The organism is Micromonospora sp. WMMD882, from assembly GCF_027497255.1.
Taxonomy (GTDB): Bacteria; Actinomycetota; Actinomycetes; order Mycobacteriales; family Micromonosporaceae; genus Micromonospora.
In genome coordinates, this window is the sequence record NZ_CP114903.1 from 1,152,844 (window position 1) to 1,210,514 (window position 57,671).

Annotated in this window: 31 protein-coding genes (2 of these 31 only partly in view); 23 read left to right on the plus strand and 8 right to left on the minus strand. The window is 72.9% G+C overall.

Going from position 1 to position 57,671, the window contains the following annotated elements; all coding sequences use genetic code 11:
- From O7606_RS04300 to O7606_RS04315, 4 genes are all read left to right on the plus strand, one after another.
- Window positions 1-1,988 carry the 3' portion of a carbohydrate-binding module family 20 domain-containing protein gene (locus O7606_RS04300; protein WP_281597708.1) on the plus strand. Its footprint begins 169 nt before the window's first position, so the window shows 1,988 of its 2,157 coding nt (coding positions 170-2,157); its start codon lies beyond the left edge, outside the window; the stop codon is at window positions 1,986-1,988.
- Between the two features lie 140 nt (window positions 1,989-2,128).
- Entirely contained in the window at window positions 2,129-3,733 is a 1,605-nt protein-coding gene (locus O7606_RS04305; protein WP_281597709.1) for a bifunctional 3-(3-hydroxy-phenyl)propionate/3-hydroxycinnamic acid hydroxylase, read from the plus strand.
- A 42-nt stretch (window positions 3,734-3,775) separates the two neighbouring features.
- Window positions 3,776-4,438 carry a ThuA domain-containing protein gene (locus O7606_RS04310; protein ID WP_281597710.1) on the plus strand — a complete coding sequence of 221 codons (663 nt, stop codon included), beginning with the start codon at window positions 3,776-3,778 and terminating at the stop codon, window positions 4,436-4,438.
- A 297-nt stretch (window positions 4,439-4,735) separates the two neighbouring features.
- The gene (locus tag O7606_RS04315; protein ID WP_281597711.1) at window positions 4,736-6,001 is read left to right on the plus strand and encodes a family 16 glycosylhydrolase; all 1,266 of its coding nucleotides are present in this window, start codon (window positions 4,736-4,738) and stop codon (window positions 5,999-6,001) included.
- A 120-nt stretch (window positions 6,002-6,121) separates the two neighbouring features.
- Here O7606_RS04315 and O7606_RS04320 read toward each other — a convergent pair whose 3' ends face one another.
- Together O7606_RS04320 and O7606_RS04325 are read right to left on the minus strand one after the other, a co-directional pair.
- Complete coding sequence (locus tag O7606_RS04320) at window positions 6,122-7,570, minus strand: cellulase family glycosylhydrolase (RefSeq protein ID WP_281597712.1); 1,449 nt, start codon at window positions 7,568-7,570, stop codon at window positions 6,122-6,124.
- 285 nt (window positions 7,571-7,855) lie between these two features.
- Entirely contained in the window at window positions 7,856-8,878 is a 1,023-nt protein-coding gene (locus tag O7606_RS04325; protein WP_281597713.1) for a LacI family DNA-binding transcriptional regulator, read from the minus strand.
- 316 nt (window positions 8,879-9,194) lie between these two features.
- Between O7606_RS04325 and araB the strand changes: the two genes are divergently transcribed.
- The 8 genes from araB to O7606_RS04365 all read left to right on the plus strand — a co-directional run bounded on the left by araB (window position 9,195) and on the right by O7606_RS04365 (window position 18,966).
- Window positions 9,195-10,892 carry a ribulokinase gene (gene araB, locus O7606_RS04330; protein ID WP_281597714.1) on the plus strand — a complete coding sequence of 566 codons (1,698 nt, stop codon included), beginning with the start codon at window positions 9,195-9,197 and terminating at the stop codon, window positions 10,890-10,892.
- Window positions 10,889-11,581 carry an L-ribulose-5-phosphate 4-epimerase gene (locus O7606_RS04335; protein ID WP_281597715.1) on the plus strand — a complete coding sequence of 231 codons (693 nt, stop codon included), beginning with the start codon at window positions 10,889-10,891 and terminating at the stop codon, window positions 11,579-11,581. The genes araB and O7606_RS04335 overlap by 4 nt, the downstream gene beginning before the upstream one ends.
- Before the next feature lie 45 nt (window positions 11,582-11,626).
- Window positions 11,627-12,631 (plus strand): ABC transporter substrate-binding protein, encoded by a 1,005-nt coding sequence (locus O7606_RS04340; RefSeq protein WP_281597716.1) that lies wholly within the window; start codon window positions 11,627-11,629, stop codon window positions 12,629-12,631.
- Window positions 12,632-12,780: 149 nt separating this feature from the next.
- Window positions 12,781-14,325: a sugar ABC transporter ATP-binding protein gene (locus tag O7606_RS04345; protein WP_281597717.1), complete on the plus strand. Its 1,545-nt coding sequence runs from the start codon at window positions 12,781-12,783 to the stop codon at window positions 14,323-14,325.
- Window positions 14,322-15,401 (plus strand): ABC transporter permease, encoded by a 1,080-nt coding sequence (locus O7606_RS04350; RefSeq protein ID WP_281597718.1) that lies wholly within the window; start codon window positions 14,322-14,324, stop codon window positions 15,399-15,401. The genes O7606_RS04345 and O7606_RS04350 overlap by 4 nt, the downstream gene beginning before the upstream one ends.
- Window positions 15,398-16,390 carry a galactofuranose ABC transporter, permease protein YjfF gene (yjfF, locus tag O7606_RS04355; protein WP_281597719.1) on the plus strand — a complete coding sequence of 331 codons (993 nt, stop codon included), beginning with the start codon at window positions 15,398-15,400 and terminating at the stop codon, window positions 16,388-16,390. The genes O7606_RS04350 and yjfF overlap by 4 nt, the downstream gene beginning before the upstream one ends.
- 28 nt (window positions 16,391-16,418) lie before the next feature.
- Entirely contained in the window at window positions 16,419-17,924 is a 1,506-nt protein-coding gene (araA, locus tag O7606_RS04360) for an L-arabinose isomerase (protein WP_281597720.1), read from the plus strand.
- 25 nt (window positions 17,925-17,949) lie between these two features.
- Window positions 17,950-18,966 (plus strand): LacI family DNA-binding transcriptional regulator, encoded by a 1,017-nt coding sequence (locus O7606_RS04365; protein WP_281597721.1) that lies wholly within the window; start codon window positions 17,950-17,952, stop codon window positions 18,964-18,966.
- Between the two features lie 202 nt (window positions 18,967-19,168).
- Here O7606_RS04365 and O7606_RS04370 read toward each other — a convergent pair whose 3' ends face one another.
- On the minus strand, window positions 19,169-19,417 hold the full coding sequence (locus O7606_RS04370; RefSeq protein ID WP_281597722.1) for a hypothetical protein: 249 nt from the start codon (window positions 19,415-19,417) through the stop codon (window positions 19,169-19,171).
- A 22-nt stretch (window positions 19,418-19,439) separates the two neighbouring features.
- Here O7606_RS04370 and O7606_RS04375 point away from each other — a divergent pair, with 22 nt between their 5' ends.
- Window positions 19,440-20,333: a S1 family peptidase gene (locus O7606_RS04375; RefSeq protein ID WP_281597723.1), complete on the plus strand. Its 894-nt coding sequence runs from the start codon at window positions 19,440-19,442 to the stop codon at window positions 20,331-20,333.
- Here O7606_RS04375 and O7606_RS04380 read toward each other — a convergent pair.
- The 5 genes from O7606_RS04380 to O7606_RS04400 all read right to left on the minus strand — a co-directional run bounded on the left by O7606_RS04380 (window position 20,320) and on the right by O7606_RS04400 (window position 25,102).
- The gene (locus O7606_RS04380) at window positions 20,320-21,549 is read right to left on the minus strand and encodes an MFS transporter (protein ID WP_281597724.1); all 1,230 of its coding nucleotides are present in this window, start codon (window positions 21,547-21,549) and stop codon (window positions 20,320-20,322) included. The two genes, O7606_RS04375 and O7606_RS04380, sit on opposite strands and share 14 nt — an antisense overlap.
- Window positions 21,550-21,626: 77 nt before the next feature.
- Complete coding sequence (locus O7606_RS04385; protein ID WP_281597725.1) at window positions 21,627-22,109, minus strand: hypothetical protein; 483 nt, start codon at window positions 22,107-22,109, stop codon at window positions 21,627-21,629.
- Window positions 22,110-22,198: 89 nt separating this feature from the next.
- Entirely contained in the window at window positions 22,199-23,230 is a 1,032-nt protein-coding gene (locus O7606_RS04390) for a methyltransferase (RefSeq protein ID WP_281597726.1), read from the minus strand.
- Complete coding sequence (locus tag O7606_RS04395) at window positions 23,227-24,378, minus strand: aminotransferase class V-fold PLP-dependent enzyme (RefSeq protein WP_281597727.1); 1,152 nt, start codon at window positions 24,376-24,378, stop codon at window positions 23,227-23,229. The genes O7606_RS04390 and O7606_RS04395 overlap by 4 nt, the downstream gene beginning before the upstream one ends.
- Complete coding sequence (locus O7606_RS04400) at window positions 24,371-25,102, minus strand: tryptophan 2,3-dioxygenase family protein (protein WP_281597728.1); 732 nt, start codon at window positions 25,100-25,102, stop codon at window positions 24,371-24,373. Before O7606_RS04400 ends, O7606_RS04395 begins: the two co-directional genes overlap by 8 nt.
- Window positions 25,103-26,394: 1,292 nt before the next feature.
- Here O7606_RS04400 and O7606_RS04405 point away from each other — a divergent pair.
- The 10 genes in view from O7606_RS04405 to O7606_RS04450 are tightly spaced (at most 32 nt apart) and all read left to right on the plus strand, a layout consistent with a single transcriptional unit that may run on beyond the window.
- On the plus strand, window positions 26,395-34,482 hold the full coding sequence (locus tag O7606_RS04405; RefSeq protein ID WP_281597729.1) for a type I polyketide synthase: 8,088 nt from the start codon (window positions 26,395-26,397) through the stop codon (window positions 34,480-34,482).
- A gap of 19 nt (window positions 34,483-34,501) precedes the next feature.
- Entirely contained in the window at window positions 34,502-41,266 is a 6,765-nt protein-coding gene (locus O7606_RS04410; RefSeq protein ID WP_281597730.1) for a type I polyketide synthase, read from the plus strand.
- Complete coding sequence (locus O7606_RS04415) at window positions 41,259-44,075, plus strand: type I polyketide synthase (RefSeq protein ID WP_281597732.1); 2,817 nt, start codon at window positions 41,259-41,261, stop codon at window positions 44,073-44,075. The genes O7606_RS04410 and O7606_RS04415 overlap by 8 nt, the downstream gene beginning before the upstream one ends.
- A gap of 14 nt (window positions 44,076-44,089) precedes the next feature.
- Complete coding sequence (locus O7606_RS04420; RefSeq protein WP_281599483.1) at window positions 44,090-44,830, plus strand: polyketide synthase; 741 nt, start codon at window positions 44,090-44,092, stop codon at window positions 44,828-44,830.
- Window positions 44,831-44,853: 23 nt separating this feature from the next.
- The gene (locus O7606_RS04425; protein ID WP_281597733.1) at window positions 44,854-46,101 is read left to right on the plus strand and encodes a hydroxymethylglutaryl-CoA synthase; all 1,248 of its coding nucleotides are present in this window, start codon (window positions 44,854-44,856) and stop codon (window positions 46,099-46,101) included.
- A complete protein-coding gene (locus tag O7606_RS04430) occupies window positions 46,092-46,916 on the plus strand; it encodes an enoyl-CoA hydratase/isomerase family protein (RefSeq protein ID WP_281597734.1) in 825 nt (274 codons plus the stop codon). Before O7606_RS04425 ends, O7606_RS04430 begins: the two co-directional genes overlap by 10 nt.
- Window positions 46,891-47,637: a polyketide synthase gene (locus O7606_RS04435; protein WP_281597735.1), complete on the plus strand. Its 747-nt coding sequence runs from the start codon at window positions 46,891-46,893 to the stop codon at window positions 47,635-47,637. The genes O7606_RS04430 and O7606_RS04435 overlap by 26 nt, the downstream gene beginning before the upstream one ends.
- 32 nt (window positions 47,638-47,669) lie before the next feature.
- Window positions 47,670-47,918 (plus strand): phosphopantetheine-binding protein, encoded by a 249-nt coding sequence (locus O7606_RS04440; RefSeq protein WP_281597736.1) that lies wholly within the window; start codon window positions 47,670-47,672, stop codon window positions 47,916-47,918.
- A gap of 29 nt (window positions 47,919-47,947) precedes the next feature.
- A complete protein-coding gene (locus O7606_RS04445; protein WP_281597737.1) occupies window positions 47,948-54,874 on the plus strand; it encodes a type I polyketide synthase in 6,927 nt (2,308 codons plus the stop codon).
- A protein-coding gene (locus tag O7606_RS04450) for a type I polyketide synthase (RefSeq protein WP_281597738.1) crosses the window boundary here: on the plus strand, window positions 54,875-57,671 show its start. 2,801 nt of this gene lie beyond the right edge of the window; 2,797 of the gene's 5,598 nt are visible here — the first part of the coding sequence; its start codon is at window positions 54,875-54,877; its stop codon lies beyond the right edge, outside the window. It begins immediately after the preceding gene.

Here is a 57,671-nt window from a genome sequence, read left to right on the forward strand (position 1 = left end):
GGAACTGGCCCTCCGTCGCCGCCGCCTGCACCGACCACCTCGGCCCGGCCGGGTACGGCGCGGTCCAGGTGGCCCCGCCCCAGGAGTCGGTCAGCCTGCCCGCCAGCCCTGACGGCGTCCATCCCTGGTACGAGGTGTACCAGCCGGTCTCCTACCAGCTGGAGAGCCGGTTCGGCACCCGGCAGCAGTTCGCCGCGATGGTCACCGCCTGCCACGCCGCCGGGGTGCGGGTCTACGTCGACGCGGTGGTCAACCACATGGCCGGCACCAACAACCCGGCCGGCACGGTCGGCTACGCCGGCACCCGGTTCACCGGTTACGGCTACCCGGCGGTGCCCTACGGCGACGGCGACTTCCACCGGCCGGGCGACAACTGCCCCACCAACGGCACGATCACCGACTGGAACAACGAGGCCCAGGTCACGAGCTGTGAGCTGCTCTCCCTCTCCGACCTGTACACCGAGAAGGACAGCGTCCGCACCAAGATCGCCGGCTACCTCGACGACCTGATCGGGCTGGGCGTCGACGGCTTCCGGGTGGACGCGGTCAAGCACGTCCGCAAGGACGACTTCGCGGCGATCCTCGGCAAGCTGGACGACACCGTCGCCGAGGGCCGGCGCCCGTACGTGGCCCAGGAGATCTTCGACGGGGCCAGCAACCCGGCGTTGCAGGCGCGGGCCTTCACCGGCAACGGCGACGTGCTCGACTTCGCGTACGCCAAGGGCATCCGCTCGGCGTTCCAGGGCTCGATCTCCGCGCTGGCGAACGTCGCGAACTGGAACCTCGACGCGCCCAGCGCCAACGTGTTCGCCATGGTGACCAACCACGACCTGGAACGCGACGGGGTGGTGCTGTCCTACAAGAACGGGACCGACTACGTCCTGGCGAACTACTTCGCGCTGGCCTACCCGCACGGCAGGCCGTCGGTCTACGACAGCTTCACCTGGACCGACCGCAACCAGTCGCCGCCGGCCACCGGCAGCGGACACGTCACCGACGCCGTGTGCGGCGCCGCCTGGACCTGCCTGAGCCAGAGCACCGGCATCAAGGGCATGGTCGGCTGGGCCAACGCCGCCCGCCCGGTCCGGACGGTCTCGGGATTCACCACGGTGAACAGCAACGTCATCGGCTTCCACCGGGGCGACCGGGCCTGGATCGGCATCAACGACTCCGGTGTCGCCGCCACCGCCACCTTCCCCACCGGCCTCGCCGACGGCGACTACTGCGACGTCATCTCCGGCGGGGTGACCGGCGCGGGCTGCGCCGGCGCCCGGATCACCGTCTCCGGCGGCCGGGCGACGGTGACCGTGCCGGCGAACGGCGCGGTCGCCATCCACGTCGGCGCCCGGACCACCCCGGGCGATCCGGGCGATCCGGGTGATCCGGACGACACGGTCGCCACCACCGTCACCGTCACCGCCAGCACGACCGGCGGGCAGGAGGTCCTGCTGGCCGGCAGCGTGCCCGCGCTCGGCGGCTGGGCCCCGGCCGGCGCGGTCCGGCTGACCGCCCAGGGCGGCAACGTCTTCCGGGGCGTGGCGCACCTGCCGCCGTCGACGACGGTGGAGTACAAGTTCGTCAAGCGGGCCGCCGACGGCACGGTCACCTGGGAGTCGGGAGGCAACCGCAGCCTCACCACTCCGGCCTCCGGCACGTACGCGGTCACCGAGACGTTCCGCGGTGACACCCCCACCGCGTCGGTGGCCGCCTCGTTCTCGGTCTCCGCGACGACGTACTACGGGCAGAACGTCTTCGTGGTGGGCAACATCGCGGCACTGGGCGGCTGGAACCCGGCCAACGCCGTGCCGCTGTCGTCGGCGGCCTACCCGGCCTGGCGGGCGACGCTGGACCTGCCGCCGCAGACCGCGGTGGAGTACAAGTATCTCAAGAAGAACCCGGACGGCACGGTCACCTGGGAGGGCGGCGGCAACCGCGGCTTCACCACCCCGGCCGGCGGCGCCGTGACCCGGAGCGACACCTGGCGGTGACCCTCGGGTGGGCCCCTGCCCACCGTGGCGTCGTCGTCACCCGGACGCCCCGGCCCGCCCGGCCGGGGTGTCCGGCTGCTCCACCCTGGCTGCCTCTACCGTGGTCTGACGGAGCCGAATCCTTCCGCCGAGGAGCGCCGATGGCCGATCCCCGCCCCACGTCGTCGCCCGCGCGCCCGCCCCACCCGTCGAGCCGACCCGGTCGACCGGGCGCCCCGGCGGACGCGCCGCTGCCCGTGGTCGTCGTCGGCGCCGGCCCGACCGGCGTGACCGCCGCCCTGCTGCTGGCCGGTCACGGGGTGCGCTCGGTGGTGCTGGACCGATTTCCCGGCATCTTCCCGCAGCCCCGGGCCGTGCACCTCGACGACGAGGTCTACCGCGTCCTGCAACGGGTGGGGGCGCACGAGGGGTTCGCCGCCGTGTCCCGGCCGGGGACGGGGCTGCGGCTGCTGGCGCCCGACCACCGGGTGCTGGCCGAGTTCGCCCGGGGCGTCGCGGCCGGCGTGCACGGTCACCCCGAGGCGAACATGTTCGACCAGCCCGACCTGGAGACGCTGCTGCGTCGCCGGGCGGCCGAGGAGCCGCTGGTCACCCTGCGCGGCGGGGTCGAGGTCACCGGGGTCGGGCAGAGCGCCGACGGTCCGGTCCGGATCACCCTGACCGACCGGGACACCGGGGTCCGGGAGACGCTCGCCGCGCGGTACCTCCTCGGCTGCGACGGCGCGAACAGCACGGTCCGCGCGCGGGTCGGCGTCGCCATGCGGGATCTCGGCTTCGCGCAGCGTTGGCTGGTCGTCGACGTGGACACCGACGCCACCATCGACACCTGGGACGGCGTCCACCAGGTCTGCGACCCGCGACGCGCCGCCACCTACGTGCGGGTGGGGTCGCGCCGGCACCGGTGGGAGTTCCGGCTGCTGGCGGGGGAGACCGCGGCGGGGATGTCCGAGCCGGAGACGCTGGCCCGGCTGGTCCGGCCGTGGACGCGGGAGGTGCCGTTCTCGGCGCTCACCGTGGTGCGCAGCGCGGAGTACACCTTCCGGGCCCAGGTGGCCGAGCGGTGGCGGGTCGGGCGGGTGTTCCTGCTCGGCGACGCCGCCCACCTCACGCCGCCGTTCGTCGGGCAGGGGCTCGGCTCGGGGCTGCGGGACGCGGCGAACCTGACCTGGAAGCTCGCCGGCGTCCTCGGCGGGGGTCTGTCGGACGACGCGCTGGACAGCTACCAGACGGAACGCCTGCCGCACGTCACGTCGTTGATCCGACTGGCCATGATGGTCGGCCGGTCGATGACCGAGGGCGGGGAGGTCGGCAACCTGCTCCGCCGGGTGGTCGTGCCCCGGCTTGCGTGGCTGCCGATGGTGCTCGACAGCGCGACCCCGCCGCTGCGCCGGTCGGCGCTGCGCCGGCGGCGGGCCGCGCCGTGGGGGTTGGCCGGCCGGCTCTGCCCGAACGCCCCGCTGGCCGACGGCCGCCGCCTCGACGACCTGGCCGGTCTGTGCTTCGTGCTGGTCACGGCGCGGCCGGTGCCGCCGGTGGTGGCGGCCGTGGCGCGTCGGCGGGGCGTGCTACCGGTCACCGTGGCGCGGGGCTCGCAGCTCGGCAGGTGGCTGCGTCGGGGCCGGGCGGGGGCGGCCCTGGTGCGTCCGGACCGGACGGTGCTCACGTCCGGTGACGACCTGAGCGCCCTGGTGGCGGCCGCGCCGGTGGTGCCGACAGCGATGGACCATTCCACCCCACCCTCCTAGGACGCCTTACGGGAGGTGAGGGGGAAGCCCCATGATGGGGCGATGAGAACCGAGATCCTGGTCTTCACCAAGACAGCCGGCTACCGGCACGACTCCATTCCAGCCGGGGCGCGGGCGGTACGCGAGCTGGCGGCCGGGCGCGGTTTCGAGGTCACCGCCACCGAGGACGAGGCGGTCTTTCACCCGGACCGGTTGGCCGGGGTCGCGGTGGTGGTCTTCCTCAACACCTCCGGCAACCTGCTCGCCGACGGGCAGCGGAGTGCCTTCGAGGCGTACGTGCGCGGTGGTGGCGGTTTCGTGGGGGTGCACGGCGCGGCGGACACCTGCTACGACTGGCCGTTCTACGGTGCGGTGGTCGGGGCGTACTTCAGCGACCATCCGCCGGAGATCCAGCGGGCCACCGTCGTGGTGGCGGACCGTGGGCATCCGGCCACCGCCCATCTCGACCCCTGCTGGGTGCGCGAGGACGAGTGGTACAACTTCCGGACGCCGGTGCGGGGCGATGCCCGGGTGCTGCTCCGGTTGGACGCGTCGTCGTACGAGGGGTCGACGATGGGGGCGGACCACCCGCACGCGTGGTGCGCGGAGGTGGCTGGCGGCCGGTCTTTCTACACGGCGGGTGGGCACACCGTCGAGGCGTACGACGAGCCGGCTTTCCGGGCGCATCTGCTGGGTGGCCTGACCTGGGCGGCCGGGGAGGGCTGAGGCGGGTCGGGTGCCGGGCCGTCGGTCGTGGCGGCCCGGTGACGCCGCCACGCTGCTGGCGGGTGGCGGGCGGGTCGGTGGCGTCGTGGGGTCGCCGGTGCGGGGGAGTAACTGCAAGGAGTGTTGACAAAAACTCAACATATCGACATGCTGCGATAGAGAGCGCTCTCTCGGTCGTCGTGGGCCGGGCGACGGCCTCCGTCACGTGCGGTCGGAAGAGCCGGGGATCCCGCGACGGCGGGCCACCACCGGCCAGCCGCGCGTCGTCGCGGATCACCCGACTGCGAAGGAGGCCTCGTGCCCAGACCTGGACGTTCCCCGCGAGCGCGACGATTCGCGCTCCTGCTCGCCGCGCTGGTGGGCCTGACCGCGGCGCCCGTGCTGCCGGCCGACGTCGGGCCGGCGCAGGCGGCGATCGGCGGGATCACCTGGCAGGACGAGTTCAACGCGCCCGCCGGCACACCTGTCGACCAGAGCCGGTGGCGGTTCGACATCGGCGGCGGCGGGTGGGGCAACAACGAGCGGCAGTACTACACGAACAGCACCAGCAACGCGGTGCACGACGGGCAGGGCAACCTGGTCATCACCGCGCGCCGGGAGAACCCGAACAACTACCAGTGCCACTACGGCCGGTGTGAGTACACGTCGGCCCGGCTGTTGACGGCGGCGACCTTCACGCAGGCGTACGGGCGGTTCGAGGCGCGCATCAAGATTCCCCGGGGGCAGGGCATCTGGCCGGCGTTCTGGATGCTCGGCAACGACATGGGCAGCGTGGGCTGGCCGAACGCCGGTGAGATCGACATCATGGAGAACATCGGCCGGGAGCCGAACACCGTGTACGGGACGATCCACGGGCCGGGTTACTCCGGTGGTGGCGGCATCACGGGCAGCCGGAGCGTCGGGGCGCCGTTGGCCGACGGTTTCCACACCTACCGGGTGGACTGGGAGCCGAACTCGATCATCTGGTATCTGGACGGGGTGGAGTTCCACCGGGTCGACCCGGGTCGGTTGGGTGGGAACCGGTGGGTGTTCGACCACCCGTTCTTCATGATCCTCAACGTGGCGGTGGGCGGCAACTGGCCCGGTTACCCGGACGGCACGACGCAGTTCCCGCAGCAGATGCTGGTGGACTACGTGCGGGTGAACGGGTACACGTCCGGGGGCACGCCGCCGCCGAGCGGGACGACCCGGATCCGGGGGCAGCAGAGCGGGCGGTGTGTGGACATCCCGTCGGCGAATCCGGTGGACGGCGCGAAGCTGCAGATCTGGGACTGCAACACCACGGCGGCGCAGCAGTGGACGTTCGCCGGTGACGGCACGGTCCGGGCGATGGGCAAGTGCATGGATCCGGCGTGGGCGGGGACGGCGAACGGCACCGAGGTGAACCTGGTGACCTGCAACGGCAATCCGGCGCAGCGGTTCACCCTGAACGGGGCCGGTGATCTGGTGAATCTCAGCGCGAACCGGTGTGTCGACGTGCGGGAGAACGTCACCGCCAACGGTGGCAAGCTCCAGTTGTGGGACTGCGCGGGGACCGCCAACCAGAAGTGGTCGCGGTACTGAGCGGTCGGTGAGCTCGTCGGCGGGGCCGTGGGAGTGGCGCGCGTCCCCGCCGGCGCGGCGGATGGTGGTCGGGGCACGGTGTCCCGCCGGGGAGGCGGTGGGACACCGTGCCCCGGGCTCTCAGTTGGTGGGGAAGTTGTCCGGGGTGCGGATGCGGTTGCGCATGAAGTTGCCGGATTCGGTGAGTACGGAGGCGCCGGCGAAGGTGTTGCCGTTGCAGGTGCCGGGTCGGAACGCGGCGCTGCCCTCGGCCTTGTCGGAGTAGGTCCAGTTGGCGTAGCTGATCTTCAGTCGGTCGAGCAGGTCGAGCCAGGTGGTGCTGCTGGCCAGGTCGACGCCGCCGTCGCCGGTGTAGTCGACGGTGCCGAACTCGGTGACGAACATGGGCAGTCGGGCGGCGGCGCGTTCGAGTTCGGCGCGGTAGTTGTCGCGGTGTGAGGCGGCGTAGAAGTGGAACGCGTACATGACGTTGGCGGCGTTGACGGGGTTGTTGACGACCTCGGTGGAGTTGCCGCCTTCGGAGACGCCGAGGGAGGACCAGGCGCGGGTGCCGACGACGACGACGGCGTCGGGGTCGTTGGCGCGGATGACCGGGATGACCTGTTCGGCGTAGTTCTTGATGGTGGACCAGCTGACGCCGTTGGGTTCGTTGGCGATCTCGTAGATGACGTTGTTCTTGTTGGCGTGGCGGGCGGAGACGGCGGCGAAGAAGGTCTTGGCGCGTTGCAGGTTGTAGGTGGGGTCGCCGGGGGTGAGCAGGTGGAAGTCGATCATGGCGTACATGCCGCGTTCGGTGGCTTCCTCGACGAGGTTGTTGACGCGGTCGGTGAAGCCGGTGGGGTCGGTCTCGTAGCCGTCTTCCTGGACGTACATGGCGATGCGGAAGAGGTCGGCGTTCCAGTCCCTGGCGAGGGCGTCGAGGGAGGCGTCGGTGTAGCAGCGTGGGAACCACTGGATGCCGTGGCTGCTCATGCCGCGTAGTTGGATGGGTTTGCCGTACTGGTTGCAGAGGTTGACGCCGCAGACGCGGAGTTGGCCGTTGACGGCGACCGGGGTGGCGCCGCCGGGCGGGGCGGTGGTGGGGGGTGGCGTGGTCGGGGGCGGCGGCGTGGTGGGCGCGGGGCTGGTGGGCGTGGGGGTGGTGGATCCGGCGCAGGCGGTGCCGTTGAGGGTGAACGAGGTCGGGTTGGGGTTGCTGCCGGTGTGGGCGCCGGTGAAGCCGATGCTGGTGGTGGCGCCGGTGGTGAGGGAGCCGTTCCAGTTCTCGTTGCGGGCGGTGACGGCGGCGCCGTTCTGTTGCCAGGTGGCCGACCAGCCCTGGGTGATCCGTTGGCCGGTGTCGGGGAAGGTGAAGCCGAGGGTCCAGCCGTTGACGGTGTCGCCGAGGTTGGTGACGGTGACGGTGGCGGTGAAGCCGCCGGTCCAGTTGGTGGTGGTGTAGGTGATCCGGCAGCCGGGCGCGGCCTGGGCGTTGGTGGCGGGCAGGGCTGCCAGGGTGGCTGCGGTCAGGGCGCCGACCGCGCCGACGGCGGCGAGTTGTCGGCGGAGCGGGCGGGGGTGTCTGGTCATCGTGGGCGTCTCGTTTCGTGCGGGGGTGGGGTGGGCGCGCGGGTGGCGACGTCGTGCCGGGGGCGCGGCCGTCCCGGTGTGGGTCGGGCGCGCATGGGTTGCCCGTCGTCGGCGCGGGCGGGTCGGGTCGCCCGGCGCGGCGGTGGGCTCGGCGCGGCGGTGTCGCGCGGGAGCGCTCCCAGGCAGCCTAAGGGCGTCCGTGAAGTGGGTGCAACATGTACGGACGTCGAACTCCGGAGGGGTTGTCCGCGGGGTTTGTCCGGGTCGGGGGGTGTCCGTTGGTGATCAGTCGGTGGTGAGGGGGCGGGTGCTGTGGCGGACCACCAGCGGGGTGGCCAGCTCGAGGCGGTGGCTGCCGAGCTCCTCGCCGTGGGCGAGGCTGAGCAGCATCCGGGTGGCCATGCCGGCCATCTCGGTCAGCGGTTGCCGGACGGTGGTCAGGGGCGGGACGGCCCAGCGGGCGGCGTCGAGGTCGTCGAAGCCGACGACGCTCAGGTCGTCGGGTACGCGTAGGCCGCGTTCGTAGAGGGCTTCGTACGCGCCCCAGGCCATTTCGTCGGAGCAGGCGAAGACGGCGGTGGGTGGGCGGGCGAGGTCGAGCAGGGCGTTGGTCTCGTGGTAGCCGGAGGGGGCGGTGAAGTCGCCGGTGCGGACGTAGCCGGTGGGGATGCGGTGGCCGGCGGCGTTCATCGCGGCGCGGTAGCCGTCGACGCGGGCGCGGCTGCACGGGACGGTGGGTGGGCCGCCGATGACGGCGATCTGGTGGTGGCCGAGTTCGATCAGGTGTTCGGTGGCGGTGAGGCCGCCGGCCCAGTTGGTGGCGCCGACCGAGGGGATGTCGGCGGGTGGTTGGCCGGCGGGGTCGATGATGACCACGGGTATGCCGAGTTCGTCGAGTTGGCCGCGTTGGCTGGGGGAGATGTCGGACAGGACGAGCAGGACGCCGTCGCAGCGGCGGGTGGCGAGTTGTTCGGTCCAGCGGCGGTCGGGGCGGTTGCGGTGGCGGCCGTGGACGGCGGAGACGATGACGCCGAAGCCGGCGCGGTAGGCGAGTTCCTCGACGCCGTCGATGATCTGCATGGCCCAGGGGTTGCCGAGGTCGCGGAGCACCAGGTCGATGAGGCCGGCGCGGGGGGTGGGTCGGGTGGTCCGTCGGGTGGTGTAGCCGCGTTGGTCGAGCAGGGTCTGGACCTTGTGGCGGGTGGTGGGGGCGACGTCGGGGCGGCCGTTGAGGACTTTGGAGACGGTGGGGATGGACACTCCTGCCGCTCGTGCGATCTCGGCCAGGGTGGCCCGTTGCTGTTCCACGTCGTCTCCTCACCGGTCGCCCGTACCGGCCGGCAGCATAGCCCGAAAGTTTCGACGGTCGTGGGGGGTGGGCGGTGGTGGTGGGGTTCGGGGTGGGGCGGGTGGTGGGCGGGGTGCGGCGTCGGCGTGTGAGCGCGCACACGGGGTGGGTGGGTGTCCGGCGCGCGGGTGTGGCTGGAGGCCGGGGGTGGGCCGGGTCCCTGGCGGGGCCGGGGGTGGGGCGGGGTGGGGGTGGTTCAAGTTGAGACCGGATGGTGTCTTGACGCCAACCTATGTGAGCGCTAACACTATTGCCGATGCGTGAGCGGAGGATGTCATGAACGTTTCGGCGGACCCCGGGGACCGGTACGTGGTCGGTGTCGACTACGGCACGTTGTCGGGTCGGGCCCTGGTGGTGCGGGTCGCCGACGGCGCCGAGTTGGGCACGGCGGTGCACGAGTACCGCCACGGCGTGATGGACACGGTACTCGCCGTCGACGGCGGGGCGCTACCGGCGGACTGGGCCCTGCAGGATCCGGAGGACTACCGCCAGGTGCTGCGGCGGGCGGTGCCGGCGGCGCTGGCGGCCAGCGGCGTGGACCCGGCCCGGGTGGTCGGGATCGGCATCGACTTCACCGCCTGCACGGTGCTGCCGACGCTGGCCGACGGCACTCCGCTGTGCGAGGTGCCGGAGCTGCGGACCCGTCCGCACGCCTGGGTGAAGCTGTGGAAGCACCACGCCGCCCAGCCGCACGCGGACCGGATCAACGCCCTGGCCCATGAGCGCGGCGAGCCGTGGATCGGCCGGTACGGCGGGAAGATCTCCGCCGAGTGGCAGTACGCCAAGGGGCTGCAACTGCTGGAGGAGGACCCGGAGGTCTACCGGCGGGCCGACCGGTGGATCGAGGCGGCCGACTGGATCGTCTGGCAGTTGTGCGGCGTCGAGACCCGCAACGTGTGCACCGCCGGTTACAAGGGCATCCACCAGGACGGTCGGTACCCGTCCCGGGAGTACCTGGCGGCGTTGCATCCCGACTTCGTCGACTTCGTGGTCAAGCTGGACGGTCCGCTGCTGCCGTTGGGCGCGCGGGCCGGCGGGCTGACCGCCGAGGCGGCGGCGTGGACCGGCCTGCCGGAGGGGATCGCCGTGGCGGTCGGCAACGTCGACGCGCACGTCACCGCCGCCGCCGCGCAGGCCCTGGAGCCGGGCCGGCTGGTGGCGATCATGGGCACCTCGACCTGCCATGTGGTCAACGGCGCCGAGCTGGCCGAGGTGGCCGGCATGTGCGGGGTGGTCGACGGTGGGATCAGCGCCGGCTCCTGGGGCTACGAGGCCGGCCAGAGCGGGGTGGGTGACATCTTCGGCTGGTTCGTCAAGCACGCCGCGCCGGCCGGGTACGACTCGCACGAGGCGTTGACGGCCGCGGCGGCGGCGCAGCCGGTCGGGGCGCACGGGCTGGTCGCGTTGGACTGGTGGAACGGCAACCGGTCGCTGCTGGTCAACCACGATCTCAGCGGGGTGGTCGTGGGGTTGACGTTGGCGACCCGGCCGCCGGACGTGTACCGGGCGCTGTTGGAGTCCACCGCGTTCGGCACCCGCATGATCATCGAGGCGTTCGACGCGGCGGGCGTGCCGGTGCACGAGCTGGTCATCGCCGGTGGGTTGACCACCAACACGTTGCTGATGCAGATCTACGCCGACGTGACGCAGCGCCCGTTGGGCGTCATCGGCTCCACGCAGGGCCCGGCGTTGGGGTCGGCGATCCACGCCGCGGTGGCTGCCGGGGCGTATCCGGACGTGCCGGCCGCCTCGGCGGTGATGGGTCGGGTCGAGCGGGACGTGTACCGGCCGGACCCGCGGCGGGCCCGTGCCTACGACGCGCTGTACGCCGAGTACCGGCGGCTGCACGACCACTTCGGTCGGGGCGCCGAGGACATGCTGCTGCGGCTGCGCGCCATCCGTAACGCCGCCCGTCGGGCGGCCGACACCCTGCCGGCCGAGGCGGCCGAGGTCTCCCTGGAGGTGGTGGCGTGAGCGCCGAGCTGGACGCGACGGTGACGCGGCTGCGTGAGCAGGTCGCGGCCCTGCACGGTGAGCTGGTCCGGTACAACCTCGTGGCGTGGACGGCGGGCAACGTCTCGGCGCGGGTGCCGGGCCGGGACCTGATGGTGATCAAACCCAGCGGGGTCTCCTACGACGACCTGCGCGCCGACAACATGATCGTCTGTGATCTCGACGGCGTGGTGGTCGACGGTGACCTGTCGCCGTCGAGCGACACGGCCGCGCACGCCTACGTGTACCGGGCCATGCCGGAGGTGGGTGGGGTGGTGCACACCCACAGCGGCTACGCCACCGCGTGGGCGGCGCGGGGCGAGGCGATCCCGTGTCACCTGACCGCGCAGGCCGACGAGTTCGGCGGGGAGATCCCGGTGGGTCCGTTCGCGCTGATCGGCGGCGACGACATCGGCAAGGGCATCGTGGCCACGTTGTCCGGGCACCGTTCCCCGGCGGTGCTGATGCGCAACCACGGCGTGTTCACCATCGGCCGGGACGCCCGCGCGGCGGTCAAGGCGGCGGTGATGTGCGAGGACGTGGCGCGTACCGCCCATCTGACCCGGGCGCTGGGGACGCCGGCGCCGATGGCGCAGGCGGACATCGACGCCCTCTACGACCGTTACCAGAACGTGTACGGGCAGCCGAACCGGGCTGCCGGGGCCTCCTGACCGGCCCCTGTTCTTTCACCCCCACCACCCCGAAGGAGTCATCACATGTCGATTCCCCGTACCCCGATCACCCGCCGTGGCTTCGGCGCGGTGCTGGCCGCCGGCCTGCTGGCGACCTCACTGGCCGCGTGCGGCAACAGCGACACCGGATCGGAGGCCGGCGGCGGCGACGAGAAGATCGTTCTCGGTTTCTCGCAGGTCGGCGCGGAGAGCGGCTGGCGTACCGCGAACACGAACTCGATCAAGGAGGCCGCGACGGCGGCCGGCATCGAGTTGAAGTTCGACGACGCCCAGCAGAAGCAGGAGAACCAGATCAAGGCGATCCGGAACTTCATCCAGCAGAAGGTGGACGTGATCGCCTTCTCGCCGGTGGTGGAGTCCGGGTGGGACACCGTGCTCAAGGAGGCCAAGGACGCCGGGATCCCGGTCATCCTGACCGACCGGGCGGTGGACTCGGCGGACACGTCGCTGTACAAGACGTTCCTGGGGTCGGACTTCGTGAAGGAGGGCCGGCTGTCCGGTGAGTGGCTGGTCGAGCAGACCAAGTCCGCGTCGGGCCCGGTGAACATCGTCGAGCTGCAGGGCACCACCGGGTCGGCGCCGGCCAACGACCGGAAGAAGGGCTTCGCCGAGGCCATCGCCGCCAACCCCAACCTGAAGGTCGTCGCGTCGCAGTCGGGTGACTTCACCCGGGCCGGCGGCAAGCAGGTCATGGAGCAGTTCCTCAAGGCCAACCCGAAGATCGACGTGCTGTTCGCGCACAACGACGACATGGGGCTGGGCGCGTTGGAGGCGATCACCGCGGCGGGCAAGACGCCCGGCAAGGACATCACCATCATCACCATCGACGCGGTGCGTGACGGCATGCAGGCGCTGGCCGACGGCAAGTTCAACTTCATCGCCGAGTGCAGCCCGCTGCTGGGCGACCAGCTCATGGAGCTGACCAAGAAGGTCCACGCCGGTGAGGAGGTGCCTCGTCGGATCGAGACCGAGGAGACCACCTTCACCCAGGAGCAGGCCAAGGCCGCGCTGCCCAACCGCAAGTACTGACCGGTCGGGCCCCACGACGCGTCGTACCGGCACCCGGGACCCTCGCCGGACGACGGCCGGGGCCGGCGGTGTGGCTCGCCCACGCCGCCGGCCCCGGCGCCCCGGTGGTGGGTGCCGGCCGGCGACGCGCACGACGAAAGGCTGGTGGGATGTCGCAGCGGCTTCCGGTCCTGACGATGACCGGGATCAGCAAGATCTTCCCGGGAGTGCGCGCCCTCGACGGCGTCGACTTCCGGATGTTTCCCGGCGAGGTGCACGCCCTGATGGGTGAGAACGGCGCCGGCAAGTCCACTCTGATCAAGGTGCTGACGGGTGTGTACGGCACCGACGGCGGCGTCATCACCCTCGACGGGCGGCAGGTGTCCTTCGCCGGCCCGATGCAGGCCACCGCGGCCGGGGTGAGCACCGTCTACCAGGAGGTCAACCTCTGCGCCAACCTGTCGGTGGCGGAGAACATCTTCATCGGCCGGGAGCCGCGCCGCCTGGGCGCGGTGAACTGGCGGGAGATGCGCCGACGCGCCCGCGCCGTGCTCGCCCGCCTCGACCTGGACATCGACGTCACCGAACTGCTCGGCTCGTACTCGCTGGCCGTGCAGCAGATGGTGGCGATCGCCCGCGCCGTCGACATCGACGCCCGGGTGCTGGTGCTGGACGAGCCCACCTCCAGCCTGGACGCCGACGAGGTGGCCCACCTGCTGCGCATCATGCGCCAACTGCGGGAGCAGGGCATCGCGATCCTGTTCGTCACCCACTTCCTCGACCAGGTGTACGGCATCGCCGACCGGATCACCGTGCTGCGTAACGGCCGGCTGGTCGGCGAGTGGACGACCGCCGACCTGCCGCAGCTCGCGCTGGTCGAGAAGATGATCGGCAAGGAGCTCGACGCGTTGGAGCGCCTCGACGAGGCCGGCGGCGGGGACCTGACCGCCGTGGAGCAGGGCACCCCGGTGGTGGCCGCCGACGGTCTGGGTCGGGGCGCGGCGGTGGCCCCGTTCAGCCTCACCATCCACCAGGGGGAGGTGGTCGGTCTGGCCGGGCTGCTCGGCTCGGGACGCACCGAGGTGGCCCGGTTGTTCTTCGGCGCCGACCGCGCCGACCGGGGTCAGCTCGCCGTCGACGGCCGGCCGGTGGCGGTACGCAACCCGGTGGCCGCCATCGACCGGGGCATCGCGTTCTGCTCGGAGAACCGCCGCACCGAGGGGCTGGTCGGCGAGCTGACCGTGCGGGAGAACATCATCCTGGCCATGCAGGCCGCCCGGGGCTGGCTGCGGCCGGTGCCGCGACGCCGGCAGGACGAGCTGGTGCAGAAGTGGATCGACGCGTTGAGCATCCGGCCGGCCAACCCGGAGATGCCGGTGCGTAACCTCTCCGGCGGCAACCAGCAGAAGGTGCTGCTGGCCCGCTGGCTGATCACCGAGCCGCGGCTGCTGATCCTGGACGAGCCCACCCGGGGCATCGACATCGGCGCGAAGACCGAGATCCAACGCCTGGTCGCCCGGCTCGCCGACGGCGGCATGGCGGTGCTGTTCATCTCCGCCGAGCTGGAGGAGGTGCTGCGGCTCAGCCACAAGGTGGCGGTGATGCGGGACCGGCAGATGGTCGCCCAGCTCGCCAACGACGACAGTCTCGACGCCGAGCGCGTCATGCGCGCCATCGCCAGTGGCGCCTCCCAGGAAGGACCGGTGCCGGCATGAGCGCGACGGTACGGACCCGACTCGCCGGGCTCACCGGGCACCGGTTGTTCTGGCCGCTGGTGGTGCTGGTGGCGCTGCTGGTGGCCAACACCGTCTACCGGCCCAGCTTCCTGTCCGTCGAGCTGACCAACGGCCACCTGTACGGCAGCCTGATCGACATCGTCCGGCTCAGCGCGCCGCTGATCCTGGTGGCCCTGGGCATGTCCCTGGTGATCGCCACCGGCGGCATCGACCTGTCGGTCGGCTCGGTGGTGGCGGTCGCCGGCGCGGTGGCCTGTCTGCACATCAGCCGGCAACCCGACCAGAACAGCGTCGCCACGGTGCTCACCGCGCTGGCGTTGGCGTTCGGGGTGGCGTTGCTGCTCGGCGCGTGGAACGGCGTGCTGGTCGCGGTGATCGGCATCCAGCCGATCATCGCCACGCTGATCCTGATGGTCGCCGGCCGCGGCCTGGCCCAGTTGATCAGCCAGGGGCAGATCATCACCATCAACAGCGATCCGTACCGGACGATCGGGGTGGGGCACCTGTTCACGCTGCCGTTCGCCATCGTCGTCGCGCTCGCGGTGACGCTGCTGGTGGCGGCCCTGACCCGCCGTACCGCCCTCGGTATGATCATCGAGTCGGTGGGCGGCAACGCCGAGGCCAGCCGGCTCGCCGGCGTGCGGTCGCGGCGCATCACGTTCCTGGTGTACGTGGTCAGCGCGGCGTGCGCGGCCATCGCCGGGTTCATGATGACCGCCAACGTCTCCAGCGCCGACGGCAACGCCGCCGGCCTGTGGGTGGAGCTCGACGCGATCCTCGCCGTGGTCATCGGCGGCACCGCCCTGGCCGGCGGCCGGTTCTACCTCGGCGGCACCATCGTCGGCGCGCTGATCATCCAGACCCTGACGACCTCGGTGTACGCGATGAACATCGACCCGCAGACCGCCCTGCTGTTCAAGGCGGTGGTGGTGATCGTGGTGTGCCTCATCCAGGCCCCGGCGTTCCGGGCGAAGTTTCGGCGGCGTCGCCCGTCGGCGCCCGCGACGCCACCGGTGGCCCCCGCAGCGACGCAGAAGGAGCAGGTGCCGGCATGACCACGAACACCCTGGCCGGGAGCGCCGGCCGGGCCTGGTGGCGGTTGCCGCAACGACACGTGCCGGTGCTGGCGACCCTCGCGCTGCTGCTGGTCATGTACGGCATCGGCGTGTCGCAGTACCGGGCGTTCTCCGGCCCGCAGGTCGTGTTCAACATCTTCATCGACAACGGGTTCCTGCTCGTGGTCGCCGTGGGCATGACGTTCGTGATCCTCACCGGCGGCATCGACCTGTCGGTCGGCTCGGTGGTGGCGATGACGGCGATGGTGTCGGCGTCGCTGCTGGGCAACGGGCTGCACCCGGCGCTGGTGCTGGTGATCGCGTTGCTGATCGGCCCCGCCCTGGGGTTCGCGATGGGCTGTGTCATCCACTTCTTCGACATCCAACCGTTCATCGTCACCCTGGCCGGCATGTTCTTCGCGCGGGGGCTGTGCACCTGGATCAGCACCACGTCCGTGCCGATCACCGACGGGTTCTGGACCTCGATGGCGCAGGAGCGCATCCGACTCGGTGAGAGCTTCGTGTCCTACAGCGTCCTGATCGCCCTGGCCGTGGTGCTGGTGGCGGCGTACACGCTGGCGTACACGCGGCTCGGCCGTAACGTGTACGCCGTCGGCGGCAACCCGCAGTCGGCGCTGCTGATGGGGTTGCCGGTGGGGCGCACGAAGATCGCCGTGTACACCGTCAGCGGGCTCTGCTCGGCGATCGGCGGGATCCTGCTGTCGTTCTACACGCTGTCCGGGGCGCCGCTGATCGCCGTCGGCATGGAGCTGGACGTCATCGCCGCGGTCGTCATCGGGGGCACCCTGCTCACCGGCGGCTCCGGCTACGTGTTCGGCACCGTGCTCGGCGTGCTCGTCCTCGGCGTGATCCAGACCCTGATCACCTTCGACGGGAGCCTGAACTCCTGGTGGACCAAGATCGTCATCGGTGGTCTGTTGTTCGCGTTCATCCTGCTCCAACGCCTCGTCGGCATCCGCAAGAAGTGACCCGACCAGTTCATCGGAAGGCAACCCCATGACCAACCCATCCCCGGCCGCCGAGGTCTGGTTCCTCACCGGCAGCCAGGGCCTGTACGGCCCGGAGACGCTGCGTCAGGTCGCGGACCAGTCCCGGCAGATCGCCGCGCAGCTCGACGCCGATCCCGCCGTCCCGGCCCGCGTGGTCTGGAAGCCGGTGCTCACGTCCAGCGCGGAGATCCTCGCCGTCTGCCGTGACGCGGCCGTGCAGGGGGCGGTCGGGGTGATCGCCTGGATGCACACGTTCTCCCCGGCCAAGATGTGGATCTCCGGGCTGGACGCGCTGCGCACCCCGCTGCTGCACCTGCACACCCAGGCCAACGTGGCGCTGCCGTGGTCCGACATCGACATGGACTTCATGAACCTCAACCAGGCCGCGCACGGCGACCGCGAGTTCGGGTTCGTGCAGACCCGCCTCGGGGTCGCCCGCAAGACCGTCGCCGGGCACGTCAGCGACCCGCGGGTCACCGAGCGGATCGCCGCCTGGACGCGGGCCGCCATCGGGCACGCCGAGATGCGTTCGCTGCGGCTGGCGCGCTTCGGCGACAACATGCGCGACGTCGCGGTCACCGAGGGTGACAAGGTCGAAGCCGAGCTGCGGTTCGGGGTCTCGGTCAACACCTACGGCGTCAACGACCTGGTGGCGGCCGTCGACGCGGTCGACGAGCCGCGTATCGACGAGCTGGTCAAGGAGTACGACGACACGTTCCGGCTGGACCCGCTGCTGCGGGCCGGCGGCGAGCGGCACGCCTCGCTGCGTTACGCCGCCCGCATCGAGGCGGGCCTGCGGGACTTCCTCGACGCCGGCGGGTTCCGGGCGTTCACCACCAACTTCGAGGACCTGGGCGGGCTGCGTCAGCTGCCCGGCGTCGCCGTGCAGCGGCTGATGGCCGACGGCTACGGCTTCGGCGGCGAAGGCGACTGGAAGACCTCGGTGCTGGTCCGCACGCTCAAGGCGATGGCCGTCGGCGCCACCGGCGGCACGTCGTTCATGGAGGACTACACCTACGACCTCACCCCCGGCCAGGAGGTCGTGCTGGGCGCGCACATGCTGGAGGTGTGCCCGAGCATCGCCGCCGACACGCCCAGCGTGGAGATCCACCCGCTGGGCATCGGCGGGCGGGAGGACCCGGTACGGCTGGTCTTCGACGCCGCCCCCGGCCCGGCGGTGGTGCTCGGCCTGGCCGACATGGGGGAGCGGTTCCGGCTGGTCGCCAACGAGGTCGACGTGGTGGCCCCGCCGCAACCGCTGCCGAAGCTGCCGGTGGCGCGGGCGGTGTGGCGGCCCCGCCCGGACCTGCCCGCCTCCGCCGAGGCGTGGCTGACCGCGGGCGCGCCGCACCACACGGTGCTGTCGCAGGCCGTCGGCGTCGAGGAGCTGCACGACCTGGCGGCGATGGTCGCCACCGAGCTGGTCGTCATCGACGCCGACACCCGGCCCCGACGGTTCGCCGACGAGCTGCGCTGGAACCAGGCCTACTACCGGCTGGCCCGGGGATTCTGACCCCGGCGGCCGGCGAGGGGGTGTGATGGGGCAGCAGCCGGAGGCGCGGGCCGCGGTGATGAGCGACGTGGCCCGGCTCGCCGGGGTGTCGCACCAGACCGTGTCCCGGGTGCTCAACAACCATCCGAGCGTGCGGGAGGAGACCCGGCAACGGGTGCTGCGCGCCGTCCACCAGCTCAACTACCGGCCCAACGCGCTGGCCCGCGGGCTCGCCGGCCGGCGGTCCCGGGTCATCGGGGTGATCAGCTTCGACACCATCCTGTACGGGCCGGCGGCCACCCTGCTCGGTGTCGAACGCGCCGCCCGGGCCGCCGGCTACGGCATCAGCATCGTCACCCTGGAACGGCTCGACCGGGCCGGGGTGGCCTCGGCCATCGACGCGCTGACCGAGCAGTCGGTGGCCGGGGTGGTGCTGATCGCGCCGATGCTGACCGCCGCGGTGGCGGTGTCCGGGCTGCCGACCGGGGTGCCGGCCGTGGTGGTGGAGTCCGGTCGGGCCGGTGAGCTGCCCAGCGTCTCCGTCGACCAGGTCACCGGCGCCCGGCTGGCCGTGGAGCACCTGCTGTCGCTCGGCCACGAGACGGTGTGGCACATCGCCGGCCCCCGGGACTGGCTGGAGGCCCGGGACCGGATGGACGGGTGGCGGTTGGCCCTGGAGGTCGCCGGCCGGCGGACGCCGCCGGCGCTGACCGGGGACTGGAGCCCCCGCGCCGGCTACGAGATCGGCCAGTCCCTGGCAGACCGGCCGGAGGTCACCGCCGTGTTCTGCGCCAACGACCACCAGGCGCTCGGCCTGCTGCGGTCGCTGCACCAGCGGGGCGTGCGGGTGCCGCAGGACGTCAGCGTGGTCGGCTTCGACGACATCCCCGAAGCCGAGTACCTGTCGCCGCCGTTGACGACCGTCCGGCAGGACTTCGACGAGGTGGGGCGGCGGTGCGTGGCCACTCTGCTGGAGTCCTTCGGCGAGGCCAACGGGCACCCCATCGACCGGCGGGTCGAGCCGACGCTGGTGGTGCGGGCCAGCAGCGGCGGCCGTGGCTAGACGACGGTGATCCGGACGGCGAGTCGGTGCTGGTCCGGACCGTCCGGGGCCTGGTGATCTGCACGGTCGTGACGCCGGGCTGCTCGTCCTGGGCGCGGACGCGGTGACCGCGCCGTCAGTGGCGGACGCCCGGGAAGAGCCGCAGCGCCTGGTGGTAGCCGGTGCGGATCCGGGTGTGTTCCGGCGACGCCCACCCGGCGAATTAGATCGCCCGGTCGACCTGCGCGGTGACGCTCGTCGCGCCCCGTGCCACGAACACCGGCGCCGGCAAAGCGCGGTCGGCCGACCCGGAGGTCCTCCGGAGCAGCGCCACCAGTTCGGCGGGCGCCTCGTCGACGAAGTGGCGCAGGTACGGCCGGATGTCCTCGTTGGTCGTCCGCGGGTCGGCGCGCGGTCGGTCTCTTCCTTGCGCCGTCGACGGCGGAGGCGGATGCTGAATGGCATCAAACAATGTCGATATTAGGGAGGTCGGGGTGCGTCGTTCCCCGTTCGTCGCCACCGTGCTGGCCGCGCTTGTCGTGGCGCTGCCCGGAGTCGCCCAGGCCCGGCCGGCCGGACCCGACCCGCTCGCCCGGCCGGTCGGATCAGCGCCCGGGGCCGTCATCCGGGCCGCGGCCGTCCTCGCCGGGGCGGCCGTCCCCGGCACGGCCTGGGGACCCGACCCGGTCACCGGGCGGATGACGGTCACCGTCGACGACACCGTCACCGGGGACCGGCTGACCGCGCTGCGCGCCACGGTCGCCCGGGCCGACGCCGTGCTGCGCCACGAGCCCGGCCGGCTGACCACCCTCATCGCCGCCGGCCAGGCCATCTACGGCAACGGCGGCGGACGCTGCTCGCTCGGCGCGAACGTCCGGCGCGGCAGCGTCTCCTACTTCGTCACCGCCGGGCACTGCGCCGTCGCCGGCAGCACCTGGTACGCCGACAGCGCCCAGAGCACCCTGCTCGGCGTCCGGGCCGCCGCCGCCTTCCCCGGCGACGACTACGGTCTGGTCCAGTACACCAACCCGGCGGTCCCGCGTCCCAGCGCGATCCACACCTACCCCGGCACGATCACCGCGACCGGGATCGCCAGCGCCCACGTCGGTCAGCGGGTCTGCCGCAGCGGAGCGACCACCGGCGTGCGGTGCGGCAGCGTCACCGGACTCAACGTCACCGTCAACTACGCCCAGGGCTCGGTGTCCGGGCTCATCCGCACCAACATCTGCGCCGAGCCGGGCGACAGCGGCGGTCCGCTCTACGATCCGGCGACCGGGCGGATCCTCGGCATCCTCTCCGGTGGCAGCGGCAACTGCGGCAGCGGCGGCGTCAGCTACTACCAGCCGATCGGGGAGATCCTGTCAGCGTACGGGCTCACCCTGCCGTGACCGGCGCCCCGTCGCCTCCCCGCGAGGTGGCGGGGCGCGCCGGGCCGCGGCCGGCGGCGGGACCGGTCACCGCCACCGCGGCCAGGCAGATCACGGTGGCGAGCACCAGCGCCGGCCGGCCGCCGAGCTGGGCGGCGAGCGAGCCCAGCGGGATGGCCACGACGATCGGGCCGAACATCACCGTGTTGGCCGTCGCGGCCACCCGACCGAGCAGCGCCGTCGGCGTGTGGGTCTGCACCGCGCTCACGGCGGCCACCAGCGCCCACGGCAGGCCCACCCCGACCGTCACCGTGGCCGCCACCACCGTCGCCGGCCAGGGCAGGACACGGACCAGACAACCGACGGCGAACAGCGCCACGCCGATCCCACCGGCGCGGACCGGCCCGAGCCGGCCGACCAGCCGGCCGACGAACAGGCCACCGAGGACCGACCCGACGCCCTGCGCGCTGACCAGCACGCCGAGAAACGTCGTCGGCAGCGCCAGGTCGGTGGTCACGACCTCGTACACCGCCGCTGTCGTGAAACCCGACATGGCGACCGCGACGGCCGCCAACAGCACCGTCGCCCGGACCGCCGTCGTGCCGCGCAGCAGGCGCGCCGGCGTCGTCCGGTGGCCCGCGTCGGCTGGCCGCCGGGCGGCCCGTGACGGTGGCTGCTCCGGCGGCGTCCGGACCGCGCGCACGGCCCCGTACAGCAGGGACACCAGCGTCGGCGCGGCGGCGGTGAGCGCCGCCACCGCGTGGCCGCCCCGCCACGCGTACAGGCCAGCGCCGACCAGGGGCGCCAGCAGCTTCATGCCCTCCTGGGCGCTGGACCGCCAACCGTTGACGTCGGCCAGCTCGGTGGGGGAGAGCGCGGACGGCAGCAGGGCCGTCTCGCCCGCGTCTCTCAGCACGAGGCTGATCCCGTAGACGGCGCAGACCAGGAAGAGCAGCCAGGTCTGCGCGGGACCGCGGACCGCCAGGAGGCTCAGCAGCGCGCCGGACAGCGCCAGGTTCACCGTCACCAGCAGCGGCCGTCGGGGCAGCCGGTCGACCACGTCACCCAGCCATGGCCCGGCCAGCACCGGCCCGTACACGCAGAGGCCGACCAGCGCGGCCAGGCCGGCGGAGCCGGTGAGGTCGAGCGCCCAGATCCCGGCGACCAGGATCAGCGTGGCGCCGGTGAATCCGGAGAGCGCCGAGATCACCACGAACAGGACAGCGTTGCGCCGCATCGGCTTCTCCCAGGTTCGAGTCCGGCGACTCAGATCCTCAGTGGTGAGTCGATGCGACGCAATGCTGCACCGCTACGTCAATGTTTCGTTGACAGGGCGTGGTGGAGGGCGGCCAGGGCGACATGCGCCGGCGGCGGCAGTCGGGCCGGATCGACCCGGTCGAGGTCGGCCACCACCTGGGTGGCCAGCGTGTGCAACGGGCCGGGGGCGGCGTCCACGGCGATCGCCGTGGTGTCCCGCACCAGGGCGGCGTGCGGGAACCGCCGCGCCCAGGCCCGGTCCGCGCTCATCCACCGACCCAGCTCCGTCAGGGCCGACCGCAACGCGGTGAGCTGCGGCGACCAGGCGCGGTCGAGCTGGTCCCAGCGCGTCAGCCGGGCCGCCACGAGCCGCTGGCGGCGCTGCTCGGCGGCCTGCCGGCTGGTCAGGCCCAACGCCGCGGCGAGCTGCGCCCAGGTGGCGCCCGCGTGGCGGGCCCGGTCGATCAGCTCCAACTCCCGCTCGTCGAGGCGGGCTCGGGCCACGCGCAGCTCGGCCAGCTCGATCATCTCCGACTGCATGTGTCAACGCTACGTTGACGCGGTCGCGGTGGCGCGGCCCGGCCTGCCCGCCGGCCCGGCCGTCCCGCCCCCGCGTCGGCGCCCGCCGCTCAGGGGCGCGCCGGCTTGCGGGCCACCACCAGCTCCCAGCCGCCCGGCAGCACCTCAGGCTTCTCGAAGCCGACCTCGGCCAGCAGGTCGGTGTAGTAGGACACCTCGCGCAGCCGGCTGACGCAGGTGTCCACCCCGATCAGGAAGTACGTCCAGAAGAACTGCACGGCCAGCCGGTCCGGGGTGCGGAACTCCTCGCAGATCAACACCTGCCCGCCCGGCGGCAACGCCGCGTACGCCTTCTCCACCAGCATCCGGGACACCTCGCCCGGCCAGTCGTGCAGCACCCGCACGAAGGAGACGGTGTCGTAGCCGTCCGGCAGCGGCTCGGCGAGGAAGTCACCGGCGACGAACCCCAACCGCGCCGGGTCGACGCAGCCCAGGCGGGTCTGCTCCACCAGCGGCCCGACCGCCGGCAGGTTGTAGACGTCGGCCCGCAGCCCCGGGGCGTCGGCGAGGATCCGCGCGGCCAGGGTGCCGTCGCCGCCGCCGACGTCGAGCAACCGCCGCCGCCCCGACCAGAGCCGGTCGGCGTGCTGGCCGAACACCTCGACCACCGGTCCGACCCCGGCGGACATGCTCCGCTCGAACGCCGCCGTCTGCTCGTCGGTGCGCGGCGGCCAGGCGAAGTCGTCGTCGGTCATGCCGACCTCGCCGCGCAGCGCCCCGGGCAGCCGACCGTGCAACCGCTGCCACGGGTACCGGTCGCGGTCACGTTCGATCGACGCCGGCCCGAACACCGCCACCACGGCCTCCCGCAGCCCCGGCACGGCCCGGTAGCTGGCCTCGGCGATGTCGTCGCCCGGCTCCTCCCGCGCCACGAAACCGAGGCTCTCCAGGCAGTCCAGGAACTTGTACAGCCGCAGCGGCCGCACCCCGAACCGGTCGGCCAGCTCGTCCAACCGGGCCGGACCCGGCTCCAGCACGTCGAGCAGGCCCATGCCCAGGGCGGTCTCCAGCACGTCCACGGCCTTGCTGGCGTTGACCAGCAGGCTCATCAACGCCCGGGGGGACAACGACACGGTGCTCATCGGGTGACCTCCTGGCCGAGCGCGTCCATGAACTCGTCGATCTCCTCGAGGGTGTTGTAGACGTGCGGGCCGACCCGCAGGTAGCCGCGCCAACTACAGACCATGTTCCGGGCGGCCAGCCGCCGCTTGACCGCCTCGCCGTCGGGGATGTCGAGACACACCACGCCGCCGCGGCCCGCGTCGGTCCCGCTGACCACCGGCAGGCCCAACGCCCCGGCCCGGTCGATGATGTGCTGCGTGCAGCGCAGCGAGTGCGCCCGGATCGCCGGGACGCCGACCCCCGCCAGCAGGTCCAGGCCGACCTGCGAGATCAGCGAGGTCAACGGGTACGGCGTGCCGCCGGCGAAGCGCTGCGCGCCGTCGGCGAAACGCCGCGACGGCCGGAAGGTCAACGCCACGTCCCCGGCCTGCCACCCCGTCGCCGCCGGCTCCAGGCCGGGCAGCAGATCCGGGCGTACGTAGAGGAACGCGGTCCCGACCCCGCACAGCCACTTGTGCGCGCCGCCGAGCAGGAAGTCGACGCCCAGCGCGGTGACGTCGACCGGCATGACCCCGACGCTCTGGAAGGCGTCCACCACGACCAGCGCGCCGACCTCGTGCGCCCGGCGCGTCAGGCGGGCCAGATCCAGGGTGGCGCCGGAGGAGAAACTGGCGTGCGCGACGCAGACCAGCAGCGTCCGCTCGTCGATCCGGTCGATCAGGGCGTCCTCGTCGAAGCGCGGGCCCCCGGCGCCGACCACGTCCAACCGCGCGCCGTAGCGGCCGAACGCGTTCCAGACGAACGGCACGGTCGGGAACTCCAGGTCGGTGGTGACGACCCGGTCACGCGGCGGGCGGTAGTCGAAACAGGACGCCACCCGGGCCAGCAGCGTGCTCAGGTTCGCGTCGGTGACGACGCTGCCGGCCGGCGCGTTGAGCAGCGCGGCGACCGAGTCGGCGTACCGGTCCAGGCCCTCGTGCCAGCCGCCCCAGACGTCGTCGCGCCAGCCGCGCAACGTGTCCCAGTACCGGCTCAGCACCTGCTCGGCCGCGCCGGGGACCGCGCCGGTGGAGTTGCTGTTGAGGTAGACGCAGGTGGACAGCACGGGGAACTGGTCCCGCAACGCCCGACCCGGGCCGGGGTCCCCGGTCGGCGTGGGCTCATTCATCGTCGGCCCCCGCAGCGGACACGGGCGTCCGCTCCGCTGCCGGGCCGGTGGCGTGGTCGGCGCGGACCTGCCACAGCTCGGGGTAGAAGCGGTGGTCGGCGAGGCGGGCCAGGGTGGTGGCGGCGCTGCCCCGGACGCCGGCGGGCGCGTGACTGCCGATCCGCAGGGCGATCCGGTAGTGCCGGGAGCGCCAGAGCGCCACCCGCTCGTCCCAGTCGAGCATCGCCTCGGCCAGCCGGTGCGTCGGGTCGGCCGGGCTGCCGTCGTAGAGCACGGCCAGGTCGAGCCGTCGCCGGGCGAGCAGATCCTGGAACGCCCGACCCAGGTGGCGGCTGGCGGTCTGGGCCTGCCGCCAGCCGGGCGACTCGGCGCCCGAGCCGTTGCCCAGCGCCGGCTGCATCGCCTGGAAGTCGGCGGGGGAGAGGTGACGGAACATGTCCAACTGGTCGGTGACGAGCCGGACGCACAGCACCGCTCGGGCGAGCAGCAACTCGGCCTCGCCCGGCTCATCGCCGTCGACCCGGGCGGTCGCCTCGGCGACCTCGGCCGCCGCCAGCTTCAACCACAGCTCGGTGGACTGGTGCACCACCTGGAAGAGCAACTCGTCGCGGTGGATCACCTCCTCCGGCCGTCGTTGCAGGTCGAGCAGGGCGTCCGTACGCATGTACCGCGCGTAGTCGGTGCCTCCCTCGCCGGGCAGCACCGGGGCGTAGTCTCGCTTCACAGAATCGTCCCTTTCGGTGTCGGTCTGGCGACCGCCGCGACCCGGGATCGTCGCGCGGTCATTATCCAGTGACCGGAGGCAATGACCAGATCCACCCCCGTCATGGCGTCCGTAGTGTCGGCATCGGTGTGGGTAACCGCTTTTGCGGCGAACCGGTCCGGCGTTCCCGGTATGACGTGGGTGGATGTGATCCTCCGTGGCGGGGTGGGCCGTGGCGGCGTCGGCGCGGGCGTCGGCCGTCGTCGGCGTCCGCCTTCGGCTCCGGTGGGTCCGATGCGGACGGGTCCGTCCGGAGGCGGCGTCGCTGTCCGGTTCCCGACCCGGCGGGGTCCGGCGCCGCAGGGTCGACGCCGCCCGCCCGCAGCGGGCCGAAGGCCGGCGTGGCCACCGTCACCCGCGGGTGAACTGCCCGTCAAGCCTGCTTGGAGGGGTTTCCGGCGCGGTGTCCGTGCTGGCGGGGGTGGTGATCGGTGCGAGGTGGCGTCCGTTGCCGTCGCGCCGCAGGCGGCGGCGGACAAAAGCGCGACAAATATAAATACATCACGACCACCAAAGCGGACAAGAGTTCCACAGTAGATCATAGCCTCCCCTTACCTCTGGCGGCCGACATAAGAGCTCCAACGCGACCTTTCGCGGTAGTGTCCAACAACTGAGTTCCGCTGATAGCATCCCGGCAACGATCCGTTAGACGGTTGCGCGGGGGCGCTGTTCGGGTCGATGCTGTAGCGAATTCCTATCGGCCGTCCCGGTCCTCGGTCCGGTGTTGGTCTTCCACTTCTCCTCGGTCCGGCTCCATGAGCCGGGCCTGGTGTCGCGAATTGGAGCGTGCTGTGGGCGAGGGCTCGACGGTGGTCGACGTTCGGCAATTCCGGACGATCGGGCCCGCCGTGCCGACGGCGCGTTCCGCCGTTCGCGGCCCACGGACCGAAGGTTTTCTCCGGACATCCGACGTCGCGGTCACCCCGCGTGCGCGGCGCGGCACGGAAAGCAACCCGAATGCTCCGTCGGCGCCCGACGCCGTCGACCGGAACGCGGCTCGCGGTCGACGCCGCGCGCCACGTCCAGCGCGACCGTCCCGACCGGACGGTCGGCTCCCGCGCCTCTCACGGCCTCCCGGTCACCCGGATGAGCTGGCGAAACCCGCCAGACCGGTGGTGGCGACCAGCACGTCCTGACCCGAAATCCGCGCTCGTTTTCATCGCGTCGGCAACCTTTCCGACCCGCCAACCCGTCTGGACCCGAGAACGGTCGACGGCTGGTCGGCAAAAGGTCCCTCTGTTTAGGACAAGTGCATGCAGCATCCCGATCAGGCAGCATCCCGACACGATTCGCCCGCACCGTCCGAAGTAGAGGAATGGCTGAGGGCGCGGCTGGCCGTTCAGCTCGGTCTGGACGCCGCCGGGTTGGACCCGCACGAGCGCCTCAACCGGTACGGCCTCAATTCCCTGCGGGCCGCCGAGCTCATCGCCGCGCTTTCCGGGTACCTGAACCGTCCGCTGCCGGCGACACTTGTGTGGGATCACCCGACCATCGACGCGATCGTCCGATTCCTCACCGGCGACGCCGCGCCGCCGACCGCGTCGACGCCCCGCCCGACGGTGCGGGAATCCGAACCCATCGCCGTCGTCGGGATGGCATGCCGCTTTCCGGGAGCGCCGAACCCGGACGCCTACTGGCAATTGTTGACCCAGGGTGTCGACGCCGTCACCGAGGTTCCCGCCGACCGTTGGGACCTCGACGACTACTTCAGCCCGTCACCCGACGCGCCCGGCCGGATGAGCACCCGGTGGGGCGGCTTCCTCGACCAGGTCGACCAGTTCGACGCCGGATTCTTCGGCCTCGCCCCACGCGAGGTCGTCCAGATGGACCCGCAGCAACGACTGGTCCTGGAGCTGGCCTGGGAGGCGCTGGAGGACGCCGGCATCCCCCCGACCGCCCTGCGGGGCAGCCCCGTCGGCGTCTTCTGCGGAGCGATGTGGCACGACTACGCCCGCCTGGCCGGCCACCGCGAGGAGATCTCCCCGCACACCGCGACCGGGCAGGACCTCAGCGTCGTCGCCGCCCGGGTGTCCTACCTGCTCGGCCTGCAGGGCCCCAGCCTGGTGGTCAACACGGCCTGCTCGTCCGCGCTGGTGGCGGTCCACCTGGCGTGCCAGAGCCTACGCGCCGGCGAGGCCACGACAGCGCTGGCCGGCGGCGTCAACCTCACCATCGCCCCGGAGAGCACCGTGGCGATGTCCAAGTTCGGGGCGATGTCCCCCGACGGCCGGTCCAAGGCGTTCGACGCGCGCGCCAACGGCTACGTCCGCGGCGAGGGCGCCGGCATCGTCGTGCTCAAGCCGCTGTCCCGGGCGCTCGCCGACGGCGACCCCGTCCACTGCGTGATCCGCGGCTCCGCGGTCAACAACGACGGCTTCAGCAACGGTCTCACCGCGCCCAACCCGCAGGCGCAGGTGGCGATGCTCCAGGCCGCCTACGACCGCGCCGGCGTGCCGCCCGAGCGGGTCCACTACGTGGAGACCCACGGCACCGGCACCATGCTCGGCGACCCGATCGAGGCCAACGCGATCGGCGCGGTGCTGGGCGCGAACCGGGCCGCGGACCGGCCGCTGACCATCGGCTCGGTCAAGACCAACATCGGGCACCTGGAGGCCGCCGCCGGCATCGCCGGACTGATCAAGACGGTCCTCGCCGTCCGGCACCGGACCATCCCGCCGAACCTGCACTTCACCCGGCCGAACCCGCACATCCCCTTCGACCGGATCAACCTGCGGGTGCCGCAGACCGTCGAGCCGTGGCCCTGCCCGCAGGAGCGGGCGCTGGCCGGGGTGAGCGCCTTCGGCTTCGGCGGGACGAACTGCCACGTCGTGCTGGAGGGGACCACCGCGCAGCCGACCAGCCTGCTGCCGCTGTCCGCGCCCGACCCCGGCACGCTGCGCGGGCTCGCCCAGGCCGTACGGGAGGCGGCCACCACCACGCGGTCGCTGCCCGACCTGTGCTGGAGCGCCGCCGACCGGTACGCGCGCCGGCACCCGTACCGCCTGGCGTTGCCCGCCCGCACCCGCGAGGAGCTGGTGACCGGGCTCGACCAGTGGCTCGCCGCCGCCCCCACCACCGACCCGTCGCCGTCCGTCCCGCCCCGGGTGGTCTTCGTGTTTCCGGGTCAGGGTGGTCAGTGGGTGGGGATGGGGCGGGAGTTGGCGCGGTCGGAGCCGGTGTTTCGGGGGGTGTTGGTGGAGTGTGCGGCGGTGTTCGGGGAGTTTGTGGAGTGGTCGTTGCTGGATGTGGTGGAGGGTGGGTCGGTTCCTGAGGGGATCGATGTGGTGCAGCCGGTGTTGTTCGCGGTGCAGGTGGGGTTGGCGGCGTTGTGGCGGTCGTGGGGGGTGGAGCCGGCGGCGGTGGTGGGGCATTCGATGGGTGAGGTGGCGGCGGCGTGTGTGGCGGGGGTGTTGTCGTTGTCGGACGCGGCTCGGGTGATCTGTGTGCGGTCGGGGTTGTTGCGGGGGATTTCGGGTCGTGGGGCGATGGCGGTGGTGGAGTTGGGCGCGGGTGAGGTGGAGGAGGTGGTGGCGTCGTTTGGTGGTGCGGTGGTGGTGGCGGCGTGGAACGGGCCGGTGACGACGGTGGTGGCGGGGTCGTCGGAGGCGGTGGACGAGGTGGTGGGGTTGTTGTCGGCGCGGGGGGTGTTCGCGCGGCGGGTGCAGGTGGATGTGGCGTCGCACAGTCCGCAGGTGGACGGGTTGCGGGGGGAGTTGTTGGCGGGGTTGGGGTCGGTGTCGCCGGGGGTGGGTTCGGTGCCGTGGTATTCGACGGTGCGGGGTGGGGTGTTGGCTGGTGGTGAGGCGGTGGCGGGGTACTGGTGGGAGAATCTGCGGGAGCCGGTGCGGTTCGCGCCGGTGGTGGGGCGGTTGTTGGCCGACGGGTTGACGTGTTTCCTGGAGATCAGCCCCCACCCCGTCCTCAGCGCCGCCGTCGAGCAGAGTCTGGCCCGTCACCACGGGCCCGGCGTCACCCTCGCCTCCACCCGCCGCGACGAGGACGAACGCGCCGCGCTGCTCGACACGGTGGCCCGGCTGCACCAGCTCGGGCAGCCGATCCACTGGCCGGCGCTGTACCCGCCGGACGTCACGGCGGTGCCGCTGCCCCCCGCGCCGACAGGACCCGTCAGCACGCCGGGCGACGTCGGCGCGACGCCGGTCGAGCCGGGTGACGGGGCCGGACCCGACGGGAGCGCGCCCACCGGGGACCGCCCCGACGCCGGGGACGCCGTGCTGGTGCCGCTGTCGGCGCACACCCCGGCCGCCCTGGCCGAGCTGACCCGACGTACGGCGGAGCTGCTGCGGCGGCGACCCAACACCGACCTGCGCGACCTCGGCCACACCGCCGCCGTCCGCCGGGCCCACCACGGGGTGCGGCTCGCCGTCACCGCGACCTCCACCGCCGACCTGGCCACCCAGCTCGAAGCGCGGCTCGCCGAGGGGAACCTGCCCGTCGCGGCGTCTTCCGGCAACCCCCGGAAAGTCGTCTTCGTGTTTCCGGGTCAGGGTGGTCAGTGGGTGGGGATGGGGCGGGAGTTGGCGCGGTCGGAGCCGGTGTTTCGGGGGGTGTTGGTGGAGTGTGCGGCGGTGTTCGGGGAGTTTGTGGAGTGGTCGTTGCTGGATGTGGTGGAGGGTGGGTCGGTTCCTGAGGGGATCGATGTGGTGCAGCCGGTGTTGTTCGCGGTGCAGGTGGGGTTGGCGGCGTTGTGGCGGTCGTGGGGGGTGGAGCCGGCGGCGGTGGTGGGGCATTCGATGGGTGAGGTGGCGGCGGCGTGTGTGGCGGGGGTGTTGTCGTTGTCGGACGCGGCTCGGGTGATCTGTGTGCGGTCGGGGTTGTTGCGGGGGATTTCGGGTCGTGGGGCGATGGCGGTGGTGGAGTTGGGCGCGGGTGAGGTGGAGGAGGTGGTGGCGTCGTTTGGTGGTGCGGTGGTGGTGGCGGCGTGGAACGGGCCGGTGACGACGGTGGTGGCGGGGTCGTCGGAGGCGGTGGACGAGGTGGTGGGGTTGTTGTCGGCGCGGGGGGTGTTCGCGCGGCGGGTGCAGGTGGATGTGGCGTCGCACAGTCCGCAGGTGGACGGGTTGCGGGGGGAGTTGTTGGCGGGGTTGGGGTCGGTGTCGCCGGGGGTGGGTTCGGTGCCGTGGTATTCGACGGTGCGGGGTGGGGTGTTGGCTGGTGGTGAGGCGGTGGCGGGGTACTGGTGGGAGAATCTGCGGGAGCCGGTGCGGTTCGCGCCGGTGGTGGGGCGGTTGTTGGCCGACGGGTTGACGTGTTTCCTGGAGATCAGCCCCCACCCCGTCCTCAGCGCCGCGGTGGAGGAGACCTGCCGCCGGCACGGCGACGTCGGGGTGACCCTCGCCTCCACCCGCCGGGACACCGCCGAGCGGCGGTCCATGTTGGACAGCGCCGGTGAGCTCTACCGGCTCGGCGTGCCGCTGGACTGGACGGCGCTGCACCCGACCCGGGGCGCGGTGGTCCGCCTGCCGGAGTACCCCTGGCAGCGGGAGCGGCACTGGCCCGCCGCGCCGACCCGCGGCCGCCGCGCCGTCGGTCACCCGCTGCTCGGCGCGCACGTCGAGTCGTCCCTCGACCGGGACGCGCACCTGTGGACCACCGAGATCGACCTCGACGCGTTGCCGTACCTCACCGACCACCGGGTCCGGGGCCAGGTGGTCGTGCCGGCCACCGCGTACGTCGAGATGGCGTTGGCCGCGACCAGCGAACTGCTCGGCACGCCGACCCCGGTCGTCGAGCGGCTGGAGATCACCCGACCGTTGGCGCCGTCGGCCGAGCGGGCCACCACGATCCAGGTGACCCTGACCGGGCGGCCGTCCGGCGGGTACGGGTTCCGCTGCGCCAGCCGCCAACCGGACGAGGACGGACGCCCGGGCGAGTGGCAGGAGCACGCCCGGGGCGTCGTGCGGGCCGCCGTGGACGTCGAGCCGCCGACCGGACCCGACGACCCCACCGGACCGGACGCCGCGACGACGTCCAGCGGCGACGAGCACTACGCCGCGATGCGCGCCCGCGGACTGGAGTACGGCCCCCGCTTCCAGGGGATCCGCCACCTGCGGCGCAGCCCCGGCGCGGTGACCGCCCGGATCGAGCTGCCCGGGGACTCCCCGGCGTACCTGACGCACCCGGCGCTGCTGGACGCCTGCCTGCAGGCCGCCGTCGCCGCGCTGCCGCAGCAGCCCGCCGACCCGTACGTTCCGGTCGGAGTGGAACGGGTCGAGCTGCGGGAACGCCCCGGCACGGCGGTGACCTGCCAGGCCCGGCCACGGCCGGACACGCCCGCCGACGAGCCGGTCGCCGACCTGGTGGTCCGCGCCGACGACGGCCGGGTGCTGCTCACCGTCACCGGCCTGCGGCTGCGCCGGCTGGACCGGGGCGCGCCCACCGGCGCCGACCTGCTCCACGAGCTGCGCTGGGAGCCGGCGCCCACCTGGACGAGCCCACCGGAGCAGGCGGACTGGCGCGGCCGGTGGCTGGTCCTCGCCGACCGAGGCAGCGCCCTGGACGCCGCGCTGCGGGCCCGCGGTGGCGACTGCGTCGTCGTCCGGCCGGGGGACCGCTACCGGCGGCTCGGCGACGACGCCTACGAGGTCGACCCGGCCCGGCCCGAGCACCTCGTCGACCTGCTCGCCGAGGCGTTCGACGCGCAGCGACCCTGCCGGGGCGTGGTCCACCTGTGGGCGTTGGACGCCCCCGGCGCGGAGGACCCCGAGCGGACCCACCTGCTGGTCGCCGACAGCGTGCTGCACCTGGTGCGGGCGCTGCACGCCGCGCCGGGGGCGCAGCGGCCCCGGCTCTGGCTGGTCACCCGGGACAGCCAGGTCGCGCGGGCCGGCGACCGGCTGGGCGCGCCCTGGCAGGCCCCGCTGTGGGGGCTCGGCCGCACCATCGCCCACGAGCACCCCGACCTGCGCTGCGCCCGCGTCGACCTGGGCGCGGACCGCAACGGCGAGGACGCCGCGCTGCCCGCTGTCCTGCTCGCCCCGACCGACGAGCCGGAGCTGGCCGTACGCGGTGGGGAGCTGCTGGTCTCCCGGCTGGTCGCCCGGGCGGCGCAGACGCCGCCGGCCGTCCCGGAGCCGGCCGGTGACCGGCCGTTCCGGCTGACGCTGGACCGGGTCGGCACCCTCGACCAGCTCCACCTGCGTCCGTTCGACCCGGCCCGCCCCGGTCCCGGCCAGGTGCGCGTCGAGGTACGCGCCGCCGGCCTCAACTTCCGTGACGTCCTCAAGACCCTCGGCCTGTACCCGGGGGTGACGGAGTCGACGGCGCGTCTCGGCGACGAGTGCGCCGGAGTGGTGACCGAGGTCGGCCCGGACGTGACCGTGCCACGGGTCGGCGACCGGGTCGTCGCGGTGGCCGCCGACTGCCTCGGCAGTCACGTCACCGCCGACGCCCGGCTCGTCGCGCCGATGCCCGCCGGGCTGGACTTCGCCGAGGCCGCGACGTTGCCGATCGCCTTCCTCACCGCCGCGTACGCCCTGGAGCACCTGGCCCGGATCGAGCCGGGGGAGCGGGTGCTGGTGCACGCCGCCGCCGGCGGGGTCGGGCTGGCCGCCGTGCAGCTCGTCCAGGCCGCCGGCGCGGAGGTGTTCGCCACCGCCGGCAGCGAGGAGAAACGCGCCTACCTCAAGTCGTTGGGCGTACGGCACGTGATGGACTCCCGGTCCACGGCCTTCGCCGAGCAGGTCCGCGCCGAGACCGACGGGCAGGGCGTGGACGTGGTGCTGAACTCCCTGGCCGGGGATTTCATCACGCACGGCATCGCCGCCCTCGCCCCGTACGGGCGGTTCGTGGAGATCGGCAAGCGGGACATCCACCAGGACCGGCCGATCGGTCTCGGGGAGTTCCGCCGCAACCTGGCGTTCTTCGCCGTCGACCTGGACGCGATGTTCACCGACCGGCCGGAGCGGGTGGGCGCGCTGCTGCGCCGCGTCGTCGCCCGGGTCGACGCCGGGGAGCTGCGCCCGTTGCCGGCGCGCCGGTTCCCGGTCGCCGCCGCCCGGGACGCGTTCCACCTGATGGAGCAGGCCGGGCACCTCGGCAAGGTGGTGCTGACCGTGGCGGACCGGCGGACCGTGCCGGTCGTGCCGCCCGGTGGCGTCCGGGTCCACCCCGACGGCAGCTACCTGGTCACCGGGGGCTTCGGCGGTCTCGGTCTCCAGGTGGCCCGCTGGCTCGCCGACTCCGGCGCGCGGCAGCTCGTCCTGGTCGGCCGGTCCGGGCCGACGCCGCAGGCCCGGCCGGTCCTCGACGAGCTGACCCGCCGCGGCGTACGGGTCGAGGCGCTCGCCGCCGACGTCACCGACCCCGACCAGGTGGCCGGGGCGCTGGACCACGTGCGCGGGCGCCTGTCGCCGCTGCGGGGCGTGGTGCACGCGGCCGGGGTCCTCGACGACGGCATCCTGCTGCAGCAGACCCCCGAACGGTACCGCCGGGTGGCCCGGCCGAAGGTGGACGCCGCCTGGCACCTGCACGAGCAGACCGCCGGCGAGACGCTGGACTTCTTCGTGCTGTTCTCCTCGGTGACGTCGGTGCTGGGCTCACCCGGCCAGGGCGCGTACGCCGCCGGCAACGCGTTCCTCGACGCGCTGGCCCACGCCCGCCGCGCCGCCGGGCTGCCCGCCCTCAGCGTCAACTGGTGCCCGTGGACGTCGGTGGGCATGGCGGCGCGGCTGGAGCAGGGCGGCCAGGAGGCGCTGCGCGGGCTGCGGGCGATCGACCCGGAGCAGGGGACGGCCCTGCTCGGTGGACTGCTCGCGCAGGACACCGCCCAGGTCGCGGTGATGCCGTTCGACGCGGCCGAGTGGGTGGCGGCGTACCCGGCGGCCGGCCGGGCCAACCAGCTCGCCCGGCTCGGCGTCGCCGTGCCGGAGCAGCCGGCGACCGCCGGGGTCCGGGCCGGGTTCCTGGCCGCCGAGCCTGGCCGTCGTCGTCGCGCCGCCGTCGAGACGTACGTGCGGGAGCAGGCGTCCCGGGTGCTGCGGCTGGCCACCTCCCGGATCGGCCTCGACACCCCGCTGCGGTCCCTCGGCTTCGACTCGCTGATGTCGCTGGAGCTGCGTAACCGGCTGGAGGCGGGCCTGGGTGTCGCGTTGCCGTCCACCCTGGTGTGGAACTACCCGACGATCGAGGTGATGGTCCCCTACCTGGCCGGCCGGCTGGGCGTCCCGCTGGACCCGCCCGACGTCGCGCCGGCCGACACGCCGGCGGCCACCGGCGGGGGCAGGGCCCCGTCCACCGACGACGCCTCCGGCGACCTGGCTGAGCTGTCGGTCGACGACCTGACGGCGCTGCTCGCCCAAGAGCTCAACGACCTCGACTCCTGACGGCCGACAAGGAACGGACATGTCCTCAGCGAACCCCTCGGCGGCGACGCTCCAGCGCGCGTTGACCGCGGTGCGTGACCTGCGCGCCAAGCTCGAGGCCAGCGAGCGCGCCCGTACCGAGCCGATCGCGGTGGTCGGCCTGGCCTGCCGCTTCCCGGGCGGCGCGGACAGCCCGGCGGCGTTCTGGGAGCTGCTGCGCGGCGGCGTGGACGCGATCTCCGAGGTGCCCGCCGACCGGTGGGACGCGGACGCCCTCTACGACGCCGACCCCACCGTGCCCGGCCGGGTCACCAGCCGCTGGGGCGGTTTCCTGGACCGGATCGACCGGTTCGACGCGTCCTTCTTCGGCATCTCCCCCCGGGAGGCCGACCAGATGGACCCGCAGCAGCGGATCATGCTGGAGGTGGCCTGGGAGGCGCTGGAGAGCGCCGGCCAGACCACCGGACGGCTGGCCGGCAGCCCGACCGGCGTCTTCGTCGGCGTGCACAGCCACAGCAACGACTACACGTGGCTCCAGTTCGCCGACCCCGAGCAGATCGACACGTACACCGGCACCGGCACCTCGCACAGCGTGATCGCCGGCCGGATCTCGTACCTGCTCGACCTGCGCGGCCCGAGCGTCGCCCTGGACACCGCCTGCTCGTCGTCGCTGGTGGCGGTACACCTGGCCAGCCAGAGTCTGCGCGCCGGGGAGTGCCGTACCGCCCTGGCCGGCGGGGTGAACCTGGCGCTGGGTCCGCATTTCACCATGGCCACCAGCAAGATGCGGATGATGGCCGCCGACGGCCGGTGCAAGACCTTCGACGCCACCGCCGACGGGTTCGTCCGGGGCGAGGGCTGCGGCGCGGTGGTGCTCAAGCGGCTCTCCGACGCCCGCGCCGACGGTGATCCGGTCCTCGCGGTGCTACGCGGCTCGGCGGTCAACCAGGACGGCCGGACCAACGGCCTGACCGCGCCGAGCGGCCGCTCCCAGCAGCGCATCGTCGCGCAGGCGCTGCGTAACGCGGGCGTCGACCCGGCGCAGGTGGGCGCGGTCGAGGCCCACGGCACCGGTACGGCCCTCGGCGACCCGATCGAGATCGAGGCGCTGACCGAGGCGCTCGGCCCGGCGACCCCGGACAGCCGGCCGGTCGCGCTCAGCTCGGTCAAGACCAACATCGGCCACCTGGAGGCCGCCGCCGGCATCGCGGGCCTGATCAAGGTGGTGCTGTCGCTGCGGCACGAGGCGATCCCCGCGCACCTGCACTTCCGGACGTTGAACCCGAACGCCTCGCTGACCGGGTCGCGGTTCGTCGTGCCGACCGAGCTGCGGCCCTGGCCCCGGGGCGAGTGGCCCCGGATCGCCACGGTCAGCTCGTTCGGCTGGTCCGGCACCAACGGCTGTCTGGTGGTCGAGGAGGCCCCCGCCGAGAGCGGGGCCGTCGGTTCCGGGGCCGTCGGCTCTGACGTCGCCGGCGCTGAGGCCGCCGGAGCTGACGCCGGCCGGGTGGAGCTGCTGCCGCTGTCGGCGCGCAGCCCGCAGGCGCTGCGGGCGCTGGCCGAGGCGTACCGGTCGATGCTGGCCACCTCCGACGTGCCGCTGCGTGACCTGTGCTGGACGGCCGGGGCGCGGCGCAGCCACCACCCGTTCCGGGCCGCCGTCACCGGCCGCGACCACGCCGAGCTGGCCGACCGGCTGGCCGTCCTCGCCGACGCGCCGGCCCCCGCCGACGCCGCCGCCCCGGACGCCCCGGCCGGCCCGGTCTTCGTCTTCTGCGGCCAGGGCGCGCAGTGGGCCGGCATGGGCGCGGACCTGATGACCCGGGAGCCGGTCTTCGCGGCCACCATGCGGCACTGTGACGAGCTGTTCCGGGCGCACGCCGGCTGGTCGCCGCTCGACGAGATCCTCGCCGCGCCCGAAGTGTCCAGACTGGACCGCACCGAGGTCGCCCAGCCCGCGCTGTTCGCCGTGCAGGTGTCCCTCGCCGCGCTGTGGCGTTCCTGGGGCATCGAGCCGGAGGCGGTGATCGGCCACAGCGTCGGCGAGGTCGCCGCCGCGTACGTCGCCGGGGCGCTCACCCTCGACGACGCGGTACGGGTGGTCCACCACCGGGGACGGGTGATGCAGTCGGCGCACGGCCGGGGCCGGATGGCGACCGTCGCGTTGCCGCAGCCGGAGGCCGAGGCGCTGATCGCCGGGTACGGTGACCGGCTGGCCGTCGCCGCGGTCAACAGCCCCACCGGCACCGTGCTGGCCGGTGAGCCGGCCGCGCTGGACGAGGTCCTCGCCGGGCTCGCCGAGCGGGGCGTGTTCACCCGGTCGCTGCCGGTCGAGTACGCCTTCCACAGCCCGCAGCAGGCGCCGTTCCAGGCCCCGCTGGTGGCGGCGCTGCACGGGCTCACGCCCCGACCGGCAACCGTGCCGATCGTGTCCACGGTGACCGGTCGGCCCGCCGCCGACGGGGACTTCGGCCCCGCCTACTGGGCGCGCAACATCGTCGAGCCGGTGCGGTTCGCCGCGGCGCTGACCCACCTCGACCCTGCGGTGGACACGTTCGTCGAGGTCGGCCCGCAGCCGGCGCTGGCCCGCCCGATCGCCGAGCACCTCGACCACCACGGCCGCGTCGGCGTGGTGCTGCCCTCGATGCGGGCCGGCGCGGACGGCCAGGCCACGCTGCTCGCCGCGCTGGGCGGCCTCTACCAGGCCAACCACGACGTCGACTGGGCGCGGCTGCACCCCGCCCCGGGCCGGTGCGTGTCGCTGCCCGCGTACCCGTGGCAGCGTCAGCGGCACTGGCTGCGCAGCCCGCGCCGACCGGACGGCCGGGCGGCCCGACCGACCGTGGCGGACGGCCATCCGCTGCTCGGGCGTCGGGCCCGGACCGCCGTGCCGACCTTCGACAGCCTGCTCGACGCGCGCGTGGCCTTCCTCGGCGAGCACCGCGTGCACGGCGTCGCGCTGCTGCCGATGACCGCCTACCTCGACCTGGCCCTGGCCGCCGCCGGCGGCGGTTCACCGGCCCTGTCCGCCGTTACCGGCGGCTCTGCGGCCCTGTCCGCCGCCGGCGGCTCTGCGGCCCTGTCCGCCGCCGGCGGCGAATCGGCTCTGTCCGCTGGCGGCGGGTCGGCTCCGGCCGGGGTGGACGACGAGGTGCCGACCGTGGGTGGCGTCCAGGTCACCGACCTGGTGCTGCACGAGGCGCTGGCGCTGCCCGACGACGACGCCCCCCGGTCGACGCAGGTCGTGCTGACCCCCCTCGGCGACGGCCGCAGCAGGATGGAGGTGTTCAGCCAGCCCGCCACCGACCCGGCCGACGCGCCGTGGACCCGGCACGCCACCGGCACGGTCACCGGGCTTCCCCCGCAGCCGACCGACCGGCGCGATCCGGCGAGCCTCGGCCACGGGCTCACCGCCGTCGACGTCACCGCGTTCTACCAGCGGCTGCGCACGATCGGCATCGAGTACGGGCCGGCCTTCACCGGGATCGGTCGACTCTGGCGCGGGGTCGACGAGGCGGTCGGGCACGTCGTCCTGCCCGCCGGACCGGCCGCCGGGCCCGCCGGCTTCCACTGGCATCCCGCCCTGCTCGACGCCGCCCTCCAGGTGGCCCTGGCGGCGTTCCCGGACGACCTGACCGACGCCTGGCTGCCGATCGGCGTGGACCGGTTCACCCCGGCCGCCGCGCCCGGGACGGCGGTGTGGAGCCACGCCCGGTTGCGGCGGCACGACAGCGGCACGGCCGTCGCCGACGTCGAGGTACGCCGGGTCGACGGCACGTTGGCCGCCCGGGTCGAGGGACTGCTGCTGCGCCGCGCCGACCGGCACGCGGTCCGCCGGCACACCGGCCCGGACCTCTGCTACGAGATCGGCTGGGAGCCGGCGGCGCTCGCCCCGGCCGCCACCGGGCCCGGGGACTGGCTGGTGCTGGCCGACCGGGGCGGCGCCGGGGCGGCCCTGGCCGACCTGCTGCGCGCCCGGGGCGCGACGGTCGACCTGCTCGACGCCCCCGACGAGCTGCCCGGGTCGCTGCGGACCCCGGGGCGGACCTGGCGCGGCGTGGTCGACCTGACCGGTCTCGACGATCCGGCCGGCGGGCCGGCCGGGAGCGGCCCGCGCCCGCCTGCCGAGGCCCCGCGCCCGGCCGGTCACCGCGCCCCGGCAGCCGCCGATCCGCCTGCCGACGCCCCGCCTGTCGGTGACCTGCCTGCCGGGCTCGCCGACGAGCCCAGCCTGGCGGAGGTCACCGCCGCGCACGAGCGGCGGGTACGGCAGGTGCTCGCCCTGGTGTCGACGCTGTCCGCCGACGGCGACGCGTGTCCCCGCCTGTGGCTGGTCACCCGGGGCGGCCGGGCGGTCACCCCGGGCGCGCCGGTCGCGGTGACCCAGGCCCCCGCCTGGGGCCTGGCCCGCGCGGTCAACCGGGAGTCGGCCGGGCTGCGCTGCGGCGTGGTCGACCTGGACCCGGCCGACGCCGGGTCACTGCCCCCGACGCTGCCGGACGTGCTGCTGACCGCCGAACCCGAGGACGAGTACGCGCTGCGCGACGGCGTCGTCCACGTGCCCCGCCTCGCGCCGGCCCGGCCGACGCCCACGCCGGTCGACGCCGGGCCGGTGCGGTTGCGCATCCGCGAACGCGGCATGCTGGAACACCTCGCCCTCGGCCCGGCCACCCGGCGCGAGCCGAAACCGGACGAGGTGGAGATCCGGGTCCACGCCACCGGCCTGAACTTCCGGGACGTGCTGAACGCGCTCGGCATGTACCCGGGCGAGGCGGGGCCCCTCGGTCTGGAGTGCGCCGGCGAGGTCGTCGCCGTCGGCGCCGACGTGACCGGTCCGGCCGTCGGGGACCGGGTGCTCGCGCTGGCCCCGGCGAGCTTCGGCACGTACGTCACCGTCGCCGCCGACCGGGTCGCCCCGGTTCCGGCGTCGCTGGGCTGGGCGGAGGCGGCCACCGTCCCGGTGGCGTTCTGCACCGCCGCGTACGGGTTGCGCCACCTGGCCGGGATCAGGGCCGGCGACCGGGTGCTGGTGCACGCGGCGGCCGGCGGGGTCGGGCTGGCCGCCGTGCAGCTCGCGCTCTCCGTCGGGGCGGAGGTCTTCACCACCGCCAGCCCCGCCAAGTGGCCGGTCCTCGCCGCGCTGGGCGTACGGCACGTGTTCCACTCCCGCACCCTCGACTTCGCCGACGCGATCGGCGAACGCACCGGCGGCGCGGGCGTCGACGTGGTGCTGAACTCCCTGACCGACGACTTCATCCCGCGCAGCATCGGGGCGCTCCGCGCCGGCGGGGTCTTCCTGGAGATCGGCAAGCGTGGCGTCTGGACCGCCGAGCAGGTCGCCCGGCTGCGGCCGGACGTCGCGTACCACCCGTTCGACCTGGGGGCCGTCGTCGACACCGACCCGTCCCTGGTCCGGTCGATGCTGGCGGAGACCACCGCCGCCCTCGACGCGGGCCGGCTGGCCCCGTTGCCGCTGCGCGCGTTCCCGCTGGAGCGGGCCGAGGACGCCTTCCGGCACATGGCCCAGGCCCGGCACGTCGGCAAGGTGGTCGTCGTCCAGGAGCCGTCGCCGGTCGTCCGCGCCGACGCCACGTACCTGGTCACCGGGGGGCTCGGCGGGATCGGTCCGGCGATCGCCGGTTGGCTGGTCGACCGGGGCGCCCGGCGCCTGGCGCTGCTCGGTCGCCGCGCGCCGTCGCCGGAGGTCGAGGCGACCCTGCGGGAGCTGGGCCGCCGCGCCGAGGTCGAGATCCGGCAGGTCGACGTGGCCGACCCGGTCGCCCTGGCCGCCGTGCTCGCCGACCTCGCCGCCACCCGGCCGCCGCTGCGCGGGATCGTGCACGCCGCCGGGGTGCTCGACGACGGGGTCCTCGACCAGCAGACCTGGGAGCGGTTCGCCCCCGTGCTCGCCCCGAAGGTCGCCGGCGGTTGGAACCTGCACCGGCTCACCCGGGGGCTGCCCCTGGACTTCCTGGTGCTCTGCTCGTCGGCCGCGTCGCTGCTCGGCTCGGCCGGTCAGGCCGGCTACCTCACCGCGAACACGTTCCTGGACGCCCTGGCCCACCACCGGCGGGCCCGGGGCCTGCCCGCGACCAGCGTCAACTGGGGGCCGTGGGCGGACGGCGGGATGGCCGCCCGGATGAGCGACCAGCAGCGGCGACGCCTCGCCGGGCAGGGCTACCGGGCGATGTCGGCGACCGAGGCCACCGCGGCCCTGGACCGGCTGCTGGACGCCCGGGTCACCCAGGCCGGGGTGTTCGCCGTGGACTGGCCGACCCACCTGCGTCAGTACGGTGACCGGGAACCGGCCCTGCTGGCGCGGCTGCGCCGGGCCACGCCGGCGCCGTCCGCCGGTGACGCCGCCGACGCCCCGGCCGGCGGGACGCGTGCGCGGATCGCCGCCGCGCACCCCACCGAACGTCGCCAACTCCTCCAGGAGCACGTGCAGCGCGCCGCCGTCACCATCCTGGGGTTGCCGCCCGCCCAGCCGGTCAACCCGCACCAGCCGCTGCGCGAGCTGGGCCTGGACTCGCTGATGGCGGTGGAGCTGCGCAACGCGCTGAGCGTCCTCGCCGGGCGTGGGCTGCCCAGCACGCTGGCCTTCGACCATCCCACGGTGGCGAAGCTCAGCGACCACCTGCTCCGGGAGCTGTTCCCGGAGCCCGAGCAGCCCGCGCCGCCGCAGCAGCCGCCGGCCGCGCCCGACGACCTGGTGGCGCGGGTCGCGGCCCTGGACGACGCGGACGTCGAGGCCCTGCTGGCCGCGAAACTCTCCGCCCTGGAGGTGAGGAGCACCCATGAGTGACGCCGCAGCGTCCACCGAGGCGTTGTCCCCGCTCAAACGCGCCCTGGTGGCCATCGAGACCCTCCAGGCCCGCCTGGACGAGGTGGAACGGGCCCGCACCGAGCCGATCGCGGTGATCGGTGTCGGCTGCCGGCTGCCCGGCGGCGCGGACGGCCCGGACGCGTTCTGGGCCCGGCTGCGCGACGGCGTGGACCTGGTCTCCGAGACGCCCGCCGACCGGTGGGACGTCGACGCGTACCACGACCCGCAACAGTCCACCCCGGGCACGATGGGCAGCCGCGACGGCGGGTTCCTGGACCAGGTGGACCGGTTCGACCCGGGCTTCTTCGGGTTGTCGCTGGGCGAGGCGGCCAGCATGGACCCGCAGCAGCGGCTGCTGCTGGAGGTGGCCTGGGAGGCGCTGGAACACGCCGGGCAGCGACCGGCGGCGCTGGCCGGCACCGCCACCGACGTGTACGTGGGCATCAGCACCTGGGACTACTCCCTGCTGCTGGGCGGCGCGCCGATCCGGGGGCTGTCCGGCACCGCGTTCAGCATCGCCGCGAACCGGCTGTCGTACCTGTTCGACCTGCGCGGGGCGAGCCTGGCGGTGGACACGGCCTGCTCGTCGTCGCTGGTCGCGGTGCACCTGGCCTGCCGGAGCCTGCGCGCCGGCACCGCCCGCGCCGCGCTGGCCGGTGGGGTCAACGTGATGCTGTGGCCGGCGACCACGGCGGCGTTCTCCCAGGTCGGGATGCTCTCCCCGGACGGGCGCTGCCGCACCTTCGACGCCGCCGCCAACGGCTACGTGCGCGGTGAGGGCGCCGGGATGGTCGTGCTCAAGCGGCTCCGCGACGCCCGCGCCGACGGGGACCGGATCCTCGCGGTGATCCGCGGCTCGGCGGTCAACCAGGACGGCCACAGCAACGGCCTCACCGCCCCCAACGGGGTGGCCCAGGAGGAGGTCCTGCGGGCCGCCCTGGCCGACGCCCGGATCGCCCCGCGCCAGGTCGACTACGTGGAGGCGCACGGCACCGGCACCACCCTCGGCGACCCGATCGAGGTGCGGGCCCTCGCCGTCGCGCTCGGCGCCGGCCGCGACCCGGACCGACCCCTGACGCTCGGCTCGGTCAAGACCAACACCGGGCACCTGGAGGCCGCCGCCGGCATCACCGGACTCATCAAGGTGGTGCTCGCGCTGCGCCACGGCGAGATCCCCCCGCACCTGCACCTGCGGGAGCTGAACCCGCACGTGGACTGGGACGCGCTGCCGCTGCGGGTGGCCACCGGACGCGCCCCGTGGCCGTCGCCGCCGGGGGAGCGGGTCGCCGGGGTCAGCTCGTTCGGCTTCGGCGGCACCAACGCGCACATCGTCCTCGGCGACGCCCCGCCGCCCGCCGACGGCGGCCCGCCGCCGGACGTGGCCGTCGACCGGCTGACGGGCGTCGCCACCGACCGGCCGGCGCGGCTGCTGGCCGTGTCCGGCCGCACCGGACAGGCGTTGCGTGACCAGGCCCGCCGCTGGGCGGACCGGCTCGCCGCCGACCCCGCGCCGACCCTGGCCGACCTGTGCCACACCAGCACCGCCCGGCGGACCCACTTCGCGCACCGGGCGGCGGTCGCGGTGGCCGACCTCGACGCGGCCCGCGCCGCGCTGACCGGTCTCGCCGCCGGGGAGGCGCCCGAGGGCGTACGGCACGGCGTCGTCCCGGCCGGCGGCGGTGGCCGCCGGATCGCGTTCGTCTTCCCCGGTCAGGGCGGCCAGCACGTCGGCATGGGCGCGGAGCTGTACCGGACCGAGCCGGAGTTCCGTCGGATCGTGGACCGCTGCGCGGAGCTGTTCGACGCGCACCACCCGTGGCGGCTGCGCGACGTGCTGTTCCCGGCCGGGGACGGCGTCCGCTACCCGATCGACGAGACCGAGTACGCCCAGCCGACGCTGTTCACCCTGCAGTGCGCGCTGGCCGCGATGTGGCGCTCCTGGGGGCTGGAGCCGGCCGCGGTGCTCGGGCACAGCCTCGGCGAGTACGCCGCCGCCTGGGTCGCCGGGGTGTTCAGCCTGGAGACCGGCGTCCGGCTGATCGTGGAACGTGGCCGGCTCACCCGGACCCTGCCGCCGACCGGCATGATGGCCGCCTGCTCGGCCCCCGCCGAGGAGGTCGCCGCGCTGCTCGACGGGTACGCCGGCCGGGTGGCGGTCGCCGCGGTCAACGGCCCCGAGCACACCGTCATCTCCGGCGAGCGGACCGCCGTGCAGGAGGTGCTGGAGAAGCTGGAGGAGGACTTCGTCCTGACCCGGCCGCTGCGGGTGTCGTACGCGTCGCACTCGCCGCTGCTGGACCCGATCCTCGACGAGTTCGAGAAGGCCGTCACCGGGCAGGAGTTCGGCGAGCCGAAGATCCCGTTCATGTCCACCTACCTGGCGACGATGCTGCGCTCCGGGGTCTGCCACGACCCGGCGTACTGGCGGCAGCAGTTGCGGGAGCCGGTCCGGTTCCTGGAGGCCGTCCGGGCGCTGGCCGCCGAGGGCTACGACACGTTCCTGGAGATGGGCCCCAAGGACACCCTGATCGAGATGGGTAAACGCTGCCTGCCCCGGGGCGCCGGCCAGTGGCTGCGCTCGCTGGACCCGGAGGCCGGCAACTGGGTGACCGTGCTGGACGCCGCCGCGACCCTGCACACCCACGGCGTCGACCTGGACTGGGTCGCCGTCGACGGCGGCGTCCGGCCCCCGGTCGACCTGCCCACCTACCCGTTCCAGCGGCGTCGCTGCTGGCTGGACCCGGAGCAGATCCGGGCGCACCGCCTGACCACGGAAGACCAGAGGTGACCGCCGTGACCAACATGATCGAGGTGACCGCCGACGGGTCGGGCATCGTCCGGCTCGCCGTCTGCGACCCGGAACGGGAGAACCGGCTCAGCGCCGAGCTGGTCGACGCGCTGATGGCGACGCTGGACAAGCTGGCCGCCGACCCGTCGGTCAAGGTGCTGCTGGTGACCGGCACCCGGGAGGTGTGGTGCGCCGGCGGCACCCTCACCATGCTCAAGGAGATGGCCAGCGGCGTCTACGACGAGCGCCGCCTGCTGGCCCTCTCCGACCGGCTGCTCTCCTTCCCGGTGCCGGTGGTCGGCGCGTTGGAGGGGCACGCCGTCGGCGGCGGGCTGGCCCTGGCGCTGTGCTGCGACCTGACCGTCGCCGCCGAGGAGCGTCGCTACGCGGTCAACTCGGCCAGCATGGGGTTCGCCCCGGCGATGGGGTTGTCGGTGCTGCTGCCCGCCGCCGTCGGCCACCACGTCGCCGCCGAGATGATCTTCACGGGGAAGTACTACAAGGGCCGGGAGCTGGCCGACCGCCGGCTGTTCAACGCGGTCGTCCCCGGCGACGAGGTGCTCGCCCACGCCACCGACCTGGCCGAGCAGATCGCCGAGAAACCCCGCTACGTGCTGGAGCTGCTCAAGGAGACCCTCGCGCTGCCCAAACGGCACCTCCTCCAGGAAGCCGTCGCCCGGGAGCCGCTGATGAACCGGATCTGTTTCAACCAGCCCGGCAGCGACGCGCTGCTCGACCAGACGTACCTCAACTGAGCCGGAACGAGGAGAACACCCCCATGCGGGTAGGCATCGAGAAGCTGAATCTGTACGGCGGTCGCGCGTACCTGTCGATCGCCGACCTCGCCTCGGCGCGCGGCAACAACCTGGCCGAGCTGGAACGCCGCCAGATGGTGCCGTACGAGTCCCGGTCGATCATCCCCCCGTACGAGGACCCGGTGACCCTCGCGGTCAACGCCGCCGAACGGCTGCTCACCGACGACGACCGGGAGCAGATCGAGCTGGTGGTGGTGGCCACCGAGTCCGCCGTGGACTTCGGCAAACCCATCTCCACCTGGGTGCAGCGGCACAGCCGGCTGCCCGCGCACAGCCGCAACTTCGAGGTCAAGCACATGTGCTACGGCGGCACGGCCGCGCTGCGGGTCGCCGCGTCCTGGGTCGCCTCCGGCGTGCGCCCCGGCAGGAAGGCCCTGGTGATCAACAGCGATCTCAGCCGCACCCGCAACCACGTGCAGACCGAGGACGACGACCTGGGCGAGCTGATGGCCGGCGGCAGCGCGGTGGCGATGCTGGTCAGCGCCGAGCCGACCGTGTTCGAGCTGGAGCTGGAGAAGGCCGGTTACTGGACCAACGAGCTGTCCGACGCGCTGCGCCCCAACTCCCGTACCGAGATCATCACCGGGCAGACCAGCTTCTACTCGTACCTGGACGCGCTGGAGGAGACGTACGAGCGGTACGAGCAGCTCGTCGGCGAGATCGACTTCGACACGTACTTCCGGAAGAACATCTACCACGCGCCGTTCCCCGGCATGACCAGGGTCGCCCACCGGACCCTGCTCAACCGGATCGGCGGCTACGACAAGGCCGCCGTCGAGGCGAGCTGGCGGGAGCGGGTCGCCGAGAGCACCCACTTCGCCCGCCGGATCGGCAGCGCGTACGGCGCGTCCACGTTCATCTGCCTGCTCGGCATGCTGCACGCCGGCAGCGGCTTCACCACCGGGGACCGGTTCTCCGTGTTCGCGTACGGCTCCGGCTGTCAGGCCGAGTTCTACAGCGGCCTGGTCGGCGCCGACGCGCAGGCGTACGTGCGGGGTCTCGACCTGGACGCGCACCTGGACTCCCGGGTCCGGCTCGGCGTCGAGCAGTACGAGCAGATCGAGAAGGCCTGCGAGTCCAACATCGACGAACGCAGCTACCAGCCGCTGACCCAGGACGTCGGCGACCTGTACGCGCAGCGCTACGCCGGTCAGCGGCTGCTCGTCCTGGAGGGCGTCCGCGACTACCACCGCCACTACACGTGGAGCTGACCGTCATGGACCGCGCGGTGCGCGTCGAGATGGCCGACGGCGTCTGCTTCGTCACGCTCGTCGCGGCGGCCAACGGCAACGCCATCAACTTCGACCTGATCGACGGCCTGGAGGAGGCCCTCGACGCGGTGGACGCCGACCCGGCCTGCCGGGCGCTGGTGCTCACCGCCGAGGGGGACACGTTCTGCCGGGGTCTCGACCTGGAGGCGTTCTTCGTCCACGGCCGGCTGCCCGACCGCGACCAGTTGCGCCGGCTGCCGGCCTGCCTGGCCCGGCTGCGCCGCGCCCGGGTGCCGGTGCTCGCCGTCGCCGACGGCGAGGCCATGGGCGGCGGCGTCGGCCTGCTCGCCGCCTGCGACCTGGTGCTGGGCGCCCCGAACGCCCGGTTCATGCTCTCCGAGCCGATCGTCGGGCTGGTGCCGGCCACCATCGTGCCGTTCCTGCTGCTGCGCGTCGGCCCGGCCCGACTGCGGGCGATGACCCTGAGCACCCGGGGAGTCGGGGCCGCCGAGGCGCACGTCTACGGCCTGGTCGACGAGCTGGTCACCGGCGGCGTCGAGGCGGCGCTGCGGGCCCAGCTCCAGCGGATCTTCCGGTCCGCGCCGCAGGCGCTGGCCGAGACCAAGCGCTACTACGACAGGTGCAGCGCCGCCGACCTGGACGAGCAGATCGAGACCGGCCTGGACCTGTTCACCGGCTGGCTGGCCCGGCCCGACGTCCGGGACGGGGTCACCGCGTTCGGGGAGGGCTTCGCGCCGCCGTGGTTCGCACGCTATCGAGGGCGGATGGATGTTCCAGGTCATTCGGGTACGTGAGGTGGAGCCCGGCATCGCCGAGCTGACCCTCGACGACGCCGAACACGACAACCGGCTCAGCGACCGGCTCTGCGACGAGCTGCTGGCCGCCCTGGCACAGCTCGCCGCCGACCCGACGCTGAAGGTGCTGCTGCTGCGCGGCCGACCCGACGTGTTCTGCGCCGGTGCCACCATGGACGCGCTGCGCCGGGTGCTGGCCGGCACGCTGCACGTCAAGGACCTGCTGCTGTCCCGCCCCCTGCTGGACTTCCCGGTGCCGGTCGTCGGCGCGCTGGAGGGCCACGCCGTCGGCGGCGGCCTGGTCCTGGCGCTCTGCTGCGACCTGGTGGTGGCCGCCCGCGACCGCCGCTACAGCATGAACTTCGCCCGGATGGGCTTCACCCCGGCGATGGGCACCACCGCGCTGCTGCCCGCCGCCGTGGGGACCGCCACCGCCGCCGAGATGATCCTGACCGCCCGCTACCACCGGGGCCGCGACCTCGACGGCCGCGCCTTCTTCAACGCCGTCGTCCCGGCCGCCACGGTGTACGAGGTGGCGCTGGAACACGCCCGACGCATCGCCGAGAAACCCCGTCACGTGCTGGAGCTGACCAAGGAGACCCTGGCCCAGCCGCGACGGCAACTGCTGCGCGAGGCGATGTCCCGCGAGCACCTCATGCACCGGGTCTGCTTCGGCCGGCCCGAGGTCGCGGACATCGTCGCCGAGACCTACCTCACCTGACAGCACGACCCCACCGAGAAAGCGAGCGAGACATGGACCGTCAACACGTCGTGGACGTGGTCACCAAGCACATCCGGCTCAACGCCGAGGACCTGGACGACAAGCCGATCGACACCGCCCGGTCGATGAAGGAGTTCGGCCTCGGCAGTCTCGACATCGTCGAGATCGTGTCGGCCTCGATGCGGGAGCTGAAGATCCGGGTGCCCCGTACCGAGCTGGCGAACCTGTCCAACATCGACGAACTCGTCGACCTGTTCCTGAAGGTCAAGCAGGAGCAGTAGGCACATCTCGCGAGGAAGGGTTGCCCCCCATGGCCCCGGAGCGTAGTCACCGCCCGTCGTCCCGGCCCGCCGCCGAGCCGATCGCCGTGATCGGCCTGAGCTGCCGGTTCCCCGGCGCCACCGACGCCGACGCCTTCTGGCGTCTGCTCGTCGACGGCGGGGACGCGGTCACCGAGGTCCCCCGGGACCGCTGGGACGTCGACGCGCACTACGACCCGGACCTCGCCGAGCCCGGCACCACGAACAGCCGCTGGGGCGGCTTCGTCGACGGGGTGGACCTGTTCGACAGCCACTTCTTCGGCATCTCGCCGGGCGAGGCGACCAGCATGGACCCGCAGCACCGCATGCTGCTGGAGGTCACCTGGGAGGCGCTGGAACGGGCCGGGATCGCCCCGGCCCGGCTCGCCGGCAGCGCCACCGGGGTCTACGTGGGCATCGGCACCGACGACTACGCCCGGGTCGCCTTCGACGACCCGACCAACCTCAACGCCTACTACGTCACCGGCAACGCGCTCAGCATCGCCGTCAACCGGCTGTCGCACCTGCTGGACCTGCGTGGCCCCAGCCTCGCCCTGGACACCGGCTGCTCGTCGTCCCTGGTCGCCGTGCACCTGGCCTGCCAGGCCCTGCGCTCGGGCAACACCAGCGTCGCCCTCGCCGGCGGCGTCAACCTCATGCTCTCGCCCACCGCCACCATCGGGCTCTCCCAGACCTGGATGATGGCCGCCGACGGGCGCTGCAAGAGCTTCGACGCCGCCGCCGACGGCTACGTCCGCGGCGAGGGCTGCGGCATCGTCGTGCTCAAACGTCTCGCCGACGCCCGCCGCGACGGCGACCCCGTCCTCGCCGTCATCCACGGCACCGCGATGAACCAGAACGGACGCGGGGAGGCGCTGACCGCGCCCAACGCCCACGCCCAGGAGGCGGTGGTCCGCGACGCCCTGCGGGACGCCGGCGTCGACCCCGACCAGGTCGACCTGATCGAGGCGCACGGCGTCGGCACCCCCCTCGCCGACGTGGTCGAGGCGACCGCCCTGAACCGGGTCTTCGGCCCCGGCCGACCGGCCGACCGGCCCTGCGTGCTGGGCTCGGTCAAGACCAACATCGGCCACCTGGAACTGGCCGCCGGCGTCGCCAGCCTGATCAAGGTGGTGCTCTCCCTCCAACACGGCGCCATCCCGCCGCACCTGCACCTGGACACCGTCAACCCGGCGACCGGGCTGGCCGACGCGCCGTTCCTGCTCCCCGCCACGCCGCTGCCCTGGCCGCGGGCGGAACGCCCCCGCCTCGCCGGAGTCAACTCGTTCGGCCTCGGCGGCGTCAACGTGCACCTGGTCGTCGCCGAACCCCCGACCGGCGAACCCGCCCCGGCGGCCCCGCCCGCCGCCCCGGCGCTGCTGCCGCTGTCGGCCCGCAACGCCGCCGCCCTGCGGGACCTGGCCGAGCGGTACGTCACCCTGCTCACCGCCCCGGACGCGCCCGACCTGCGCGCCGTCTGCGCCACCGCCGCGTCCGGACGTACCCACTTCGCGTACCGTCTGGCGGTCGTCGCCGCCGACGCGCCGACCGCAGCCGCCCGCCTCACCGACTGGCTCGCCGACGTCCCCCACCCCGACGTCCGCCACGGCGTCGCCGATCGCGGCGCCCACGACCCCGGCGAGGGCGATCCCGACGCGCGCCACGGGGTCGCCGAGGCGTCGCCCGGCGGGGACGACCCGCATGCCCACGCCGACCGGTACGTGGCCGGCGACGACCCGTGGACACCGGCCGACGCCGGTCGGCAGCCCCGGGTCGTCCTGCCGACCTATCCGTTCCAGCGGAAGCGGTACTGGATCGCGGACCGTCCGGCCGACCGCGCCGCACGGACCCCCGAAGCGCCCGAACTGGTCCGGCGGATCGCCGAGGCCCCGCCGGCCCGACGCCGGGACCGGCTCGCCGACGCGATCGGCAGCCTGGTCGCCGAGACCCTCGGCGTCGAGGACGGCAGGGCCGTCGACCCCGGGCAGGGCTTCTTCGCCCTCGGCATGACCTCGCTGATGGCCGTCGAGCTGCAGAACCGGCTGCAACGGGCGCTCGGTGACACGTACCGGCTGCCGCCGACCCTGGTTTTCCAGCATCCGTCCGTCGCGGCCCTCACCGACCACCTCGCCGGCGAGGTCTTCCGGCTCGACACCCCCCGCGAGCCGGCCCCGCGCCCACCGGCCCTCACCGCCGACGCGCTGGCCGCGCTCTCCGAGGAGGAGGCGCTGACCCTGTTGCGTCGACACCTCACCAGCGGCGTGGCCACCGAGCTGTCCCCGGTCAAGCAGGCGCTGCTGGCGGTCGCCGGAGAGACCAGCACCGCCCGTCCCGCCCCCGACGAGCCGATCGCGGTGGTCGGGTTGGGGTGTCGGTTGCCGGGTGGGGTGGAGTCTGTTGCGGGTTTCTGGGAGGTGTTGTCGGGGGGTGTGGAGTCGGTTGGTGTGGTGCCGGGGGATCGGTGGGATGTGGAGGGGTTTTTTGATGCTGATCCGGAGGTGGTGGGTCGGTCGTATACGCGGGCTGGTCATTTTGTGTCGGGGGTGGATGGTTTTGATGCGGGGTTTTTTGGGGTGTCGCCTCGTGAGGCGGTGAGTTTGGATCCGCAGCAGCGGTTGTTGTTGGAGGTGGCGTGGGAGGCGTTGGAGGATGCTGGTGTGGTGCCGGAGCGGTTGCGGGGCACCCGCACCGGCGTCTTCGTCGGCCTGATCAGCAACGAGTACATGCAACTGCAACTCAAACTCGCCGACCCCACCATCATCGACACCTACTACGGGACGGGAAACATCGGCAGCGCCGTCGCCGGGCGGCTGTCGTACCTGCTCGGACTGCACGGGCCCAGCCTGATGGTGGACACGGCGTGTTCGTCGTCGTTGGTGGCGGTGCATCTGGCGGTGCGGAGTCTGCGCTCCGGTGAGTCCGACCTGGCGCTCGCCGCCGGCGTCAACCTCATGATCATTCCTGAGTCGCACATCTTCCTGTCCCGGGCCCGAGCCCTGTCGCCGGATGGTCGTTGTAAGACGTTCGACGCGTCGGCTGATGGTTACGGGCGGGGTGAGGGTTGTGGGGTGGTGGTGTTGAAGCGGTTGTCGGATGCGCGTCGTGATGGTGATCGGGTTCTCGCCGTGGTGCGGGGCACGGCGGTGAATCATGATGGTCCGAGTTCTGGTCTGACGGTGCCGAATGGTGTGGCGCAGCAGGCGTTGGTGCGGGCGGCGTTGGCGGATGCGGGTGTCGAGCCGGCTGATGTGGATTATGTGGAGGCGCACGGGACCGGCACCCCGCTCGGCGACCCGATCGAGGTCGCGGCGCTCGGCACGGTGCTCGGCGAACGCCGCCCGGCCGACCGGCCACTACTGCTCGGCTCGGTGAAGGCCAACATCGGGCACCTGGAGGCTGCCGCCGGGGTGACCGGCCTGATCAAGACCGTGCTCGCCCTGCGCCACGAGCAGGTCCCGCCGCAGGTCAACTTCACGAACGTCAACCCACGCATCTCGCTCACCGAGATTCCCGCCCGGATTCCCGTCACGCCGACCGACTGGCCGCGCGGTGAGCGGCCCCGGATCGCGGGAGTGAGCTCGTTCGGGATGAGTGGGACGAATGCGCATGTGGTGGTTGGTGAGGCGCCGGAGGCTGTTGAGGTGGGGGTGTCGGAGCGTTCGGTTCATGTGTTGCCGTTGTCGGCGCGGGATGAGGTGGCGTTGCGGGTGTTGGCGCAGCGGTATGTGGATTTGTTGGATAGGCCGGGTGGGCCTGCTTGGGGTGTGGTGTGTGCGGGTGCGGCGGTGACGCGTTCGCGTTTTGGGTGTCGGTTGGCGGTGGTGGCGTCTGATGTGGTGGAGGGGGTGTCGCGTTTGCGGGGGTGGTTGGCGGGTGAGGCGGATCCTCGTTTCGTGGTGTCGGGTGTGGTGGTGCCGGGTTCGGGGGTGCGGGTGGGGTGGTTGTTTACGGGTCAGGGTGCGCAGTATGTGGGTATGGCGCGTGGGTTGTATGAGTCGGTGTCGGTGTTTCGGGTGGAGTTGGATCGGTGTGCGGCGGTGTTGGATGTGGAGTTGGGTCGGTCGTTGTTGGAGGTGTTGTTTTCGTCGGGTGATGATGCGTCGGTTTTGGATGGGACGGGTTTTACGCAGCCGGTGTTGTTTGCGGTGGAGTGGGCTTTGGCGGCGGTGTGGCGGTCGTGGGGTGTGGTGCCGGATGTGGTGGGGGGTCATAGTGTGGGTGAGTTGGTGGCGGCGTGTGTGGCGGGTGTGTTGTCGGTGGAGGATGGGTTGCGTTTGGTGGTGGCGCGGGCTGGTTTGATGCAGGGGTTGCCGTCGGGTGGGGGGATGGTGGCGGTGGCTTTGTCGGAGGATGCGGTGTTGCCGTTGTTGGTGGGTTCGGGTGTGGTGGTGGCGGCGGTGAATAGTCCGGTGGAGACGGTGGTGGCGGGTTCGGTTGAGGCGTTGGATGTGTTGCGGGGGCGGTTGGCGGTGGATGGGGTGAAGTCGTCGGTGTTGCGGGTGTCGCATGCGTTTCATTCGCCGTTGATGGAGCCGATGGTGTCGGCGTTTCGGGATGTTGCTGGTTCGGTGGAGTTTCGGCGGCCGGAGCGGACGGTGGTGTCGGGTGTGACTGGTGCGGTGGCTGATGGGTCGATGGGGTCGGCGGATTATTGGGTGGGGCATGTGTTGGCGCCGGTGCGGTTTGCTGATGGTGTGCGGGCGTTGGTGGGTGAGGGTTGTTCGGTGGTGCAGGAGATTGGTCCGCATCCGGTGTTGTTGGCGTCGGCGCGGCTGTGTGTGGATGACGATGGTGGGGTGTTGTGGTTGCCGTCGTTGCGGCGTGGTCGTGATGACTGGCGGCAGATGATGACGGCGGTGGCGAATCTTTTTGTGCGGGGTGTGGAGTTGGATTGGGTGGCGGTGACGGCGGGGGTTCCGTCCCGGGTGGTGGATCTGCCGACGTACCCGTTCCAACGCCAACGCTACTGGGTCGACACGTCCCGACTGGCGCCGCCGCGGAGCACGGACGACGGCGACTGGCTCTACGAGCCGACCTGGCAGCCCAGGGAAGAAGACCCGTCCACCATCGACGGTGGTTCTGACCCCGGCCAGTGGCTGATCCTCGCCGACAGCAGCGGCGTCGGCGCGTCGGTGGCCGCCGCGCTCCGCGCCGACGGTGACCGTTGCCACCTGGTCCAGGCCGGCGACCGGTACGCGGCTCTCGGCGGGGACGCCTGGCAGGTCGACCCCGGTCGACCGGAGCACTTCCGACGGCTCCTGGACGACACCGGAGCCAGCACCGGCGTCGTCCACCTGTGGAGCCTCGACCACGACCCGGCAGCAGCCCGGGACGACCTGACCGCCGCGCACGTGCGGAGCTGCGCCAGCCTGTTGCACCTGGTGCAGGCCGTGGCGCCGCAGGAAGCGCTGTCGACCCTCCGGATCTGGGTGGTCACCGCAGGCGCCCAGCCGGTCAGCGGGGCCGCCGCGCCGGCCGCGCCCTACCAGACGCCGGTCTGGGGGCTGGGGGCCGTCGTCGGGCTCGAACACCCCCACCTGTGGGGCGGGCTGATCGACCTGGATCCGGACGCGGACAGCCCGGCCGACGCCCTCGTCACCAGCCTCCGCTCCGCCGACGGGGAGGACCAGGTCGCCTGGCGGGGCGGACGACGCCACGTCGCGCGGGTCGTCCGGGCCACGTCCACGCCTCCCGCCGACCCTCCGGAGATCAGCGCCGACGGCACCCACCTGGTCACCGGCGGGTTGGGCGCGCTCGGCCTGCTGACGGCCCGGTGGCTGGTCGACCGGGGCGCGCGACACGTCGTCCTGGTCGGGCGGCGCGGCCCGACGGACGCGACCGGGGAGATCATCCGTGACCTCACCGGTCAGGGCGCGCACGTCCACGTGCTCCAGGGCGACGTGAGCCGGGCGGACGACGTACGGCGGATCCTCACCGAGATCGACACCACGATGCCGCCCCTGCGGGGTGTCTTCCACGCGGCCGGCGTCCTCGACGACGGGGTCCTGCACCAGCAGAGCTGGGAGCGGTTCGAGCGGGTGTTCGCCCCGAAGGTGTCCGGCGCGTGGCACCTGCACCGGCTCACCCGTGACCTGCCGCTGGACCACTTCGTGCTGTTCTCCTCGATCGCGTCCCTGCTCGGCGCGCCCGGTCAGGGCAACTACGCGGCGGCCAACGCGTTCCTGGACGGCCTGGCCCACCACCGGCGTGCCCTCGGGCTGCCGGCGCTGAGCGTGAACTGGGGCGCCTGGGGTGACTCCGGCATGGCCGCCGCGCTCACCGACCGGGACCAGCAACGGTGGACCGACCGGGGCGTCGGCGTCATCCCGCCCGACCGGGGCCTCCGGCTGCTCGGACGGGTCATGGCCGGCCACACGCCGCAGGTGGGCGTGGCGCCGGTCGACTGGTCCCGGTACGCCGAGCGGTATCCGCTCGGCGCGGCCCGACCCCTGCTGACCGACCTGCTGCCACCGCGTCCCACCGGCGCGCCGGCCACCGCGGCGACCACCAGCGGGTTCCGACTGCGTGAGCGGTACGAGACGATGCCGGACGCGGACCGGCGGGTCGCGCTGGCCGGATACGTGACCGGTGAGCTGGCGGCGATCCTGATGCTCGACGAGGAGTCCCTCGACCCGCGGAAGGGACTGTTCGACCTCGGCATGGACTCGCTGATGGCGCTGGAGTTCACGAACCGCGTCCAGGCCGCTTTCGACCACGAGCTGCCCACCACGCTGCTGTTCAACTACCCGACGGTCGAGGCGGTCGTCGCGCACCTCGACTCGCTGCTGTTCGAGCAGCGGCGACCCGAACCGGACAGCCCGGCCGCCCCGGACCCCGGGGACGATCTCGCGGCGCTGCTCGACAACCTCGAACAACTGTCGGACGACGAGATCGACCGGCTGCTCGCGAACGGATCTACCCCGGAAGGGCAGGCATAGATGAGTGACATCCAGGAGAGGCTGGCGAACCTGCCGCCCAAGCGCCTCGCGTTGCTCGTCCTCGACCTGCAGAAGCGTCTGGAAGCCCAGAAACGCGCCACGCCCGAGCCGATCGCGGTGGTCGGGTTGGGGTGTCGGTTGCCGGGTGGGGTGGAGTCTGTTGCGGGTTTCTGGGAGGTGTTGTCGGGGGGTGTGGAGTCGGTTGGTGTGGTGCCGGGGGATCGGTGGGATGTGGAGGGGTTTTTTGATGCTGATCCGGAGGTGGTGGGTCGGTCGTATACGCGGGCTGGTCATTTTGTGTCGGGGGTGGATGGTTTTGATGCGGGGTTTTTTGGGGTGTCGCCTCGTGAGGCGGTGAGTTTGGATCCGCAGCAGCGGTTGTTGTTGGAGGTGGCGTGGGAGGCGTTGGAGGATGCTGGTGTGGTGCCGGAGCGGTTGCGGGGCACCCGCACCGGCGTCTTCGTCGGCATCGGCACCGACGACTACTCGCTCATGTTGCGTTCGGCCGACCCGGCCACCCTGGACGCCTACACCGGCACCGGCAACGCCTTCAGCGTCGCGGCCGGCCGGGTGTCGTACCTGCTGGGGTTGCAGGGGCCGAGCATGGCGGTGGACACGGCGTGTTCGTCGTCGTTGGTGGCGGTGCATCTGGCGGTGCGGAGTCTGCGCTCCGGTGAGTCCGACCTCGCCCTCGCCGCCGGCGTCCACCTGATGCTCGCCCCCGAGGGCACCATCTACCTCTCCCGTACGAAAGCCCTGTCGCCGGATGGTCGTTGTAAGACGTTCGACGCGTCGGCTGATGGTTACGGGCGGGGTGAGGGTTGTGGGGTGGTGGTGTTGAAGCGGTTGTCGGATGCGCGTCGTGATGGTGATCGGGTTCTCGCCGTGGTGCGGGGCACGGCGGTGAATCATGATGGTCCGAGTTCTGGTCTGACGGTGCCGAATGGTGTGGCGCAGCAGGCGTTGGTGCGGGCGGCGTTGGCGGATGCGGGTGTCGAGCCGGCTGATGTGGATTATGTGGAGGCGCACGGGACCGGCACCCCGCTCGGTGACCCGATCGAGGTCGACGCGCTGGCCGCCACCGTCGGCCGGGGCCGGCCGGTCGATCGTCCGGTGTTGGTGGGTTCGGTGAAGACGAACATCGGGCATCTGGAGGCTGCCGCCGGGGTGGCGGGTCTGATCAAGTTGGTGTTGGCGTTGCGGCACGAGCAGGTGCCGCCGCATCTGCACTTCCGCACCCCGAACCCGCACATCCCCTGGGACCGCATCCCGATCGAGGTCGCCACCGGAGGCCGGCCCTGGCCGCGCGGCGAGAAGCCCCGCGTCGGAGGTGTCAGCTCGTTCGGGATGAGCGGCACCAACGCGCACGTGGTCGTGGCGGAGGCACCCGAGGCGGAGATGCCGGCTGTCGAGGCGGCCGGCCCGGCACGGTCGGCGTACGTGTTGCCGTTGTCGGCGCGGGATGAGGTGGCGTTGCGGGTGTTGGCGCAGCGGTATGTGGATTTGTTGGATAGGCCGGGTGGGCCTGCTTGGGGTGTGGTGTGTGCGGGTGCGGCGGTGACGCGTTCGCGTTTTGGGTGTCGGTTGGCGGTGGTGGCGTCTGATGTGGTGGAGGGGGTGTCGCGTTTGCGGGGGTGGTTGGCGGGTGAGGCGGATCCTCGTTTCGTGGTGTCGGGTGTGGTGGTGCCGGGTTCGGGGGTGCGGGTGGGGTGGTTGTTTACGGGTCAGGGTGCGCAGTATGTGGGTATGGCGCGTGGGTTGTATGAGTCGGTGTCGGTGTTTCGGGTGGAGTTGGATCGGTGTGCGGCGGTGTTGGATGTGGAGTTGGGTCGGTCGTTGTTGGAGGTGTTGTTTTCGTCGGGTGATGATGCGTCGGTTTTGGATGGGACGGGTTTTACGCAGCCGGTGTTGTTTGCGGTGGAGTGGGCTTTGGCGGCGGTGTGGCGGTCGTGGGGTGTGGTGCCGGATGTGGTGGGGGGTCATAGTGTGGGTGAGTTGGTGGCGGCGTGTGTGGCGGGTGTGTTGTCGGTGGAGGATGGGTTGCGTTTGGTGGTGGCGCGGGCTGGTTTGATGCAGGGGTTGCCGTCGGGTGGGGGGATGGTGGCGGTGGCTTTGTCGGAGGATGCGGTGTTGCCGTTGTTGGTGGGTTCGGGTGTGGTGGTGGCGGCGGTGAATAGTCCGGTGGAGACGGTGGTGGCGGGTTCGGTTGAGGCGTTGGATGTGTTGCGGGGGCGGTTGGCGGTGGATGGGGTGAAGTCGTCGGTGTTGCGGGTGTCGCATGCGTTTCATTCGCCGTTGATGGAGCCGATGGTGTCGGCGTTTCGGGATGTTGCTGGTTCGGTGGAGTTTCGGCGGCCGGAGCGGACGGTGGTGTCGGGTGTGACTGGTGCGGTGGCTGATGGGTCGATGGGGTCGGCGGATTATTGGGTGGGGCATGTGTTGGCGCCGGTGCGGTTTGCTGATGGTGTGCGGGCGTTGGTGGGTGAGGGTTGTTCGGTGGTGCAGGAGATTGGTCCGCATCCGGTGTTGTTGGCGTCGGCGCGGCTGTGTGTGGATGACGATGGTGGGGTGTTGTGGTTGCCGTCGTTGCGGCGTGGTCGTGATGACTGGCGGCAGATGATGACGGCGGTGGCGAATCTTTTTGTGCGGGGTGTGGAGTTGGATTGGGTGGCGGTGACGGCGGGGGTTCCGTCCCGGGTGGTGGATCTGCCGACGTACCCGTTCCAACGCCAACGCTACTGGTCTCCGGCGGCCACCCGGCAGGCCCGGGAGCCCGTCGCCCGCGACGACCACCCGC

Bases quoted from the DNA above. Each gene is read 5' to 3' on its own strand.
- O7606_RS04305 (WP_281597709.1), top strand. From the start codon at position 2,129: ATGGCCGATCCCCGCCCCACGTCGTCGCCCGCGCGCCCGCCCCACCCG.
- O7606_RS04310 (WP_281597710.1), top strand. From the start codon at position 3,776: ATGAGAACCGAGATCCTGGTCTTCACCAAGACAGCCGGCTACCGGCAC.
- O7606_RS04320 (WP_281597712.1), bottom strand. From the start codon at position 7,570: ATGACCAGACACCCCCGCCCGCTCCGCCGACAACTCGCCGCCGTCGGC.
- araB (WP_281597714.1), top strand. From the start codon at position 9,195: ATGAACGTTTCGGCGGACCCCGGGGACCGGTACGTGGTCGGTGTCGAC.
- O7606_RS04340 (WP_281597716.1), top strand. From the start codon at position 11,627: ATGTCGATTCCCCGTACCCCGATCACCCGCCGTGGCTTCGGCGCGGTG.
- O7606_RS04345 (WP_281597717.1), top strand. From the start codon at position 12,781: ATGTCGCAGCGGCTTCCGGTCCTGACGATGACCGGGATCAGCAAGATC.
- O7606_RS04350 (WP_281597718.1), top strand. From the start codon at position 14,322: ATGAGCGCGACGGTACGGACCCGACTCGCCGGGCTCACCGGGCACCGG.
- yjfF (WP_281597719.1), top strand. From the start codon at position 15,398: ATGACCACGAACACCCTGGCCGGGAGCGCCGGCCGGGCCTGGTGGCGG.
- araA (WP_281597720.1), top strand. From the start codon at position 16,419: ATGACCAACCCATCCCCGGCCGCCGAGGTCTGGTTCCTCACCGGCAGC.
- O7606_RS04365 (WP_281597721.1), top strand. From the start codon at position 17,950: ATGGGGCAGCAGCCGGAGGCGCGGGCCGCGGTGATGAGCGACGTGGCC.
- O7606_RS04380 (WP_281597724.1), bottom strand. From the start codon at position 21,549: ATGCGGCGCAACGCTGTCCTGTTCGTGGTGATCTCGGCGCTCTCCGGA.
- O7606_RS04385 (WP_281597725.1), bottom strand. From the start codon at position 22,109: ATGCAGTCGGAGATGATCGAGCTGGCCGAGCTGCGCGTGGCCCGAGCC.
- O7606_RS04390 (WP_281597726.1), bottom strand. From the start codon at position 23,230: ATGAGCACCGTGTCGTTGTCCCCCCGGGCGTTGATGAGCCTGCTGGTC.
- O7606_RS04395 (WP_281597727.1), bottom strand. From the start codon at position 24,378: ATGAATGAGCCCACGCCGACCGGGGACCCCGGCCCGGGTCGGGCGTTG.
- O7606_RS04405 (WP_281597729.1), top strand. From the start codon at position 26,395: ATGCAGCATCCCGATCAGGCAGCATCCCGACACGATTCGCCCGCACCG.
- O7606_RS04410 (WP_281597730.1), top strand. From the start codon at position 34,502: ATGTCCTCAGCGAACCCCTCGGCGGCGACGCTCCAGCGCGCGTTGACC.
- O7606_RS04415 (WP_281597732.1), top strand. From the start codon at position 41,259: ATGAGTGACGCCGCAGCGTCCACCGAGGCGTTGTCCCCGCTCAAACGC.
- O7606_RS04420 (WP_281599483.1), top strand. From the start codon at position 44,090: ATGATCGAGGTGACCGCCGACGGGTCGGGCATCGTCCGGCTCGCCGTC.
- O7606_RS04425 (WP_281597733.1), top strand. From the start codon at position 44,854: ATGCGGGTAGGCATCGAGAAGCTGAATCTGTACGGCGGTCGCGCGTAC.
- O7606_RS04435 (WP_281597735.1), top strand. From the start codon at position 46,891: ATGTTCCAGGTCATTCGGGTACGTGAGGTGGAGCCCGGCATCGCCGAG.
- O7606_RS04440 (WP_281597736.1), top strand. From the start codon at position 47,670: ATGGACCGTCAACACGTCGTGGACGTGGTCACCAAGCACATCCGGCTC.
- O7606_RS04445 (WP_281597737.1), top strand. From the start codon at position 47,948: ATGGCCCCGGAGCGTAGTCACCGCCCGTCGTCCCGGCCCGCCGCCGAG.